The organism is Paenirhodobacter sp. CAU 1674 (genome assembly GCF_029222945.1).
In the GTDB taxonomy this organism is placed as follows: domain Bacteria; phylum Pseudomonadota; class Alphaproteobacteria; order Rhodobacterales; family Rhodobacteraceae; genus Rhodobacter.
The window spans coordinates 55,262-112,772 of sequence record NZ_JARHUH010000009.1 but is presented as its reverse complement, the minus strand read 5'-3'; the positions used below and the strand labels follow the sequence as shown (position 1 = coordinate 112,772).

The 57,511-nt window shown below is 64.7% G+C and carries 49 protein-coding genes (2 of these 49 cut by a window edge); 30 read left to right on the top strand and 19 right to left on the bottom strand.

Annotated elements, in window-relative coordinates; all coding sequences use genetic code 11:
• The 3 genes from P2G62_RS13810 to hflX all read left to right on the top strand — a co-directional run.
• Positions 1-35: the final stretch of a potassium transporter TrkG gene (locus P2G62_RS13810; RefSeq protein ID WP_275735484.1), read on the top strand. It extends 1,492 nt beyond the left edge of the window; the window shows 35 of its 1,527 coding nt (coding positions 1,493-1,527); its start codon lies beyond the left edge, outside the window; it ends in the stop codon at positions 33-35.
• A 153-nt stretch (positions 36-188) separates the two neighbouring features.
• Positions 189-422 (top strand): RNA chaperone Hfq, encoded by a 234-nt coding sequence (gene hfq, locus P2G62_RS13805; RefSeq protein WP_107323454.1) that lies wholly within the window; start codon positions 189-191, stop codon positions 420-422.
• Positions 419-1,705: a GTPase HflX gene (gene hflX / locus P2G62_RS13800; RefSeq protein WP_275735559.1), complete on the top strand. Its 1,287-nt coding sequence runs from the start codon at positions 419-421 to the stop codon at positions 1,703-1,705. The genes hfq and hflX overlap by 4 nt, the downstream gene beginning before the upstream one ends.
• A gap of 152 nt (positions 1,706-1,857) precedes the next feature.
• On the opposite strand, the gene P2G62_RS13795 is transcribed toward hflX, so the two are convergent.
• Positions 1,858-4,326 (bottom strand): penicillin acylase family protein, encoded by a 2,469-nt coding sequence (locus P2G62_RS13795; protein WP_275735483.1) that lies wholly within the window; start codon positions 4,324-4,326, stop codon positions 1,858-1,860.
• Here P2G62_RS13795 and P2G62_RS13790 point away from each other — a divergent pair.
• The gene (locus tag P2G62_RS13790) at positions 4,250-5,326 is read left to right on the top strand and encodes an NAD(P)-dependent oxidoreductase (RefSeq protein WP_345799273.1); all 1,077 of its coding nucleotides are present in this window, start codon (positions 4,250-4,252) and stop codon (positions 5,324-5,326) included. The genes P2G62_RS13795 and P2G62_RS13790 overlap by 77 nt on opposite strands.
• A gap of 60 nt (positions 5,327-5,386) precedes the next feature.
• Here P2G62_RS13790 and P2G62_RS13785 read toward each other — a convergent pair whose 3' ends face one another.
• A complete protein-coding gene (locus P2G62_RS13785; protein ID WP_275735481.1) occupies positions 5,387-5,947 on the bottom strand; it encodes a DUF882 domain-containing protein in 561 nt (186 codons plus the stop codon).
• A 315-nt stretch (positions 5,948-6,262) separates the two neighbouring features.
• On the opposite strand from P2G62_RS13785, the gene P2G62_RS13780 reads away from it, so the two are divergent.
• From P2G62_RS13780 to P2G62_RS13765, 4 genes are read left to right on the top strand one after another with little or no spacing between them, the layout of a single operon-like run.
• Positions 6,263-7,882: a L,D-transpeptidase family protein gene (locus P2G62_RS13780; protein ID WP_275735480.1), complete on the top strand. Its 1,620-nt coding sequence runs from the start codon at positions 6,263-6,265 to the stop codon at positions 7,880-7,882.
• Positions 7,883-7,932: 50 nt separating this feature from the next.
• On the top strand, positions 7,933-9,033 hold the full coding sequence (gene lpxD, locus P2G62_RS13775) for a UDP-3-O-(3-hydroxymyristoyl)glucosamine N-acyltransferase (RefSeq protein ID WP_275735479.1): 1,101 nt from the start codon (positions 7,933-7,935) through the stop codon (positions 9,031-9,033).
• Between the two features lie 9 nt (positions 9,034-9,042).
• Entirely contained in the window at positions 9,043-9,318 is a 276-nt protein-coding gene (locus tag P2G62_RS13770; protein ID WP_275735478.1) for an acyl carrier protein, read from the top strand.
• A gap of 4 nt (positions 9,319-9,322) precedes the next feature.
• The gene (locus tag P2G62_RS13765; protein ID WP_275735477.1) at positions 9,323-10,531 is read left to right on the top strand and encodes a beta-ketoacyl-[acyl-carrier-protein] synthase family protein; all 1,209 of its coding nucleotides are present in this window, start codon (positions 9,323-9,325) and stop codon (positions 10,529-10,531) included.
• A gap of 90 nt (positions 10,532-10,621) precedes the next feature.
• On the opposite strand, the gene P2G62_RS13760 is transcribed toward P2G62_RS13765, so the two are convergent.
• A complete protein-coding gene (locus P2G62_RS13760) occupies positions 10,622-11,290 on the bottom strand; it encodes an invasion associated locus B family protein (protein WP_275735476.1) in 669 nt (222 codons plus the stop codon).
• A gap of 464 nt (positions 11,291-11,754) precedes the next feature.
• Between P2G62_RS13760 and P2G62_RS13755 the strand changes: the two genes are divergently transcribed.
• A complete protein-coding gene (locus P2G62_RS13755; RefSeq protein WP_275735475.1) occupies positions 11,755-13,341 on the top strand; it encodes a helicase HerA-like domain-containing protein in 1,587 nt (528 codons plus the stop codon).
• Positions 13,342-13,404: 63 nt separating this feature from the next.
• Here the strand turns inward: P2G62_RS13755 and P2G62_RS13750 are convergent, their stop codons facing one another.
• Positions 13,405-13,698, bottom strand: a complete 294-nt coding sequence (locus tag P2G62_RS13750) for a DUF6477 family protein (protein WP_275735474.1) — start codon at positions 13,696-13,698, stop codon at positions 13,405-13,407.
• Positions 13,699-13,922: 224 nt separating this feature from the next.
• On the opposite strand from P2G62_RS13750, the gene P2G62_RS13745 reads away from it, so the two are divergent.
• A complete protein-coding gene (locus P2G62_RS13745) occupies positions 13,923-15,044 on the top strand; it encodes a DUF6456 domain-containing protein (protein ID WP_275735473.1) in 1,122 nt (373 codons plus the stop codon).
• A 3-nt stretch (positions 15,045-15,047) separates the two neighbouring features.
• Here the strand turns inward: P2G62_RS13745 and P2G62_RS13740 are convergent, their stop codons facing one another.
• The 8 genes from P2G62_RS13740 to P2G62_RS13705 form a co-directional block, all read right to left on the bottom strand.
• Positions 15,048-15,809 (bottom strand): GNAT family N-acetyltransferase, encoded by a 762-nt coding sequence (locus tag P2G62_RS13740; RefSeq protein ID WP_275735472.1) that lies wholly within the window; start codon positions 15,807-15,809, stop codon positions 15,048-15,050.
• A 107-nt stretch (positions 15,810-15,916) separates the two neighbouring features.
• A complete protein-coding gene (gene guaA, locus P2G62_RS13735) occupies positions 15,917-17,491 on the bottom strand; it encodes a glutamine-hydrolyzing GMP synthase (protein WP_275735471.1) in 1,575 nt (524 codons plus the stop codon).
• Between the two features lie 147 nt (positions 17,492-17,638).
• On the bottom strand, positions 17,639-18,970 hold the full coding sequence (locus P2G62_RS13730; protein WP_275735470.1) for a branched-chain amino acid ABC transporter permease: 1,332 nt from the start codon (positions 18,968-18,970) through the stop codon (positions 17,639-17,641).
• On the bottom strand, positions 18,967-19,974 hold the full coding sequence (locus P2G62_RS13725; protein ID WP_275735469.1) for a branched-chain amino acid ABC transporter permease: 1,008 nt from the start codon (positions 19,972-19,974) through the stop codon (positions 18,967-18,969). Before P2G62_RS13725 ends, P2G62_RS13730 begins: the two co-directional genes overlap by 4 nt.
• Position 19,975: 1 nt before the next feature.
• Positions 19,976-20,680, bottom strand: a complete 705-nt coding sequence (locus tag P2G62_RS13720) for an ABC transporter ATP-binding protein (RefSeq protein ID WP_275735468.1) — start codon at positions 20,678-20,680, stop codon at positions 19,976-19,978.
• A 52-nt stretch (positions 20,681-20,732) separates the two neighbouring features.
• Positions 20,733-21,521 (bottom strand): ABC transporter ATP-binding protein, encoded by a 789-nt coding sequence (locus P2G62_RS13715; protein WP_275735467.1) that lies wholly within the window; start codon positions 21,519-21,521, stop codon positions 20,733-20,735.
• Between the two features lie 106 nt (positions 21,522-21,627).
• On the bottom strand, positions 21,628-22,812 hold the full coding sequence (locus tag P2G62_RS13710; RefSeq protein WP_275735466.1) for an ABC transporter substrate-binding protein: 1,185 nt from the start codon (positions 22,810-22,812) through the stop codon (positions 21,628-21,630).
• 167 nt (positions 22,813-22,979) lie between these two features.
• Positions 22,980-24,101, bottom strand: a complete 1,122-nt coding sequence (locus tag P2G62_RS13705) for a GlxA family transcriptional regulator (RefSeq protein WP_275735465.1) — start codon at positions 24,099-24,101, stop codon at positions 22,980-22,982.
• 185 nt (positions 24,102-24,286) lie between these two features.
• On the opposite strand from P2G62_RS13705, the gene P2G62_RS13700 reads away from it, so the two are divergent.
• The gene (locus P2G62_RS13700; protein ID WP_275735464.1) at positions 24,287-25,657 is read left to right on the top strand and encodes a 3-deoxy-7-phosphoheptulonate synthase class II; all 1,371 of its coding nucleotides are present in this window, start codon (positions 24,287-24,289) and stop codon (positions 25,655-25,657) included.
• Positions 25,658-25,731: 74 nt separating this feature from the next.
• Here P2G62_RS13700 and P2G62_RS13695 read toward each other — a convergent pair whose 3' ends face one another.
• Entirely contained in the window at positions 25,732-26,436 is a 705-nt protein-coding gene (locus P2G62_RS13695) for a PAS domain-containing protein (protein ID WP_275735463.1), read from the bottom strand.
• 244 nt (positions 26,437-26,680) lie between these two features.
• Between P2G62_RS13695 and P2G62_RS13690 the strand changes: the two genes are divergently transcribed.
• The 4 genes from P2G62_RS13690 to P2G62_RS13675 are packed head-to-tail and all read left to right on the top strand — an operon-like array spanning position 26,681 to position 28,892.
• Positions 26,681-27,559, top strand: coding sequence for a YicC/YloC family endoribonuclease (locus tag P2G62_RS13690; RefSeq protein ID WP_275735462.1), 879 nt, complete (start codon positions 26,681-26,683; stop codon positions 27,557-27,559).
• A 12-nt stretch (positions 27,560-27,571) separates the two neighbouring features.
• Positions 27,572-28,207, top strand: coding sequence for a guanylate kinase (gmk, locus tag P2G62_RS13685; RefSeq protein ID WP_275735558.1), 636 nt, complete (start codon positions 27,572-27,574; stop codon positions 28,205-28,207).
• The gene (locus tag P2G62_RS13680) at positions 28,204-28,722 is read left to right on the top strand and encodes a gamma carbonic anhydrase family protein (protein WP_275735461.1); all 519 of its coding nucleotides are present in this window, start codon (positions 28,204-28,206) and stop codon (positions 28,720-28,722) included. Before gmk ends, P2G62_RS13680 begins: the two co-directional genes overlap by 4 nt.
• Positions 28,722-28,892: a hypothetical protein gene (locus P2G62_RS13675; protein ID WP_275735460.1), complete on the top strand. Its 171-nt coding sequence runs from the start codon at positions 28,722-28,724 to the stop codon at positions 28,890-28,892. The genes P2G62_RS13680 and P2G62_RS13675 overlap by 1 nt, the downstream gene beginning before the upstream one ends.
• A gap of 7 nt (positions 28,893-28,899) precedes the next feature.
• On the opposite strand, the gene P2G62_RS13670 is transcribed toward P2G62_RS13675, so the two are convergent.
• Positions 28,900-29,298 carry a hypothetical protein gene (locus P2G62_RS13670; protein WP_275735459.1) on the bottom strand — a complete coding sequence of 133 codons (399 nt, stop codon included), beginning with the start codon at positions 29,296-29,298 and terminating at the stop codon, positions 28,900-28,902.
• A gap of 169 nt (positions 29,299-29,467) precedes the next feature.
• Here P2G62_RS13670 and P2G62_RS13665 point away from each other — a divergent pair, with 169 nt between their 5' ends.
• Positions 29,468-30,523 carry an ATP-binding protein gene (locus P2G62_RS13665; protein WP_275735458.1) on the top strand — a complete coding sequence of 352 codons (1,056 nt, stop codon included), beginning with the start codon at positions 29,468-29,470 and terminating at the stop codon, positions 30,521-30,523.
• A 68-nt stretch (positions 30,524-30,591) separates the two neighbouring features.
• Here P2G62_RS13665 and P2G62_RS13660 read toward each other — a convergent pair whose 3' ends face one another.
• Positions 30,592-32,181: an alpha-amylase family glycosyl hydrolase gene (locus P2G62_RS13660; protein ID WP_275735457.1), complete on the bottom strand. Its 1,590-nt coding sequence runs from the start codon at positions 32,179-32,181 to the stop codon at positions 30,592-30,594.
• A gap of 134 nt (positions 32,182-32,315) precedes the next feature.
• Here P2G62_RS13660 and P2G62_RS13655 point away from each other — a divergent pair, with 134 nt between their 5' ends.
• The 7 genes from P2G62_RS13655 to pepT all read left to right on the top strand — a co-directional run bounded on the left by P2G62_RS13655 (position 32,316) and on the right by pepT (position 44,656).
• Complete coding sequence (locus tag P2G62_RS13655; protein ID WP_275735456.1) at positions 32,316-34,712, top strand: glycogen/starch/alpha-glucan phosphorylase; 2,397 nt, start codon at positions 32,316-32,318, stop codon at positions 34,710-34,712.
• Positions 34,713-34,720: 8 nt separating this feature from the next.
• The gene (gene glgB, locus P2G62_RS13650; RefSeq protein WP_275735455.1) at positions 34,721-36,889 is read left to right on the top strand and encodes a 1,4-alpha-glucan branching protein GlgB; all 2,169 of its coding nucleotides are present in this window, start codon (positions 34,721-34,723) and stop codon (positions 36,887-36,889) included.
• A complete protein-coding gene (glgC, locus tag P2G62_RS13645) occupies positions 36,886-38,157 on the top strand; it encodes a glucose-1-phosphate adenylyltransferase (RefSeq protein WP_275735454.1) in 1,272 nt (423 codons plus the stop codon). Before glgB ends, glgC begins: the two co-directional genes overlap by 4 nt.
• Before the next feature lie 73 nt (positions 38,158-38,230).
• A complete protein-coding gene (glgA, locus tag P2G62_RS13640) occupies positions 38,231-39,652 on the top strand; it encodes a glycogen synthase GlgA (RefSeq protein ID WP_275735453.1) in 1,422 nt (473 codons plus the stop codon).
• Positions 39,653-41,677, top strand: a complete 2,025-nt coding sequence (gene glgX, locus P2G62_RS13635; protein ID WP_275735452.1) for a glycogen debranching protein GlgX — start codon at positions 39,653-39,655, stop codon at positions 41,675-41,677.
• On the top strand, positions 41,674-43,299 hold the full coding sequence (locus P2G62_RS13630) for an alpha-D-glucose phosphate-specific phosphoglucomutase (protein ID WP_275735451.1): 1,626 nt from the start codon (positions 41,674-41,676) through the stop codon (positions 43,297-43,299). Before glgX ends, P2G62_RS13630 begins: the two co-directional genes overlap by 4 nt.
• A 76-nt stretch (positions 43,300-43,375) precedes the next feature.
• Positions 43,376-44,656 (top strand): peptidase T, encoded by a 1,281-nt coding sequence (pepT, locus tag P2G62_RS13625; protein WP_275735450.1) that lies wholly within the window; start codon positions 43,376-43,378, stop codon positions 44,654-44,656.
• 122 nt (positions 44,657-44,778) lie between these two features.
• Here the strand turns inward: pepT and P2G62_RS13620 are convergent, their stop codons facing one another.
• Positions 44,779-45,792, bottom strand: a complete 1,014-nt coding sequence (locus P2G62_RS13620; protein WP_275735449.1) for a hypothetical protein — start codon at positions 45,790-45,792, stop codon at positions 44,779-44,781.
• Positions 45,793-45,953: 161 nt separating this feature from the next.
• Between P2G62_RS13620 and P2G62_RS13615 the strand changes: the two genes are divergently transcribed.
• Positions 45,954-46,829, top strand: a complete 876-nt coding sequence (locus P2G62_RS13615; protein ID WP_275735448.1) for a glycosyltransferase family 25 protein — start codon at positions 45,954-45,956, stop codon at positions 46,827-46,829.
• Complete coding sequence (locus tag P2G62_RS13610) at positions 46,807-47,646, top strand: class I SAM-dependent methyltransferase (protein ID WP_275735447.1); 840 nt, start codon at positions 46,807-46,809, stop codon at positions 47,644-47,646. The genes P2G62_RS13615 and P2G62_RS13610 overlap by 23 nt, the downstream gene beginning before the upstream one ends.
• Before the next feature lie 11 nt (positions 47,647-47,657).
• On the opposite strand, the gene P2G62_RS13605 is transcribed toward P2G62_RS13610, so the two are convergent.
• From P2G62_RS13605 to P2G62_RS13595, 3 genes are all read right to left on the bottom strand, one after another.
• A complete protein-coding gene (locus P2G62_RS13605) occupies positions 47,658-49,631 on the bottom strand; it encodes a tripartite tricarboxylate transporter permease (RefSeq protein WP_275735446.1) in 1,974 nt (657 codons plus the stop codon).
• Between the two features lie 20 nt (positions 49,632-49,651).
• Positions 49,652-50,704 (bottom strand): tripartite tricarboxylate transporter substrate-binding protein, encoded by a 1,053-nt coding sequence (locus tag P2G62_RS13600; RefSeq protein WP_275735445.1) that lies wholly within the window; start codon positions 50,702-50,704, stop codon positions 49,652-49,654.
• 152 nt (positions 50,705-50,856) lie between these two features.
• Positions 50,857-51,810: a LysR family transcriptional regulator gene (locus P2G62_RS13595; RefSeq protein ID WP_275735444.1), complete on the bottom strand. Its 954-nt coding sequence runs from the start codon at positions 51,808-51,810 to the stop codon at positions 50,857-50,859.
• A 106-nt stretch (positions 51,811-51,916) separates the two neighbouring features.
• On the opposite strand from P2G62_RS13595, the gene P2G62_RS13590 reads away from it, so the two are divergent.
• The 5 genes in view from P2G62_RS13590 to fba are tightly spaced (at most 19 nt apart) and all read left to right on the top strand, a layout consistent with a single transcriptional unit that may run on beyond the window.
• Positions 51,917-52,912, top strand: a complete 996-nt coding sequence (locus P2G62_RS13590) for a class 1 fructose-bisphosphatase (RefSeq protein WP_275735443.1) — start codon at positions 51,917-51,919, stop codon at positions 52,910-52,912.
• 2 nt (positions 52,913-52,914) lie between these two features.
• Positions 52,915-53,787, top strand: a complete 873-nt coding sequence (locus P2G62_RS13585) for a phosphoribulokinase (protein WP_275735442.1) — start codon at positions 52,915-52,917, stop codon at positions 53,785-53,787.
• Between the two features lie 8 nt (positions 53,788-53,795).
• On the top strand, positions 53,796-55,769 hold the full coding sequence (gene tkt / locus P2G62_RS13580) for a transketolase (protein ID WP_275735441.1): 1,974 nt from the start codon (positions 53,796-53,798) through the stop codon (positions 55,767-55,769).
• Positions 55,770-55,778: 9 nt separating this feature from the next.
• On the top strand, positions 55,779-56,780 hold the full coding sequence (gap, locus tag P2G62_RS13575) for a type I glyceraldehyde-3-phosphate dehydrogenase (RefSeq protein WP_275735440.1): 1,002 nt from the start codon (positions 55,779-55,781) through the stop codon (positions 56,778-56,780).
• Between the two features lie 19 nt (positions 56,781-56,799).
• Positions 56,800-57,511 carry the 5' portion of a class II fructose-bisphosphate aldolase gene (gene fba, locus P2G62_RS13570; RefSeq protein WP_275735439.1) on the top strand. It continues 353 nt past the right edge of the window, so 712 of the gene's 1,065 nt are visible here — the first part of the coding sequence; it begins with the start codon at positions 56,800-56,802; its stop codon lies off the right edge, out of view.

The window sequence follows — 57,511 nt, the reverse complement described above, 5'->3', positions numbered from 1 at the left end:
TCGCGCTTTTCAACCCCGAGTTTTGGCGCGCCTGAGCCGCGCGCGGAAGCGTTGCGATACAATATTTCGCCAAGGCAGCGCTAACGGGCTGTTTTTAGGGGTGGAATCTCCTGGTTTCTTACGCATACTGACTTGAGGGGCGGTGAAACGCCCGAACGCGCGACAAGAATATAAAGGCATAATAAAAAATGGCTGCCGACAAACAGAACCTTCAAGACGCATTTCTGAACCATGTGCGCAAGACCAAGGTTCCGGTCACGATTTTCCTCATCAACGGGGTGAAATTGCAGGGCGTGATCACTTGGTTCGACAATTTCTGCGTGCTTTTGCGCCGTGATGGCCAATCGCAACTGGTCTACAAGCACGCGATCTCGACGATCATGCCGGGTCAGCCGATCTCGCTGTACGAGGGCGAAGACTGAGCGATCCTGTCTCCTCTTTTGCCAAGGTCACGCGCGCCTATGTCCTGCATCCCGATCTGAAGTCGGCTGCGGGATCGCGGCGCTTGCCCGAACATGGGCTGGCCGAGGCGGTCTCTTTGGCCGCCGCCCTGCCGGACCTGGAGGTCGTGGGGGGCGAAGTCGTGCGCCTGCCCAAGATCCACCCGGGCCACCTGTTCGGCACCGGCAAGCTGGATGAGATCAAGCAGAAGCTGGCCGATCTGGAGGTCGATCTGGTTCTGGTCGACGGGCCCGTAAGCCCGGTGCAGCAGCGCAATCTGGAAAAGGAATGGGGGGTCAAGCTGCTTGACCGGACCGGGCTCATTCTGGAAATCTTCGCCGACCGTGCGCGCACCCGCGAGGGCGTGCTGCAGGTCGAACTGGCCGCACTGAGCTATCAGCGCACGCGGCTGGTGCGGGCCTGGACCCACCTGGAACGCCAGCGCGGCGGCTTCGGCTTTGTCGGCGGCCCGGGCGAGACGCAAATCGAGGCCGACCGCCGCGCCATCGACGAGCAGGTCATCCGCATCAAGCGCCAGCTGGCCAAGGTGGTGAAAACCCGCGAATTGCACCGCGCCGCGCGCCGCAAGGTGCCGTTCCCCATCGTCGCGCTGGTGGGCTATACCAACGCCGGAAAATCCACGCTGTTCAACCGGATGACCGGCGCCGACGTGCTGGCCAAGGACATGCTGTTCGCGACGCTCGACCCGACGATGCGCGGCATCACGCTGCCCTCGGGGCGCAAGGTCATCATGTCCGACACGGTGGGCTTCATCTCGGATCTGCCGCACGAACTGGTCGCGGCCTTCCGTGCGACACTGGAAGAGGTGCTGGAAGCCGATCTGATCTTGCATGTGCGCGACATTTCCCACCCCGAGACCGAGGAACAGGCCGCCGATGTCGGCGATATTCTGGAATCTCTGGGTGTGGATGAGGATGTGGCGCTGATCGAGGTCTGGAACAAGATCGACGCGCTGAGCGAACAGACCCGCGCGGCGTTGCTGGTGCAGGATGCGCGGCGGTCGGATGTGCAGGCGGTCTCGGCCCTGACCGGCGAGGGCTTCGCCGCCCTTCTGGCCGCAATCGAGGCCCGGCTGAGCGAAGAACGCCACGACACCACGCTGGAGCTGAGCTTTTCGCAAGGCCGCGCCCGCGCCTGGCTGCACGAACAGAACGTTGTGCGCTCCGAGACCCAGACCGACACCGGCTGGCGCCTGGATGTCAACTGGACGGCGACACAGCGCGCGCGGTTCGCGGCGCTCTGACCCCCGGTTTCCGGGCCCCGCGCCCGGTTTTGCCCGGGCACGCCTCCGGCGGGAGTATTTTTGCCAAGAAGAAGACCGTATCGGCAAAGCCCTGGCCTGCGGGCTTCTTCTTGGCTCAAATACTCATCCTCGCGCGGCCAGGGCGCGCGCGCTCACTGCTCTGTGGCGATCGGCACAAGCTGGGTGATCCCGGCCGCGGCCGCCCGCGCCAGCGCCGGGTCGAGCGACATCGGGATATATTCGCCCCGCCGCCACAGTTCGGACAGGTCGTCGTAATGGCGCGAGAGCGGGTGGCCCGACTGGCCGGTGGCGATGATGAAGACCGAGCTGTCCGGGTCGGCGAAGTCATAAACCCCGCGATAGCCCGCGCCCTGCACGTTCTCGAACGGGTTGGCGCCGGTGCCACGGGTCATGCCGCGCATCAGCGTGAAATCCCCGCCCGAGGTCGACTGCCGGATGTTCATTGCCCAAGACAGCATCGGTGCCTGTCCCAGCACCTGATGGTCATGCACCGCCTCATGCGCATCGCCCCAGCGCCAGCTTTCGACCTTGGGGCCATAGCGTTCGGTCAGATCGAGGATCGCATCGTCCAGCGCCATCCGGGCGATATCGGTGCAGGTTTCGACCGGGGCCGATTGCATCACGTCGCACCAGCGCGCGGCGCCGCCGGTATTGCGGAACACCCGCTCGATGAACAGCGGCTCCAGATGGGTGAACTCGGCGGCAAGCGGCCCCAGCTCATCGCGGATCAGCCGGGTTTGCAGCGCCCGCATCCAGGCGGCGTAGATCAGCGGTTCGGGCAGGTGCTCGCTCATTTCGCCATCCCAGGCGGCCAGCAGTTCTAGCGCACGCTGGCGGCGGCGTTCGGGGGTGCCGTCAGGGGCGGGCGATCCGGTGAACCACAGATCGGCCCCGACCAGTGGCAGCAAGCCCCGCGCTGCGGGGGAAACGGTGTCGAGCTGGGCCGCGATGAAGCTTTCGCGCGAATGCACCTCGCGCTCGCCCATCAGCCGGGTCAGCCGCTGCACGCGCTGGCTGTCGCCCCAGTCGAAGCTGACATGGGCCGGAAAGGCGCGATCCACGGTCTTGTTGTTGGTGTTGATGACGATGCCGCCCTCGGGGGCCAGAAAGCGCGGATTTTCGGCATAGGGCAGGCGGCCCTTCCAGCGGTTTGCGGGTTCCCACCCCGGGCTGGGCATCCGGCCCCGGGTGACATGGGCCGGATCGCGCAGCGGCAGCGCGCCCACGGTCAGCATCGCCACGCTGCTCTGATCGGCCAGCACCAGGTTTTGCGCAGGCGCCACCACCCGTTCGCCTGCCGCGACGGCCTGATCGACCGATCCCGCACGCATCAGCGCGAGGCCCGCGCTCATCGTCGTGTCCTGCCGGTCGAGCGCGGTCCAGGCGAGAGAGACGACATGCCCGGGCGGGGTGATCGCGGCCAGGTTGAAATGGCCGCCCGGAATGACCGGGCCGTTTTCGGTCCAGCGCAGGGTGACGGTGACGGGTTCGGCCTCTTTGACGGTGATGATCGCGCGCCGGGTTTCAAAGGCCTTCCAGCCCTCGGGCGTCAGATAGCGTTCGGGATCGGCGGGGTTCAGTTCCTCGATATACAGATCCTGATCGTCGGCCCAGGCGGCGGTGATGCCCCATCCCAGCCGCGCGTTGCGCCCCGACAGGATCAGCGGAATGCCCGGAATGGTGCCGCCGATCACACCGCCGCTGCTAAGCTCCAGACGTGCCAGATACCAGGCCGAGGGTGCGGTCAGCGGCCCGTGCGGGTCATTGGCCAGAAGCGAGCCGCCTGCGGCCGAACGCCCGGGGGCCGCGGCCCAGGCGTTCGAGGCGGCGGCAAGCGCGCGCGGGGCAAACGGGCTGAGCGGCGGCGTGGCATTGGTGGCGGTCTGGGTCGCGCGCGGCGCATCGGGGAAGATCTGCGCATAGCCGGGCAGGGCGCCCACGCCGTTTCCGGGCACATCCGGCATCAGATCGCGCACCCAGTCCTGCCCCAGCATCGAAACGCGGGCCCGCAGCACCTCGGTCTCGATCTGGCTTGATTGCTGCGCGGCCAGCAGTTTCAGGATCGCCAGCGAATCCGCCGGGGTCCAATAGGCGATGGTATTCTCGAACAGGAAGAATTCGGGCGCGCCGCGGCCAAGCGCGCCCGAATTCACCTGTTCGATCCATTGGTTGACGCCCCGGGCATAGGCTTCGAGCGCGGTGCGGGTGTCGTCGTCCTGCGCCGCGACCGAGGCGCCGGCCGCGCCGTAAAGATCGAGCCTGCGCATCAGCTCGTCGGTTTTCAGCGTCTCGGCGCCGAAGACTTCGGACAGGCGGCCCTGCACCGTGCGGCGCAGCATGGTCATCTGCCACAGCCGGTCCTGCGCATGGGCCAGCCCCAGTGCAAAGAACACATCCGCGTCGGTCGCGCCGAAGATATGCGGCACATCCTCGGTCGAGCGCACGATCTCGACCGGGGCCGAGATCCCGGCAACCTCGTAGGTCGCGTTGTAATCAGGCAGCGAGCGGGCCGCGAAATACCAGATGAAGAACCCCCCGAGTGCCAGCGCGATCAGCGCGGCCGAGACAATGCGAACCATCCAGCGGAACAGCGAGAACATGCGGCCTCTCGGGCTTGAAAAAACGCGCCAAACGCCCGCCACGGTTGACGGGGCAGGTCGGGGCGTTACTAAGTCAGGCAAGGCGAAGTTTCAACGCGCGTTTGCGCGACAGGCGGAGGGATGCGCAATGGCGAAAGTGGCTTTTCTGGGTCTTGGGGTGATGGGGTTTCCGATGGCGGGGCATCTGGCCGCCAAGGGGCATGAGGTGACTGTCTACAACCGGACCGCGGCCAAGGCCGAGGCCTGGGTGCGCCATCACAAGGGCGAATGGGCGGCGACGCCCGCGGATGCCGCGCGCGATTGCGATTTCGTGATGGCCTGCGTCGGCAATGACGATGATCTGCGGGCGATCTGCCTGGGCGAGAATGGTGCGTTTGCGGGCATGAAGCCGGGGGCGATCTTTGTCGATCATACCACGGTGTCCGCGGCGGTCACGCGCGAGCTGGAGGCCGAGGCCCGTGCCTGCGGTCTGGCCTTTGTCGACGCGCCGGTGTCGGGCGGTCAGGCCGGGGCGGAAAACGGGGTTCTGTCGGTGATGTGCGGCGGCGAGGTCGGGGCCTATCTGGCGGCCGAGCCGGTGATCGAATCCTATGCCAAGATCTGCCGCCGTCTGGGGGACAGCGGCGCGGGCCAGCTGACCAAGATGTGCAACCAGATCGCGATTGCAGGGCTGGTGCAGGGCTTGGCGGAAAGCCTGCATTTCGCCGAAAAGGCCGGGCTGTCGATTTCGGATGTCGTCGAGGTGATCAGCCAGGGCGCGGCGGGCAGCTGGCAGATGGCGAACCGCTACAAAACGATGGAAGAAAACCGCTTCGATTTCGGATTTGCCGTCGACTGGATGCGCAAGGATCTGGGGATCTGCCTGAGCACGGCCAACGACAACGGCGCCAGCCTGCCGGTCACTGCGCTGGTCGATCAGTTCTACAAGGATGTGCAAAAGCTGGGCGGCGCGCGGTGGGACACCTCGTCGCTGATCGCGCGGCTGCGGCATCTGGGCTGAGAAACGGAAAAGCGCCGCGAAAGCGGCGCTTGTTCTGCAGGTCGGAAGGATCGGATCGGCTCAGCCGTTCCAGGTGCGGACCTGCCCGCAATCCATATGCACGAAGTTCGAGCGGTTGTAGCGGCCCACACCCCCGGCATGGCAGGCGGTCGCGGCGCTGTAGATCTGCCCGACCGAACGCGATTTCAGACGCAGGTCGGCGGCCATGCCCTTCATGTGCAGCGAATTCTTGGCAACACCCTTGGACCGCGAGCGCAGCATCGCATTGGTCGCGGGCGAGCGATAGCCCGACAGCATCATGTAGGGCTCGGACACATCCATCAGCCGGTGCGAGGCGGCGGCGATGTCCACCGTGCGCGGGTCGATGCCGATGACCTGATTGTTGCGCCAGTCGCGCATGAAGTGGTTGATTTCTTTCAGGGCTTCTTTGACGTATTCACCTTCGATCCAATAGACCGTGTCGATGCTTTCGCCGGTGCGTCCCGAGTACATGCGGATGCGGCGGATGTCGCCTGCGCCGCGCAGAATTCCGAAGGCGTTGCTCATGGTGGGGGCTGCGGTCACCATGGTGGCTGCAAAGGCTCCCAAAAGCCCACGCCGGGTCAGTGTCGTCATGCTCATTCTGTTCGCCTGTCCTGCCTTTTGTGCCACATGTACCAGTGGCTTAACGCGTTCTTAACCCCAAACGATGGCACAGTTATGGCACAGGGTGATTCTGCTTCCAACTGTTGATTTCCCCGTTACCGGTAGCATGCGGCCGGATCGGCAGGTTTCTGCTCAAACGGCAGGCATTGCGGGGCTCTGCGGGGGCTGCGCGCCTGTGGCGGGGCTGCATCGGCCGGATGCGGGCGTGCAGGGGGCGGGGGGCAAACTGCTGGACAGGGGCGGGGTTTTCCCTGAATTTGCACCGATAGGGTCTTGAATGTCGGGGTAAAGATGTCGGTTGCGGTGAGGTTGCGGTGTGGTGTGGCTATTTTCGCGGCATTTCTGGCCTTGGCGCCGGGGGCCGGGGCTGCCCAGTCTGCGCTGCAAGGGGCGACGATCTCGGGCTTTACCCAGGCGATTGCCGAACAGGCCGCCGCCGATCAGGCGCTTGCCGCGTTTTATGCGCAGCGCGATTATGCCCCGATCTGGACCACTGGCGCGGATGCCGCACGCCGTGGTGCCTTGCTGCGCGCGCTTGATGGGGCCGCGGCGCATGGCTTGCCTGCCAGCCGCTACGATGCCGAAGGTCTGCGCGCGCGCTTTGCCGCGATCCGGTCCGAACGCGAACGGGGCCTGCTGGAAGTGGCGATGTCGCGTGCTTTCCTCGATTATGCCCATGACGTGTCGAACGGGATTCTGGAGCCCGCCAAGATCGACAGCGGCATCGTGCGCGAGATCCCGCGCCGCGACGGGCTGGAGCTGCTGACCGGAATTGCCGGGGCCGAGGCGCCCGGGCCCTTCCTGCGCGCGCTGGCGCCGCATGCGCCGCAATACGCGCTGCTGATGAAGGCCAAGCTCGACCTCGAAGCGCAACTGGCGCAGGGGGGCTGGGGCGCGCCGGTTCCCGCCAAGGCGCTGCGCCCGGGCGATCAGGGCCCGGCGGTGGTGGCGCTGCGCGACCGGTTGCAGGCGATGGGCTATCTGGGCCGCACGGCGACGGCCGAATACGACGGCGATCTGCAAAAGGCGGTTCAGCAATATCAGTTCGATCTGGGCATCACCCCGGATGGCGTTGCGGGTGCAGGCACGCTGACCGAGATCAACCGCAGCCCGCAGGAACGTCTGCAGTCGATCCTTGTCGCGATGGAGCGACTGCGCTGGATGAACGGTATCGACCTGGGCGCGCGCCACATCTGGGTCAACATCACCGATTTCAGCGTCCGTATCATCGACCATGGCAAGCAGAGCTTCGAGAGCGTGACGGTCGTCGGGCAAAATCAATCCGACCGCCGCACCCCCGAATTCTCGGACGAGATGGAAATGATGGTGATCAACCCGAGCTGGCATGTGCCGCGCTCGATCACCGTCAAGGAATACCTGCCGATGATGCAGCGCAACCCCAATGCGGCGGGCCATATCAAGCTGGTCGACAGCCGCGGCCGCACGGTGCCGCGCTCGGCGGTGAATTTCGCCTCTTACAACGCCCGGAACTTCCCCTTTGCGATGAAGCAGCCGCCCTCGGACGGCAACGCGCTCGGGCTGGTGAAATTCCTGTTCCCGAACAAATACAACATCTATCTGCATGACACGCCGTCGAAGTCGCTGTTCCAGAAAGAGGTGCGCGCCTACAGCCATGGCTGCATCCGCGTGGGCAAGCCCTTCGATCTGGCCTATGCGCTGCTGGCACCGCAGACCGATGACCCCGAAGGCTATTTCCAGCGCATCCTGCGCACCGGCGCGGAAACCACGGTGAAGCTGGACCAGCCGGTGCCGGTGCATCTGGTCTATTTCACCGCCTGGCCCACGGCGCGCGGCAAGATGGAATACCGCCGCGATGTCTATGGCCGCGACGGCACGCTTTGGGCGGCGCTGGCGAAAGCCGGGGTGGAATTGCCGGGCGCCGCGCATTAAATCGGGGGCAGGGCGCGGTGATCGCGTCGCCTGATCGAAAGGGCCTGCCGATGGCGCATACCGTTGAAACCATTGCCCGCGCGTTGAATGCCCGCGCCGAGGGCGATCTGAGCCTGCCGATCGACAGCGCCTCGGAACCCGCCAGCGCCGGTCCGCGGCAGATCGCGCTGGCGATGGATACGAAATATGCGCCGGGGTTGGCGCAGGGTCAGGCGCAGGCGGCGATCCTGTGGGAGGGGGCGGACTGGCAAGGCTATGGCCTGAAGGCCGCGATTTTCGTGGCGCGCCCGCGGCTGGCGATGGCCGGGCTGAGCCGCGCCTTCGATCCGGGCCCCGAGATCGCGCCGGGCGTGCACCCGAGCGCCGTGATCGACCCTTCCGCGCTGATCGGGCCCGGCGCGGCCATCGGCCCCTTCGTGGTGATCGGTCGCGGCGTGCAGATCGGCGCGAATGCCCGCATCGCCGCCCATGTCAGCATTGCCGAAGGCGCGCGGATCGGGGATGACGCCCTGATCCTGCAAGGCGTGCGGATCGGCGCGCGCGTGGTGATTGGTCACCGCTTCATCTGCCAGCCGGGCGCGGTGATCGGCGCCGACGGGTTTTCCTTCGTCACCCCGGAAAAATCCGGGATCGAGGAGATCCGCGAGACGCTGGGCCACCGCGAGGAAATCCATCCGCAATCCTGGACCCGGATTCACAGCCTGGGCACCGTGCAGATCGGCGACGATGTGGAGGTCGGCGCCAATGCCACCGTCGACCGCGGGACCGTGCGCGCAACCAGCATTGGGCGCGGTACCAAGCTCGATAACCTCGTGCATGTCGGCCATAACGTGCAGGTGGGCGAAGATTGCCTGCTGTGCGGTCAGGTCGGCATCGCCGGGTCCAGCCGGATCGGCAACCGCGTGGTTCTGGCCGGGCAATGCGGTGTCAGCGACAATATCTTTGTCGGTGACGATGTGATCGCGGGCGGGGCGACCAAGATTTTCAGTAATGCCCCGGCCGGGCGCGTGTTGCTCGGCTATCCGGCGATCAAGATGGAAACCCATGTCGAAGCGTGGAAAAACATCCGCCGCCTGACAAGATTGTTTGCACAAGTGGCCGAGCTTCGCGAAACTGTTGCAAAACTGACCCAAAAGGGGAGCGCGGAGTAACGGCAAACCATGAGGCCCGACGTGCAAGATCAAATCATCAGCATCATCGCCCGCGAGGCGGTTCTGGAACCGGCCGAGGTGCACCCCGACATGACGCTGGACGAGCTGGGGCTCGACAGTCTCGGGCTGGTCGAGATGATTTTCGCCATTGAAGAGGCGTTCAACATTTCGGTTCCGTTCAATGCCAACGAGCCCTCGCAATCCGACTTCGACATTTCCTCGGTCGGCGCCATCGTGCGCGCGGTCGAGCGGATGATCGCGGGGCCCGCCCCGGCCGCGGCCTGAACGAATGCGGCGCGTTGTCATCACCGGGGCCGGGACCGTCAACGCGCTGGCGCAAGATGTCCCCAGCACCTTCGCCGCGATGGCGGAGGGGTGCTGCGGCATCGGGACGCTGAATTTCCCGGATGTCGAGCGGTTGAGCGTGCAGATCGGCGCGCAGGTGCAGGGCTGGCAGCCCGAGGCGCATTTCGAACGCGGCAAGCTGGCGTTTTATGACCTGTTCACCCAATTCGCGCTGGTCGCGGCGGCGCAGGCGATGGCGCAGGCCGGGCTGCCGGGCGCGCCCGGCGATCCGACCCGCTGGGGTTGCGTGATGGGCACGGCGGGCGGCGGCAACGGCACCGTCAACGATGCCTTCCGCACCGTCTTTGCCGAGGGCAAGAACCGCGTGCATCCCTTCACCGTGCCCAAGCTGATGAACAACGCGGCCTGCTCGCATATCTCGATGGGCTACGGGTTGCAGGGGCCAAGTTTCTCGGTCGCGACCGCCTGTTCCAGCTCGAACCACGCGATCGGGCTGGCGTTCCAGATGATCCGCGCAGGCATGGCCGATGGCATGGTGGCGGGCGGTTCGGAATCGATGTTGAATTTCGGCGGGCTGAAGGCGTGGGAGGGGCTGCGCGTGATGTCGACCGACGGCTGTCGCCCGTTCAGCGCGGACCGCAACGGCATGGTGCAGGGCGAGGGCGCAGGTGTCTTCGTGCTAGAAGACTATGACCATGCCCGCGCGCGCGGCGCCGAAATTCTGGCGGAAATCAAGGGCTTTGCCATGACCTCGGATGCCGGCGACATCGTGATGCCCAGCCCCGAGGGCGCGGCACGGGCCATTCGGGGCGCGCTGAACGATGCCGGGCTTTCCCCCGATCAGGTGGGATACATCAATGCGCATGGCACCGGCACGGCCGCCAATGACCGCACCGAGGTTGCCGCGATCCGGCAGGTCTTCGGCCCGGCGGCGGATCGGGTGATGGTGTCCTCGACGAAGGCGATGCATGGCCATTGCATCGGCGGCACCGGCGCGGTCGAGCTGCTGGCCTGCCTGCTGGCGCTGCGTGACGGCGTGATTGCGCCGACGATCAACCATCGCACCGATGATCCCGATTGCGATCTGGATGTGGTGCCCAACGTGGCGCGGCAGGCCCGGGTCGACGCGGTTCTGTCAAACGCCTTTGCCTTCGGCGGGCTCAACGCGGTGCTGGCGCTGGCGCGCGTCTGACCTGTTTCCCGCCATGAAAAACGCCGCCCCGGATCGAGGCGGCGTTTTGTTTTCAATAGGTTGCGGGGCGATCTTGATGCGCCCCTCGCCTTATTGGTTGTCAGCGTTCATTTCCGCAACCTTGTCATAGGCCGCGGTGAAACCCTTGAGCGAGATGTCGAGCTGCACTTTCTTGTCGGGCGCGACCATCGGCACCACGGTCAGCTGCACCTTGTTGCCCTTCTTGTAGGCGGCCAGTTCGTCGGCGGTCAGGCCGATGCGGCTGAAGCAGCCGACCTGGGCGCAGAAGGTGAACGGATAGACGCGCGGTTCCGAGCTGTCGACCTTCAGAACGACGTTCTGGGTCAGCAGGGTCTCGAGCGGGGTCATGATCGTGGCCCCGGCAACGGCCTTGCCACCCTTGGGCAGGGCGAACATCGAGATATCTGCGACGCTGTTGCCGTCGGCATCTTTCAGCAGCTGATACATCTGGCACGGATCGTTGCCGCTTTCGGTGCGCACGCACTGGATGCCCCAGTCGCCGATCGTTTCGGCGATATAGGTGGTGCCGGGGCCGTCAGCGGCGGGCGCTTCCGCTGCGGCGGCAGCGGTGTCGGCGGCGGGCGCCTCGGGGGCAGCTGCGGGCGCGTCAGCTGCGGGCGTCTCTGCGGCCGGGGTGGCCGTGTCGGCGGCGGGGGCCGCGGTATCCTGCGCGGTCGCGGCCGAAGCGGTCAGGCCGATCGCCAGCGCGATCACGAGGGGATTGGTCAGCTTCATCATGTCTTTCATCCTTAAAAGGGATGGCGCGCTTCTAGCACGGGCGGCGCGCGGTGTCAGGGGCGAAATCGGGTCCCGGCGGGCGTAAGCGCCGCTTTGCCACCACAGTTTCGTGAGCCGGTCGCGCCCGTCGCATGCCGTGGGCGGGGGTTTGGGGCCGGGCCTAAAAAGAAAGGGTTCCGCGTTCGGAACCCTTTCCCGTTGTTTCCCTGTCAGACCAGCCGACTTTGTCATTGGTACAATTGCTAAAACGGATCGGGCGATCCGTCAACAGGCAAAAACAGATGTCTCAAACCTCTGTTTTGCAAGAAAAAAGCCGCGCCCGAAGGCGCGGCCAGTCTGACAGGGAGGAAGCGTCCCGAGCAACACGCAGGTCACCCGCGGGACAGATCAACACTGGCACAGAATGGTTAAATAAGTATTCTTGCCGCTAACCAATTAACGACACTTTGTATAAAGAGGGCGGCATGACCGGGGTTCTGACCGAAACAGGAATTTTCGTGGGCGGCGGCGGCGAAGGCTATGCCACGCCGCAGGAACTTCTGCTGAAATACGGGAACCGCCACGGTCTGATCGCGGGGGCCACCGGCACCGGCAAAACCGTCACGCTGCAGATCCTGGCCGAGGCGTTTTCCAGCGCGGGCGTGCCGGTGTTCATGGCCGATGTGAAAGGGGATCTTGCCGGCATCGCGATGGCGGGCAGTGCCGCCGGCAAGCTGCACGATGCGTTTCAAAAGCGCGCCGACACCATCGGTTACGAGCTGAGTTATCGCGATTTTCCGGTGACCTTCTGGGACATGTTCGGGGAACAGGGCCATCCGGTGCGCACCACCGTGACGGAAATGGGGCCGCTGCTGCTGTCGCGGCTGATGGGTCTGTCCGAGGCGCAGGAAGGCGTTCTGAACATCGCCTTCCATCTGGCCGATGCCGAGGGGCTGGCCCTGCTGGATCTGGCCGATCTGCGGGCGATGCTGCTGTATGTCGGGGAAAACGCCGACGAGATCGGCATGCGTTACGGCAATGTCGCGCCGCAGACCGTGGGCGCGATCCAGCGTCAGTTGCTGGTGCTGGAAACCCAGGGTGCGGCGAAGTTCTTTGGCGAACCGGCGTTGGCGCTGTCGGACATGATGACCCTGGCCGCCGATGGGCGGGGGCGGATCAACATTCTGGCCGCCGACAAGCTGATGTCGTCGCCCCGGCTGTACGCGACCTTTCTGCTGTGGCTCTTGTCCGAACTGTTCGAGGAACTGCCCGAGGTCGGCGACCCCGAGCGCCCGCGCTTCGTGTTTTTCTTCGACGAGGCGCATCTGCTGTTCGACGACGCGCCCAAGGCCCTGATCGACAAGGTCGAACAGGTCGCGCGGCTGATCCGGTCCAAGGGCGTGGGGATCTATTTCATCACGCAAAACCCCGCCGATGTGCCCGAGGATATTCTGGGCCAGCTGGGCAACCGGGTGCAGCACGCGCTGCGCGCCTTCACCGCCAAGGATCAGAAGGATCTGAAACGCGCCGCCGAAAACTACCGCCCGAACCCGCGCTTCGATACCGAGGACGCGATCAAGGAGGTCGGCACCGGCGAGGCGGTGACCTCGTTTTTGCAAAACAAGGGTGTGCCGGGGATTGTCGAACGCACGCTGGTGCGCCCGCCGCAATCGCGGCTCGGGCCGTTGTCACCCGAAGAACGCCGCGCGATCGTGCAATCCTCGCCCTTCGGGTTGAAATACGACAAGACCATCGACCGCGAGTCGGCCTTTGAAATTCTGGGCGCACGGGCCGCAGCGGCGGCGCAAGAGGCCGCCGAGGCCGAGGCCCGCGAGGCGGCAGAGGCCGCTTCTGCCAAAGAAGAGGCCGCGCGGGCGCGCGAATTCAAACAGGCGCGTCGGTTCGATCCGGTCAAGCCCGAGAAATCCGCCAGCAGCACGCGCCGGAAATCTGCCTCCCGGTCGGATTCGATTATCGAGACCTTCGGCAAAAGCCTGGCGCGGCAACTGGGCAGCAAGGCCGGGCAGCAACTGGTGCGCGGCGTGCTGGGATCACTGTTCAAGTCCCGCTGAACGGGCAGGGCGCGACGGTCCGCGACCGTGACGCGCCCTTTCGGCAGATGGTGCTGTTCGTGGTCACACCTGGGCTGACGGGCGCGGCAGCAGGCGCACTTCGGCCATCATCGCGATCAGGATTTCGATGTGCCGCATCAGGCTGTAGGTTGCATCTCCCTCTTGCCGCGAGGCCTCGAGCTGGGCTTCCTCGGCCAGCAGCCGCTGCAGTGCCTGCTCGGGGCTTGGCACGACCGCGGCACGCATCAGGCGTTTCAGATCGCGGCTCCGATTATACTCGCCTTGTCCGAATCTTGCGGCCCGGATCAGCAGCCGCGGGCGTTTCAGGGTGGAAATCAGCTCGAACAGATCGGTCATTGGGGTTCCCCTCGCTTGAATGGGGACCAGAATGATACAACTTATGCGGGTGTTGCGCGTTTCCCCGCTGATGCGTGCGCAACGTTCGACGATCTTTAGGAAATTTAAACAATTATCGGCATCGTTCCATTTATTAACGAACGGGTAACCAAAGCAACCCACGGTTGAATGGGATGACAGAGCGGCGCGGCTGCTGCGCCGCGCCTTTTGCGGGGGACACGACGATGAGGACCGAACCGGCCGGGGCAGCGCTGCCTGCCTGGCTGCCAGATTACGCGCGGCTGTATCTGCGCCATGTGGAAGAAGGCGTGTCGATCCGGCAACTGGCACGGGTGGAGGGGTGCCATGCCTCGACCGTCCTGCGCCGGGTGCGCCGTATCGAGGCCCGCCGCGACGATCCGCTGGTCGACGAGGCGCTGTCCTGTCTGGGGTCTGTCGCCTGCCTCCCTGCCCAAACCTCCGCCCATAAAGAGGAAAACGTTCAGATGACCGCACCGATCCGCACGAAAGAGATCCCGACCGATACCGACCAGCTGGCGCGTGAAGGCCGCCGCATCCTGCGCCGTCTGGCCGAGCCGGGCGCCCTGCTGATCGTGGCGGGCGACATGGACAAGGCCGTCGTGTTGCGCGGCACGGTGCGCACTGCCGTAACCGAACGCGCCATGGCGCAGGCCTTCGCGTTGCAGGACTGGATCACGGTCAGGCATACCGGGCGTGTCATCAGCTATGAAATCGCACCGGCCGGGCGGGCCGCGCTGAAACGGATGCTGGATGAAGAGGCCGCCGCCCGTGGGTTCGTCGATGCGGCCGAGGCCGAAGCCGAAGCGATGCCTTTCGCCGATCAACACCGCGACTGGGGCGAGCGCACGGTGAACGAGGGGCAGGGGCGGCTCCGGCGGGTTCGCGCCAACCTGGCCGAAAGCCCGCTGGGCGTTCTGGCGCGGCGCCGCGACAAGGACGGAGAGCCCTTCCTGACCCCGGACCTTGTCGCGGCGGGCGAACGGCTGCGCGAAGATTTCGAGTTGGCGCAGATCGGCCCGCGTGTGGCGCAGAACTGGGAACGGTTTCTGACCGGCGGGGACCGCGGACAGTATCGCCCCGACGCGGGCCATGGTGGCGGATCTGATCGGGTGCGTGACCGGGTGGCGCTGGCCCTGCGCGATCTGGGGCCGGGGCTGGGGGATATGGTGTTGCGCTGCTGCTGTTTTCTGGAAGGTCTGGAAACGGCGGAACGGCGTCTGGGCTGGTCGGCGCGGTCGGGAAAGATCGTGCTGCGCATCGCGCTGATGCGGCTGAAACGGCATTACGAAGAAGCCTATGGCGGGGCCTCGCCGCTGATCGGCTGAGCCTTACAGCGCCGCGAAGGCGGGCGGATAGGTGATGTCGCCCGCCGGCAGGCGCGCCGTGCCCGACAAGGACAGCGCCTGCAGATAGGGCCCGTCGTAGGGGGTGCGCAGCGCTTGGGCCGCCTTTGCGCTGAAACCGAAACGCCCGTAATAGGCCGGATCGCCCAGCACCAGAACGGCCTCGACGCCCTGTGCACGGGCGGTTTCCAGACCGGCGCGGATCAGCGCGGCGCCGATCCCCTGCCGACGGCAGGCCGTGCGCACGCTGACCGGCGCCAGCGCCCACGCCTTCATCGGGGCGGCAAGCGGGGAAAACGCGACATGCCCCAGAACGCTGCGTCCAAGCCGCGCGACCAGAGACAAGGCCAGATCCCCCTGCGTGCGCAGCTGCGCAATCAGCTCCGCCTCGTCGGGGCCCCCGAACGCGGCACGGGTCAGCCGGTCGATTGGCGCGATGTCGGCGTCGGTTTCGGGGGCGATTTCGGGCTCGGTCGCCCCCATCTCGTAGACCCGCTTGATGGCCCGGGTCGCCGCAGCCCAGGGGCTGACGGCAGCGCGGGCCTGATGCGCGTCGAAATCCGCCTGCGTGGCGAAGCCTTCGGATACCGACCAGACCATCGGGTCCGCAGTTTGCGCGATGTCGAAAAACAGGCAGCCCGGTTCACGCACGGTCGCGGCGATATGGGCAGGAAGGTGGGACAGCACCGCCTGACGCTCTGCCGCCGAGGCGCAGATCAGATGGCCGGTCAGTCGGATCAGTGCCATGCATCCCCCCCGTGACACAGCCGAAGACCGGCTGCCCCGTAATTGTGACAGGCGCGCCACCGCCCGCGTGTGATTTCACCCGCGTCCCGAAAGGCGCGGGCGAAAGCTCATTCCCACTCGATCGTGCCCGGCGGTTTCGAGGTGATGTCGTAGGTCACCCGGTTGATGCCCTTCACCTCGTTGATGATCCGCGTCGCGGTCTCGCCCAGGAATTCGTGGCTGAACGGGTAGTAATCGGCGGTCATCCCATCGACCGACGTCACCGCGCGCAGCGCGCAGGCGTAGTCATAGGTGCGCCCGTCGCCCATCACACCTACGGTTTTCACCGGCAGGATCGCGACGAAGGCTTGCCAGATCTCGTCATAAAGCCCGTGCTTGCGGATCTGGTCGATATAGACGGCATCGGCCTTGCGCAGGATTTCGAGCTTTTCGCGGGTGATCTCTCCGGGGCAGCGGATGGCGAGGCCGGGGCCCGGGAAGGGGTGACGGCCGATGAAGCTCTCGGGCAGGCCGAGTTCGCGGCCTAGGGCGCGGACCTCGTCCTTGAACAGCTCGCGCAGCGGCTCGACCAGTTTCAGACCCATCTTTTCGGGCAGGCCGCCGACGTTGTGGTGCGACTTGATCGTGACCGAGGGGCCGCCCGAGAAGCTGACCGATTCAATTACATCGGGGTAGAGCGTGCCCTGCGCCAGAAACTCGGCATCCTCGATTTCATTGGCGTATTTCTGGAACACGTCGATGAAGAGTTTGCCGATCGTCTTGCGTTTGACCTCGGGGTCCGAGACGCCTTCGAGCGCGCCGAGGAACAGATCGCTCTCGTCGGCCGCGATCAGCTTGATGTTGTAATTGTCGCGGAACATCGCGACGACCTGCTCGGCCTCGCCCAGGCGCAGAAGGCCGTGGTCGACGAAGACGCAGGTCAGCTGATCGCCGATCGCCTCGTGCAGCAGGATCGCGGTGACCGAGCTGTCGACGCCGCCCGAAAGGCCGCAGATGACGTGGCTTTTGCCCACCTGCGCGCGGATCTGTTCGATCGCCTGTTGACGGTAGCCCGCCATCGTCCAGTCGCCGGTGAAGCCCGCGAGGCGGATGAAGTTTTCATAAAGCTTCGCGCCATTCGGGGTGTGGTGCACCTCGGGGTGGAACTGCACGGCGTAGAAATTGCGCGCAAGATCCGCGGTGATCGCGAAGGGGGCGCCCGGCGAGGTGCCGTAGACCTCAAAGCCCGGGGCGAGGCGCGAGACGTGATCGCCGTGCGACATCCAGACCTGCTCGCGGCCCGCATCCTTGCCTTCGCCTTCGAACCAGCCCTCGAGGATCGAGAGTTTTTGCGCGGCGGGCGTCACATAGGCGCGGCCGAATTCGGCCGTGTGGCTTTGCCCCGCTTCGACCAGACCGCCCAGATCCTGCATCATCACCTGCTGGCCATAGCAGATGCCCAGGATCGGAACGCCCATCGTATAGGCGCTTTGCGGCGGGCGGGGGGAGCCTTCACGGGTGACGCTGTCGGGGCCGCCCGAAAAGATGATGGCTTGGGGGGCGAAATCGGCCAGGAACGCGTCGGTCACGTTCTGATAGGGGTGGATTTCGCAATAGACGTTCAGCTCGCGCAGGCGCCGCGCAATCAGCTGCGTGACCTGAGAACCGAAGTCGATGATGAGGAGGCGTTGATGCTGGGTCATGACGCGGGAATATTCGGCGCGCGTTTGGAAAGCAAGAGGCGGGAGGCAAGGCCGGGGGCTCTGCCCCCGGACCCCCGGGATATTTGAACCAGAAAGAAGCAGCAGAGTCGAAAAGGGGGGCCGAAGCCCCCCAGGTTTCGGTCGGTTTCAGCGCTCGGGCAAAAGCCCGCGCGGGCTGAACCGCAGGACCAGCAGCAGCACCAGCCCCATCACGATCAGCCGCATATGTGCCGCCGAATCGACCAGATGCTGTTTCAGCGCGCCTTCCGACAGGTTGGCGGTGACCAGATCCATCATCTGCGGGCCCCAGGCCTCGGCCTTGATCCAAAGATACCAGATCAGCAGACCGCCCAGAACCGAGCCCCAGTTGTTGCCCGAACCGCCCACGATCACCATCACCCAGATCAGGAAGGTGTAACGCAGCGGGTTGTAGGACGAGGGCGTCATCTGCCCGTCGAGCGTGATCATCATCGCGCCGGCGAGCCCGATCACGGCCGAGCCCAGCACGAAGATCTGCAGGTGGCGGCGGGTGACGTTCTTGCCCATCGCCGCGGCCGAGATCTCGTTGTCGCGGATCGCGCGCATCATCCGGCCCCAGGGCGATTTCAGCGCCAGCTGGGCCGCCCAGAGCAGAAGGCCCAGAACCGCCACGAAAAGCCCGGTGTAAAGCAGTTTCACCAGCAGGGTCGAGGCCGTGACCGGATCAAGCCCCAGTGCGGCGGCGCGTTCGACGAAGGCGGCATTGCCCTGCAGGTCGATTTCATAGGGCACGGGCCAGGGGCGGGGAATGCCGTTGACGTTGAGCACGCCGCGCGCCAGCCATTCCTCGTTCTTCAGCACGGCCACGATGATCTCGCCGATCCCGAGCGTCGCAATCGCCAGATAGTCCGAGCGCAGGCCAAGCGCGGTCTTGCCGATGACCCAGGCGGCACCGGCCGCCAGCAGCGCGCCCACCGGCCAGGCCAGCAGCACCGGCAGGCCAAGCCCGCCCAGATAACCAAGGGCCGAAGGGTTGATCGCCTGCACTGCGGCCACCGCCGGATCGAAGACCGCGCGATAGATGAAGAACCCCGCGACCAGAACCGCGACGATGGCCAGCACGCGCGCCTTGCCCGCAAGCCGCCCGTTCAGCCAGACCGCTAGCACGATCGCGGCCACCGCGATCAGCAGGCCGATCAGGATCTGCCAGCCGCCTGCCGCGAAAGCCCCGGGCGTGGGGGGCATCGACACCAGGACCGGCGCCAGACCGCCAAGCGCGATGAAACCCACCACGCCCGAGTTGAAGAGCCCCGCATAGCCCCATTGCATGTTCACCCCCAGGGCAAGGATCGCCGAGATCAGCCCCATGTTGAGGATGCCGATGGCGCCGTTCCAGCCCGAGGTCATGCCCTCGAAGCCGATCAGCACGGCCATCACCGCAAACAGCAGCGGCGCGCGGATTTTGCCGCCCCGGGCGGCGCTCGGTTGATGCGTGCTCATACCGATTTCCCCTTGAACAGCCCGGTGGGCTTGAACAGCAACACGATGATCAGGATGGCAAAGCTGACCGCGAATTTATACTCGGTCGACAGAAGCTGCATCAGCCCCTCGGCCTCCCAGTTCGGGATCAGATAGGTGGCCACCTTCTTCCAGGCATAGGTCACGCCCACCTCGGAAAAGGCGATGACGAACCCGCCCGCAATCGCGCCCAGCGGATTGCCCAAGCCGCCCACGATGGCCGCCGCGAAGATCGGCAGCAGCAGCTGGAAGTAGTTGAACGCCTTGAAGGATTTATCCAGACCGTAAAGCGTGCCTGCCGTGGTGGCCAGCGCCGCCGCGATGATCCAGGTCACCGCCACGACGCGGTTGGGGTTGATCCCCGACAACAGCGCCAGATCCTCGTTGTCGGAGAAGGCGCGCATCGACTTGCCGGTGCGGGTGCGCGCCAGGAACCAGAACAGCGCCCAGACCACCAGCCCGGCGACGACCACGGTGATGACCTGCGTCGTGCGGATCGACAGCGGTTCGTCCAGGCCAGTGGCGGCCTTGAAGGCCCGCGCCGCGACGACGAACCGCTCGCCATCGGCGAACTGGATCTCATCGACGCCGATCAGCAAGCGCGTCACGCCGTTCATCACGAACATCACGCCCACCGAAACCATGGTCAGGATCACCGGCGCGGTTTTGACCTTGCGGTAATAGCGATAGACCACGCGGTCGGTCGCCAGCACCAGCGCCGCGGTGATCGCGATGCCGAAGGGCAGGGCCAGCAGGGCGGTGGGCAGCGGTCCCAGCCCGATCCCCAGTGCCTGCAGGCCCCAGGTCACGATGATCGTGATGCCGGTGCCGAAGGCCATCGTATCGCCATGGGCAAAGTTCGAGAACCGCAGGATGCCATAGATCAGCGTGACCCCGAGCGCCCCGAGCGCAAGCTGCGCACCATAGGCGGTGGCGGGCACCACGACGTAGTTCAGAATTGCGACAAGCGCATTGAGGAATTCCATCTCAGCCCCCCAGGAAGGTGCGGCGGACTTCGGGGTCGGCCATCAGCGCGGCGCCCGTGTCGGTGTATTTATTGGCGCCTTGCACCAGCACATAGCCCTGATCGGCGATCTCCAGCGCCTGACGCGCGTTCTGTTCGACCATCAGGATGGAAATGCCGGTGCGCGCGACCTCGATGATCCGGTCGAACAGCTCATCCATCACGATGGGGCTGACGCCCGCAGTGGGTTCGTCCAGCATCAGCAGTTTGGGCTGCGTCATCAGCGCGCGGCCCACGGCGACCTGCTGGCGCTGCCCGCCGGACAATTCGCCCGCGTTCTGGTGCCGCTTGTCGCGCAGGATCGGGAACAGATCATAGACCTGCTCCATCGTCGGGCGGAAATCGTCGGTGCGGATGAAGGCGCCCATTTCCAGGTTTTCCTCGACCGACATCGTCGGGAAGACATTGTTGACCTGGGGCACGAAGCCCATCCCCTTGCGCACCCGCTCTTGCGGGGAAAGCGCGGTGATGTCCTCGCCGTCGAGCTTCACATGGCCGCCGCGCAATTTCAGCATGCCGAAGACCGCCTTCATCGCGGTCGATTTGCCCGCGCCGTTCGGGCCCACGATCACCGCGATCTGGCCCTTTTCGACCTTGAGCGTGCAGCCGTGCAGAATATCGGCGGCGCCATAGCCGCCCGTCATGTCAGAGGCGTCAAGAAAGCTCATGCGATGCCTCCGAAACAGCCCATAACGCCTTGCTTGATCATGAAAAATCCGATCACGATGCAGCCTCCGCCTTGACCTTGTTCTTCAACCCGGTGCCCAGGTAGGCCTCGATCACCGCCTCGTTTTGCATGATGCTTTCGGACGATCCTTCGGCCAGCACGCGGCCCTCGGCCATCACGATCACCGGATCGCAAAGCCGTCCGATGAAATCCATGTCATGCTCGATCACGCAGAAGGTGTAGCCGCGTTCCTTGTTCAGCCGCACGATCGCATCGCCGATGGTGTTCAGAAGCGTGCGGTTCACACCTGCGCCAACCTCGTCCAGGAACACGATCTTGGCCTCGACCATCATCGTGCGTCCCAGTTCCAAAAGCTTCTTCTGCCCGCCCGAAAGGTTGCCGGCACGTTCATTTTTCAGGTGCGAAATCGTCAGGAAATCAAGAACTTCGTCTGCCTTCTTCAGAAGGGCCGCCTCTTCCTGTGCGATCCGTCCGCGGCCGAACCAGGCGTTCCACAGCGTTTCCCCCGACTGATTGCCGGGCACCATCATCAGGTTCTCGCGCACCGTCATCGAGGGGAATTCATGCGCGATCTGGAAGGTGCGCAGCAGCCCCTTGTGAAACAGCTCGTGCGGGGCAAGCCCGGTAATATCCTCGCCATCCATCGTGACCCGCCCCGAGGTTGGTTTATGAACCCCGGCTATCACGTTGAAAAGCGTCGATTTCCCGGCGCCATTCGGGCCAATGAGCCCGGTGATGGAGCCGGTGGCGATCTCTAGCGAGGCATTGTCGACAGCGCGGAAGCCGCCGAAATGCTTGTGCAGGTTCTCTACCCGGATCATGCAGTCCCCTAACTTCATGCACGACATGAAGGTTGCCGTTTATGGCCTTGTTATTAATGGAAAACAGCCCGGATCTCTCCGGGCTGTCCTATGCCTGTGCCGCCGGTCAGCGGTATTTGACGGTTTCGATCTTGCCGTCTTTGATCTCGATCTCGCGGAAGGTGCCCGACGACTCGCCCGCGCCGATCAGTTCGACCGAGGACGCGCCCTGATAGTCGATGTCCTGGCCCGCGGCAATAAGTTCGAACGCCTTGCCCAGTTCACCCGGCAGGATCGGCTCGCCCGGAGCGTTGGCCACATCCATGATCTTCTCTTTGTAGACATTCGGGTCGGTCGAACCGGCCGCCGCCATGCCCAGCATGATCAGCGCAGCCGCGTCATAGGCCTCGGACGAATAGACCGAGGTGCCGTCGAAGCCGGCCGCGGTCGCCATCTCGATGAACTTGTCCTTGCCCGCGCCTTCCGACGAGGGGATCTGCCCGAACGAGCCGTTCACCTCGGCGCCGAAGTTGTCTTGCAGCGTCGCGCCGACCATGCCGTCGGGGAAGACGAAGGTTTCGAACGCGCCCGAATCCAGCGCGCCGCGCAGGATGCCCGAACCGCCCTGATCGACATAGCCCGCGATCACCAGCGCGTCGCCACCGGCCGAGGCCAGCGCGCCGACTTCGGCGGCGTAATCGGCCTTGCCGTCTTCATGGGCGGCGTTGATCGTCACGGTGCCGCCGGCGGCGGTGAAGGCTTCGGCGAAGCTGTCGGCCAGGCCCTTGCCGTAGTCGTTGTTGGTATAGGTCAGGGCAACCGACTTGATGCCGTGTTCCATGATGATTTCGGTCATCACCTGGCCCTGACGCGCGTCCGACGGCGAGGTGCGGAAAAACAGGCCGTTGTCGTCCAGCGTCGAGAGCGCGGGCGAGGTGGCCGAGGGCGAGATCATGACCATGCCGTTCGGCATGGCGACGTTTTGCAGCGAGGCGGTGGTTTCGCCCGAGCACATGCCGCCGACGATGCCCTTCACGCCTTCGGCGGTGATCAGACGTTCCACGGTGGCGGTGGCCGCTGCGGCGTCAACGCAGGTGCTGTCGCCGCGCACCGGGGTGACGGTCGCGCCGCCCATGAACTTGCCCGAGTCCGTGGCTTCTTTCATCGCCAGTTCGGCACCCTGCGCCATGGTCGGCGACATCGATTCCAGCGGGCCGGTGAAGCCCAGCGAAATCCCCAGTTTGACATCCTCGGCGAAAGCGCCGCCAGCGGTCAGCGCGGCAGCGGCGGTGGCCAGAAGAAGCTTTTTCATATGTTCACTCCCATGTTGGAACATTGTCCTGGCGCGAAGGTTAGAGCGCGCCTGCGTAAAAGAAAATAGGACAGGGTTGCTTTGCAGGGCCGAAATCCGACCATGCGGGCAAATTTTTGGCGCCTTGACGCAGCGTCCGCGCGTTTGCGGGGCGATCGGCGCGGCAGTCATTCGAATTTCTCTTCCGGGAAGTCGATGCCGGTCAGGTCGCAATCGTCGTCTTCGGGGATCAGGCCCGGGTCGTAATCGCCGCCTGCCTCGCCCGCCGCCCCCGAGGTGCCGCGCTCGCGGTAGGGGGTGGTCTGATAATGCGCCCGATAGCATTTCGAGAAATGCGAGGGCGAGGCGAAGCCGCAGGCCAGCGCCACGTTGATCACGCTCATCTCGGTCTGCATCAGAAGGTTGCGCGCCTTTTGCAGCCGGATCTCCATGTAATAGCGCTTGGGCGAGCGGTTGAGATAGCGCCGGAACAGCCGTTCCAGTTGCCGGGTCGACATGCCCACTTCTTCGGCCAGTTTTGCCGGGCTCACCGGGTCTTCGATATTGGCCTCCATCCGGCCAATCACCTGCGCCAGTTTCGGATGGCGCACGCCGATCCTTGTCGGGATCGACAGGCGCTGGCTGTCCTGATCGGTGCGGATCGAGTTATAGATCAGCTGATCGGCCACGGTATTGGCCATCGCCTCGCCATGATCGCGCGCGATCAGCTTGAGCATCAGATCGAGCGAGGCGGTGCCCCCCGCGGTGGTCAGCCGGTTGCCGTCGATCACGAAGACCGATTTGGCCAGCCGCACCTCTTCGAAATCTTCGGCGAAGCTGTCCTGATTTTCCCAATGGATCGTCGCGCGCTTGCCGTCCAGCAACCCGGCCCGGGCCACGGCCCAGGCGCCGGTGCACAGCCCGCCGATCGCGGCGCCCCTGCGTGCCTCGCGCCGCAGCCAGTTCAGGATCGGTTTCGTCGTCGCCTCGGTCACGTCGATTCCGCCGCACACCAGCACGGTGTCGTCGCGCGTGACCTCGTCCAGCCCCATGTCGACCCGCAGCGTCACCCCGTTCGAGCAAGACACATCCTGCCCGTCTTCGGAGGCCAGCTTCCAGTCGTAAAGTTTCTGGCCCGACACCTGATTGGCCAGTCGCAGCGGCTCGATCGCCGAGGCGAAGGCCATCATCGTCATCCGGTCGAGCAGCAGGAAGATATAACGCCGCGGGCGTTCGATCGGTGGCAGCCGCACGGTGCCATGCGAAGAGGCCGGGCGGGTATGGGTTCGGGGCGTGGAAGGGCTGCGCATTTGCGACCTGTGTTTGTCGTTTCGAGCCACACAATCAGGGAATTGTGTCCCCCGCAAGAGGGCGCGAACAGTGCGGCTTGGCGCGCAGATTATGACCGCCCTGCAAAAAACGAATATTGGGTTTGTTCTGGCCCCCCGACCGCTTTATAAGCACCGGACACGCTCTGGATGCTTTGGAGGCGAAGATGGCTAAGGGATGGACGAAATCGGACTGGCGCGCGAAACCGCGGGTGCAGATGCCGGACTATCCCGACATGGCTGCGCTGCACGCGGTTGAGGCGACACTGGCAAAGATGCCGCCGCTGGTCTTTGCCGGTGAGGCGCGGCGCCTGCGCGCCGATCTGGCCAAGGTCGCCAAGGGAGAGGCCTTCCTGCTGCAAGGTGGCGACTGCGCCGAAAGCTTTGCCGAATTCTCGGCTGACAACATCCGCGACACGTTCAAGGTGATGTTGCAGATGGCGATCGTGCTGACCTGGGGCGCCAAGGTGCCGGTGGTCAAGGTCGGCCGGATGGCCGGGCAATTCGCCAAGCCGCGCTCGGCCCCGACCGAAATGATCGGCGGCGTGGAATATCCCAGCTACCGCGGTGACATCATCAACGGGTTCGAGGCCACGATGGACGCCCGGCTGCCCGACCCGAACCGGATGCTGCAGGCCTATACCCAGGCCGCGGCCAGCCTGAACCTGCTGCGCGCCTTCTCGACCGGCGGTTATGCCGATATTCACCGCGTGCAATCGTGGATTTCGGGCTTCACCGACGAAGACGAGGCCGCGAAATACCGCAAGGTGGCCGAGCAGATCGCCGAGGCGATGGATTTCATGCGCGCGGCCGGGGTCACCTCGGAAACCGCGCATGAGCTGGGCACGGTCGATTTCTACACCAGCCACGAAGCGCTGCTTCTGGAATATGAAGAGGCGCTGTGCCGGATCGACTCGACCTCCGGGCTGCCGGTCGCGGGCTCGGGCCATATGATCTGGATCGGCGACCGCACCCGTCAGCCCGACGGCGCGCATGTCGAATTCTGCCGCGGTGTGCAAAACCCGATCGGGCTGAAATGCGGGCCCTCGACCACGGCCGAGGATCTGAAGGTGCTGATGGCGAAGCTGAACCCCGCCAACGAGGCCGGGCGGCTGACGCTGATTGCACGTTTCGGCGCGGGCAAGGTGGGCGATCACCTGCCGCGTCTGATCCAGACCGTGCAGGCCGAAGGCGCCAATGTGGTGTGGACCTGCGATCCGATGCACGGCAACACGATCAAATCGGCCTCGGGCTTCAAGACCCGTCCGTTCGATTCGGTGCTGCGCGAAGTGCGCGAATTCTTTGCCATCCACAAGGCCGAGGGCACGATCCCCGGCGGCGTGCATTTCGAGATGACCGGCAAGGACGTGACCGAATGCACCGGCGGCGTGCGCGCGGTCTCGGACGAAGACCTGTCGAGCCGGTATCACACCGCGTGCGATCCGCGCCTGAACGCCAGCCAGTCGCTGGAACTGGCCTTCCTGGTGGCCGAAGAACTGCGGGACCGGCGCGCGCTGCAAAAAGCTGCGAACCAGTAAAACTACCATATTACAAAAACTTGCGACCCGAAGTTAACACTTTCGGGTCGCTTTACTGGTTACGAACCCAGATTTCAGTCGTCGGCGCGCACAAGCCGGAACATCGCCCGGCGCTCCTCGGGGGTGCGGGGCGCGATGGCGGGGCGCTGCGGCTGTGCCGCAGGGGCGGGTTTGCCAAACGCCGGGGCCGGATCGTGGAGCCCCAGTGCGGCGGGGTTGACCGGGACGGGGGCCGGTGCGGGCGTGTCGACGTCCTGCACGATGGGTGTAACCTGGGCCGCCATCACTTCGAAACGGCGCGGCGTGCGCCCGATCGCCTCGCCCTCGGCCACCAGACAGCCCAAGGCGCGGGTGATGTCGCCCAGATCGGATTTGAGCGGCAGCAGCAACAGCCGGGCGTTCAGCGGTGGCTTGCCGATGCCGGTTTCCGCGCGCAGCGTCAACTCCACAATGGCGGGGTCCTGAAACATCGCCTCGGTCACTTCGGCGATCCGGCGGCGGCCTTCGGGGGTAAACATCGCGGTCAACGGCATGCCGCGCACCTCCATCCCCATCAGGTCGTTCAGATGCATGCCCGCCAGCCGGAACCGGCCCATGCCGGGGGCGACGCGTTCGATGATGAAGGCATATTCCAGCGCCCGTTCGATGCCGCGCGGGTCCACATCCGAGCGTGCAGGAATCAGACGACCGCGTCGCAGCGCCTCCCAATAGGCGCGCATCTCGGCCACGATCCGCTGCCCGGCCCCCGCCTGCTGCACCATCTGAAGAACCTTCCCCAAGGTTTTTTCGTCGCGTTCCATCATAGCACCTGTTTCTTCGCCCGGGCGTAAAAACCGCGTGCCCGGCGCTGAAAAGCTCCGTTGCCTTCGGCGAAATCGGGTCTTTCGGTTGACCCACGGAGCGAAATCCTTACTGAACTCTTAATACGCCTTTTTTCTGCCACATGGGGAACTAAAGTCTTAAATGGTTAAGCCCGACACCGCCGAGAACCGCATGACCGCCCCCCAGAGCAGGGTGATTTCGATGACCGGATTCGCCGCCCGTCAGGGGGCGGCGCTTGGGTATGAATGGACCTGGGACATCCGTTCGGTGAATGGCAAGGGCTTCGATCTGCGGGTGCGCCTGCCCGAGGTCGAGGGGCTGGAAACCGCTGTGCGCAGCGCCGTTGCACAGGTGGCAGCGCGCGGAAATATCACGCTGAATCTGCGACTTGCCCGGTCCGAACAGGCCGAAGGGCTGCGCCTGAGCGCCTCTGGCCTGACCGCGGTGCTGCGGGCTGTGGCGCAGATCGAGGCCGCCGCGCAAGAGCAGGGCCTGACCCTGGCCCCCAGCCGTGCAAGCGACCTGCTGACCCTGCGCGGCGTGATCGAACAGGGACCGCCCGCACTGGAAGATCCGGCTGCGCTGCGCGCTGCGCTGTTAAGGGATCTTGAGGCGCTGTTAACCGATTTCAGCGCGATGCGGGCGGCAGAAGGTGGCGAAATTGGGGCAGTGATCGGCGCGCAGATCGACCGGATCGCAACCCTGACCGAAGAGGCACAGGCCGCCGCCGAGGCGCGCCGCCCCGAGGTCGCAACCGCCCTGCGCGCCAATCTGGCCCGCGTGATGGAGGGGGCGCCCGGCGCCGATCCGCAGCGCATCGCGCAGGAACTGGCGATGCTGGCGGTCAAGGCCGACGTGGCCGAAGAACTCGACCGGCTGCGCGCCCATGTCACCGCCGCGCGCACGCTGCTGGCAGATCCGGCGCCGGTGGGGCGCAAATACGAATTCCTGACGCAGGAATTCGTGCGCGAGGCGAATACGCTGTGTTCCAAATCGGGGTCAGAGCGGCTGACCGCGATCGGGCTTGACCTCAAGCATGTCATCGACCAGATGCGCGAGCAGATCCAGAATGTGGAGTAAGTCATGACCGATCTGGCCCGCCGCGGCTTGCTGATCATCCTGTCCTCGCCCTCGGGGGCAGGCAAATCGACGCTGGCGAAACGGCTGATGGCCTGGGACCCGTCGCTGAAATTCTCGGTCTCGGCCACCACCCGCGCGCCGCGCCCGGGCGAAACCGACGGGGTCGATTACTTCTTCCGCAGCAAGCACGATTTCAACGAGATGGTGATGGCGGGCGAGATGCTGGAACATGCCGAGGTGTTCGGCAATTTCTATGGCACCCCGAAAGCCCCGGTCGAGGCCGCAATGCGCGCGGGCAATGACACGCTGTTCGACGTGGACTGGCAGGGCGGCCAGCAGATCCGCCGCTCCTCGCTGGGCAAGGATGTGGTCAGCATCTTCATCCTGCCGCCCTCGATCGCCGAGCTGGAAAGCCGGCTACGGGGCCGCGCGCAAGACAGCGACGAGGTGATTGCGGCGCGGATGGCGAAATCCATGCATGAAATCAGCCACTGGGCCGAATATGATTATGTGGTGGTCAACCATGATGCCGATCAGGCGACGGAAGAGTTGAAAACCATCCTGTCGGCTGAACGGGCGCGCGCCGACCGTCAGCCGGGTCTGACCGAATTCGTGCGCGGCCTGAACAAGGAGTTTGATGCGCGATGATCTATGAACTCGACGGAATTGCGCCGGTGATCGGGCAGGGCGCCTGGGTCGCCCCCGATGCCAATCTGATCGGCCGTGTGGTGCTGGAAGACGAGGCCTCGGTCTGGTTCGGCTGCACCTTGCGCGGCGATAACGAGGAAATCCGCGTGGGCCGCGGCTCGAACGTGCAGGAAAACGTCGTCTGTCACACCGACATGGGCTTCCCGCTGGTGATCGGGCCGGATTGCACCATCGGGCACAAGGCGATGCTGCACGGCTGCACCATCGGGGCCGGCAGCCTGATCGGCATGGGCGCCACGGTGCTGAACGGCGCCAGGATCGGCCGCGGTTGCCTGATCGGTGCGGGCGCGCTGATTACCGAGGGCAAGGAAATCCCCGATGGCAGCCTGGTGATGGGCAGCCCCGGCAAGGTGGTGCGCGAACTGGATGCAGAGGCACAGGCGCGGCTGTTGAAATCGGCGGCGCATTACCGCGCCAATGCGGCACGCTATGCCCGCGGGCTGAGGGCGCTGTGATGCTGCTGGACCCGCAAACCCCGTGGCTGCGCCCGCTTTGGGCGCGGATCGCGGTGACCGCGGTGCCGTTGCTGTGCTCGGCCCTGGCCTTCGATCAGGGCTGGGTGCTGCCCGGCGCGGTTCTGGCGGGGGTGACGGGCTGGGTGTTCCGACGGTTGTTCCTGCCCTGAGCGCGCCTCAGTCGGCCTTCAGGGGCACTTCGAGAATGTCGAAATCGACGCCCGGCCAGATCTGGGCCACCTCGGCGCGCACCAGCTTGGTATTGGGCAGCGGCGGGCAATAGGCCCGCAGCGCGCCCTGATAGCCGCAATCGCGCAGGACGCGCGCCAGATCCAGAATGTCATACTCTGACGTCATCAGGGGCGACAGCACCACATCGGGTGCCGTGCGTGCCAGCAGTTCGGCGTCAATCGCGCCCAGCTGGACAATCGCAGCCGAGGCGCCAGAGACCGCCTGCAACGCGAGGGGAAGTGTCGCGGACGGCTCCACCATCAGAATGCGGCGACCGGTCAGATCGTCGCGCACCCGCCCCGCCGGACCGGACTGCCGCAAGTTCGAAGAGGGCGGAATCGTCATGCGGCGGTCCTGAAGGCTGCGGCTGAGAGAACATCCCTCGGGTGAAAAATCTTTATATCACATGCAAAGGGTTAGCCCTGCACGCCCCGGGCCTCAAGCGAATTTGCATGCGTGGTTTACTCTGCATCGGGATTGGTCGACGCTCCGCACAGCGAATCGGAGAACCATCATGCTGAAATCGTCCATCATCCCGGTTCTTCAGGCCGTGCCCCTGCCGGTTCTGCTGGTGAACGCCGAGGAAAAGATCGTCGCCTCGAACCAGGGCGCGCAGGCACTGTTTGGCGCGGCGCTGGAAGGGCGGGCCTTCGTGACGGTGCTGCGCCAGCCGCAGCTGGGCCGGGCGCTGGAGGCCGCGCTGACCGAGGGTCGGGCTGATCAGGTGCGGCTGCGGATCACGCCACCCGGGCGCGAGATGCTGACGCTGGTTTCTGTCGCGCCACTGCCCCCCGACGAAGGCGGGATGTTGCCGCGCGGCGGCGCCATGCTGAGTTTTGAGGACATCACGGCGGTCGAGGAAGCCGAGGCGATGCGCCGCGATTTCGTGGCCAACGTCAGCCACGAGCTGCGCACCCCGCTGACCGCGCTGATGGGATTCGTCGAAACCCTGCGCGGCGCGGCCAAGGATGATCCGGTGGCGCGCGACCGCTTCCTGGCGATCATGGAACGCGAGGCGGGGCGGATGAACCGTCTGGTGGGCGATCTGCTCTCGCTCAGCCGCGTCGAATCCGAAGAGCGTCTGCGGCCGACGACACAGGTCGATCTGTCGGCGGTGCTGAAAGGCGCGATGCAGACGCTGACGCCCGTGGCCGAGATGCAGAAGGTCGCATTGATCCGGGCGGGCGAGACCGGGGTGCTCAAGGTCTCGGGCGATGCAGATCAATTGACGCAGGTGTTTTCCAACCTGATCGAGAACGGCATCAAATACGGCGGGGCGGGCGGTTCGGTGACGGTCACCGTGACCCATATCGCGCATGAGCCCGTGCTGCGCGGCCCGGCCTTCCGTGTCGCGGTGTCCGACAAGGGCGAGGGGATCGAACCGATGCATCTGCCGCGCCTGACCGAGCGGTTCTATCGTGTCGACACCCACCGATCGCGCGAGCAGGGCGGCACCGGGCTGGGGCTGGCCATCGTCAAGCACATCGTCGCGCGCCATCGCGGACGGCTGAAGATCGAAAGCGAAAAGGGCAAGGGCAGCTGTTTCAGCGTGATCCTGCCGGCGCTCTGAAATCCGGGGGCAGGGGCGCCGCCTGCACGGCATGGCTGGCTTCCTGTCCGCATATTCCCGGCGTCGGTTCAGTCCTCGAACCAGATCGCCGCGTTCGGCCCCAGTTCCAAGTGCCCGTCGTGGACCCTGGCCGCCAGGATCGGCCCGACCGGCGTGCCCGCCGGGGCGGGCAGGGTGACCGGATCGGGCCCAAGGTTGAAATAGCAGCGCAGGCTGGTCGCGCCCGTGCTGCGGCGGAAGGCCAGAACAGGGTCGGGGGCGGGCAGAAACTCGGTCGTGCCGAGGCGCAGCACGGGGCTTTCGCGCCGGAACGCCAGCATCTTGCGGTAGTGGTGCAGCACCGAATTCGGGTCGGCCTCTTGCCCGGCCACATGACGCGCGGCCTGTGGCGGCTTGACCGGCAGCCACGGCTTCACGGTGGAGAAACCGGCATGCGGCCCCGCATCCCAGACCATCGGCGTGCGGCACCCGTCGCGGCCCTTGTTCTCGGGCCAGAAGCGCAGCCCGGGCGGGTCGGTCAGTTCGGCATATTCCAGCTCGGTCTCGGTCTGGCCCAGTTCCTCGCCCTGATAGATCCCGATCGTGCCCTGAAACGAGGCCAGCATCGCGATCGCCTGTTTCGCCAGCGCCTCGGGCGTGCCGAATTCCGTCCAGCGGGTGACATGGCGGTTCACATCGTGATTGGAGAATGACCACGAGGGCCAGCCCCCCGGCGCGGCCCTGAAGAAGCCCTCGATGGCGGTGCGGTAATGCGCGGGCGTGAATTCGGGGCCGAGCATGTCGAAGCTGTAGGCCATGTGCAGATGCGCGGGCCCTTGGGTATAGGCGGCCATGATCTGCAGCGCATAGGGCGCGACCTCGCCCACCTCGCCGACAAGGCAGCGTTCGTTGTAGCGATCCAGAAGCGCGCGCAGCCGGGCCAGGAAGGCCAGGTTCTCGGGCTGGCTCTTGTCATGGGCGTGACGCTGCATGTCATAGGTGTTGACCGGCGGCCAGACCGGCCCGAAGGGCGTGGCGGGCGGGTTGTCACGCAACTGTCCGTCGTGAATGTAATAGTTCACGGTATCCAGACGGAACCCGTCCACGCCACGGTCGAGCCAGAATTCCAGCACCTGCAGCATGGCGTCCTGCACCGCCGGGTTGCGCAGGTTCAGATCGGGTTGCGCGGGCAGAAAATTGTGCAGATAGTATTGCTTGCGCCCCGCGTCCCATTCCCAGGAGGGGCCTCCGAACACCGACAGCCAGTTGTTGGGCGGGCTGCCATCGGGGCGGGCATCGGCCCAGACATACCAGTCGGATTTGTCGCCGCGCGTGCGCGAATTGGCAAACCAAGGGTGTTTGTCCGAGGAATGGCTCAGCACCTGATCGATGATGACCTTCAACCCCAGATCATGCGCCCGCGCCACCAGCGCGTCGAAATCGGCCAGCGTGCCGAACAGCGGTTCGACCCCGCAATAGTCGGACACGTCATAGCCCATGTCGGCCATCGGCGAGGGAAAGATCGGGCTCAGCCAGATCGCATCGACGCCAAGGCTGGCGACATGCGGCAGGCGGCGGGTGATGCCGCGCAGATCGCCCACGCCGCTGCCGCCGTCGTCTTGAAAGCTGCGCGGATAGATCTGATAGATCACCGCGCCCCGCCACCAGTCCTGCGCCATGATGCCCCCTCGTTGCCTGAGATTCGGGCAAAGCATAGACCTGTTTGCCCGCGCAGCAAATCAATGCCCGCTGACGCTTGACGGGGCGGGCGTGGAGGCCCATCAAGGGTGAAACAGCGCCGAAGGGTTCGAGCTTGAAAGATATCACTGCCCCCACCGTCGAAGCTCTGCGGGATGATATTCTGCGCCATCTGACCTATACGATGGGGAAAGACGCCGATCATGCCTCGGTCTACGACTGGCGTATGGCGCTGAGCTTCGCGCTGCGGGACCGGATCGTGGAGCCGTGGTTTGCGGCGACGCGGCAGACCTGGGATCAGGGGCGCAAGCGGGTCTATTACCTGTCGATGGAATTCCTGATCGGGCGCGTGCTGGAAGATGCGGCGATCAATCTGGGGCTGCGCGCCACCTGCCGTGATGCGATGACAAGCCTTGGTGTCGATTTCCGTGCCGTGGTCGAGGATGAACCCGATGCGGCGCTTGGCAATGGCGGGCTGGGGCGTCTGGCGGCGTGCTACATGGAAAGCATGGCGTCGCTGGGCTGTGCCGGTTACGGCTATGGCATCCGCTACGAGCACGGGCTGTTCCGGCAGCGGTTCGAGGGCGGACGGCAGGTCGAAACCCCCGAAGACTGGCTGAAGCAACGCCATCCCTGGGAGTTCGAGCGCCCCGAAGCCGCCTATGAGATCGGCTTCAAGGGCACGGTCGAGAAACGCGACGGCAAATCGGTTTGGGTGCCGGGCGAAACCGTCATGGCCGAGGCCTTCGACATGCCGGTGATCGGCTGGAAGGGGAAATGGGCCAATACGCTGCGGCTGTGGTCGGCCACGCCCACAACGCTGTTCGATCTGGCGCGCTTCAACCACGGCGATTACGCCGCCGCGGCCGAACCCGAGGCGCTGGCGCGCACGCTTTCGCGCGTGCTGTACCCCGATGACACCACCTATCAGGGCAAGGAGCTGCGGCTGAAACAGGAATATTTCCTGACCGCGGCCGCCTTGCACGACATCATTCGCCGGCATGTTTCGGGCGGCTATGCGCTCAAGGATCTGCCCGATCATGTCGCGATCCAGATGAACGACACCCATCCCGCGATCGCCGGGCCCGAGCTGGTGCGTATTCTGGTCGATCTGAACGGCATGAGCTTCGAGGATGCCATCGAGATCACCGTGAAATGTCTGGGCTACACCAACCACACCCTGCTGCCCGAGGCGCTGGAACGCTGGGCGACCTATCTGATGGGCTCGGTCCTGCCGCGGCACATGCAGATCATCGAGCAGATCGACGCCTGGCACCTGAAGAACAATCCCGCGCGGCCGCATTACGTCGGCGTCGTCAAGCACCACGAGGTGCGGATGGGCGAGCTGGCCTTCGTCACCGCGCACAAGGTCAATGGCGTGTCCGCGTTGCACAGCGAGTTGATAAAGCAAAACCTGTTCCCCGAACTCGACAAGCTGCATCCCGGGCGGATCATCAACCAGACCAACGGTGTGACCCCGCGGCGCTGGCTGCGGATGGCGAACCCGGCGCTTTCCAGGCTGATCACGGAAACCATCGGCACCGGATGGGAGGCCGATCTGGACCGGCTGCGCGATCTGGAACCGCATGTCGACGACCCGGGCTTTCGCACGGATTTCGCCGCTGCCAAGCGGCAGAACAAGGATGCGCTGGCCAACTGGTTTCTGGAAACGCAGGGGGTCAAGGTCGATCCGGCGGCGATCTTCGATGTGCAGGTCAAGCGCATCCACGAATACAAACGCCAGCTTCTGAACATCCTGCAGACCATCGCGGAATGGCACGAGATGCGGAACAACCCGCAGGCCGACTATCAGCCGCGGGTCAAGATCTTTGGCGGCAAGGCTGCGCCGGGCTATCATACGGCCAAGGAAATCATCCGTCTTATCAATGATGTGGCGAGCGTTGTTAATGCCGACCCGCTGACCGGGGATCGCCTGAAAATCGTCTATCCCGCGAATTACAACGTCTCGATGGCCGAGCGGCTGATCCCGGCGGCCGATCTGTCCGAACAGATCTCGACCGCGGGCAAGGAAGCCTCGGGCACGGGCAACATGAAATTTGCGTTGAACGGCGCACTGACGATCGGCACGCTCGACGGCGCCAATGTCGAGATCCGGCAAGAGGTCGGCGCCGAGAATTTCTTCCTGTTCGGCCTGACGGCGCCAGAGGTGATGGAACGCCGCAAAGACCCCGAACACGCGCGCCATGCAATTCTTGCAAGCCAGCCATTGCAGGATGTGCTGCAAATGATCGCCGAAGGCCGCTTCAGCCCCGAAGAACCCGAACGTTATCATGGGCTTGTCCATAATATGTGGCATTCGGATTACTTCCTTGTAGCCTCTGATTTCGAGGCGTACCGTAGCGCGCAGGCGCAGGTGGACCGGGCCTTTGCCGACCCGGATCGCTGGTGGCGCATGGCCGCATTGAATACCGCACGAATGGGCTTTTTCTCGTCTGACCGGGCCATTCGTGGTTACATGGCCGAGATCTGGGAGACGGAATCGGCCCTTTGAGGGACGTGATGGGACGGATTGACCATACCGAGGCAGAGCAGCTGGCCGCAGGCCGGCACCATGACCCGTTCTCGGTTCTGGGCTATCACCAGGGGTGGGTCACAGCACTGGTGCCCGATGCCGAGCGACTTTGGGCCATGGGGGAAGAGGAAGTTGAGCTTTCCCCTGTAACCCATGGTGTTTTCTGCGGAAAATGGCCGGGTGGTCCGTATCGCCTGCGGGCGCAAAACGCGCATGCCACCTGGGATTTCGAAGATCCCTACGGGTTCGGTCCGGTGCTGGGCGAGATCGACGAATATCTGATCGGCGAGGGCACGCACCGTCGCTTGTGGCAGGTTCTGGGCGCGCATGTGATTACCCACGAAGGCCATCGCGGGGTTCATTTCGCGGTCTGGGCCCCCTCGGCGCGGCGCGTGTCGGTGGTTGGCGGGTTCAACAACTGGGATGGCCGGCGCCATCAGATGCGTCGTCGCGGGGCAACGGGCGTATGGGAGATCTTCGTGCCCGCGCTGCAGGCGGGCGAGGCCTACAAGTTCGAAATTCTGGGGGCGGCCGATGTCTTGCTGCCGACCAAGGCCGATCCGCTGGGTTTTGGTGCCGAACACCCGCCGCAGACCTCTTCGGTGGTGCGCGAGCTGGGGCTACACCCCTGGGGCGATGACGCCTGGATGGGGCGGCGCGAGGCGGTGCAGAACATTCACGCGCCGGTCTCTGTCTACGAGGTGCATCTGGGCAGCTGGCGGCGCGTCTGGAACGAAGGCGGGCGGCCGCTGAGCTACTTTGAACTCGCCTCGCAACTGATTGATTATGTTGTGGATATGGGGTTCACCCATATCGAGCTTCTGCCGATCACCGAACATCCGTTCGAGGGCAGCTGGGGCTATCAGCCGATCGGGCTTTATGCGCCCACGATCCGCCATGGCCGCCCCGAGGAATTTGCGGCGCTGGTCGATGCGGCGCATCGGCGCGGGGTCGGCGTGATCCTGGACTGGGTGCCGGGGCATTTTCCGACCGATGAACATGGGCTACGCCGCTTCGACGGCACCGCGCTTTACGAACATGCCGACCCGAAAGAGGGGTTCCATCGCGACTGGAATACGCTGATCTACAATTACGGGCGGCGTGAGGTTTCCAACTATCTTCTGGCCAATGCCTTGTTTTGGCTGGAAGAATATCACCTCGACGGGCTGCGGGTCGATGCCGTGGCGTCGATGCTCTACCGTGATTATTCGCGTCCCGAGGGCGAGTGGGTGCCCAACCGATACGGCGGGCGCGAGAACCTCGAAGCGATCGAATTCCTGAAGGCGATGAACGCGCAGGCCTATGGCGGCGCGCCGGGGATCATCACGGTCGCCGAGGAAAGCACCGCCTTCCCGGGTGTCAGCAAGCCGGTGCACGAAGGGGGGCTGGGGTTCGGGTACAAGTGGAACATGGGCTGGATGAACGACTCCCTGCGCTATTTCGCCCGTGATCCGATCTACAGAAAGCACCACCACAATGAACTTACCTTCGCAAGTTCATATGCTTACAGTGAAAACTTCATCTTGCCAATCAGCCATGACGAGGTGGTGCATGGCAAGGGGTCGATGCTGAACAAGATGCCCGGGCATGAGGCCGAGAAATTCGCCAACCTGCGGGCTTTCTATGCCTTCCAATGGGCGCATCCGGGCAAGAAGCTGCTGTTCATGGGGCAGGAATTCGCCCAGGCGCGCGAATGGGCGCATCAGGACGCGCTGGATTGGCATTTGCTTGATGATCCGCGCCATCTGGGGGTGCAGCGTCTGGTGCGCGATCTGAACCGGGTTTATCGCACTCAGCCCGCGCTGCACTGGGGCGATTGCGAGCCCGAAGGCTTCGCCTGGATCGAGGCCGATGATGCGGAACATTCCGTTTATGTGTTCGAGCGCCGCGCCCCCGGGGCGGCGCCGGTGGTGATTGCCGCCAACCTGACGCCGGTCGAGCGCATGATGCGCATCGGTCTGCCCGAGGGGGGCGAGTGGGTGGAATTGCTCAATACCGACAGCGCGTTCTACGGGGGGGCGAACCGCGGGAATCTCGGCTTGATCGAAGCCGAGGATCTGCCGTGGTCGCGACGCGCGCAAAGTGCCGAAATCTATCTGCCGCCGCTGGCGGTTGTGATGTTCGCGCCGAAAAGCGGTGCGAGGAGGGGAAAATGAACACACAGCCCAATCAACGCCTCTCGTCCCAGGCGATGGCCTTTGTTCTGGCCGGAGGGCGCGGTTCGCGCCTGAAGGAGTTGACTGACCGGCGTGCAAAACCTGCCGTCTATTTCGGCGGCAAGACCCGGATCATCGACTTTGCGCTGTCCAATGCGCTGAACTCCGGTATCCGCAAGATGGCGATCGCCACGCAATACAAGGCCCACAGCCTGATCCGTCACATGCAGCGCGGCTGGGGGTTTTTCCGGGCCGAGCGCAACGAATACCTCGACATCCTGCCCGCCAGTCAGCGCGTCTCGGAAAGCCAGTGGTATCTGGGCACCGCCGATGCGGTGACGCAAAACATCGACATCATCGAGGATTACAAGGTCAAATACGTCGTGATCCTGGCTGGCGACCATGTCTACAAGATGGATTACGAGATCATGCTGCGCCAGCATGTGGAAAGCGGCGCGGATGTCACCATCGGCTGCCTGACCGTCCCGCGGATGGAGGCCACCGCCTTTGGCGTGATGGCGGTGGACAAGACCGGGCGGGTCACCGAGTTTCTGGAAAAACCTGCCGATCCGCCGGGCATGCCGGGCGACCCCACGCACAGCCTGGCGTCGATGGGGATCTATGTCTTCGATTGGCAATTCCTGCGCGATCTGCTGATCCGCGACGCCGAAGACCCGAATTCGAGCCATGATTTCGGCACCGATCTGATCCCGCAGATCGTGAAGAACGGCAAGGCGATGGCGCATAAATTCAGCGAAAGCTGTGTCAAGACGGGGCTGGAGACCGAGCCCTACTGGCGCGATGTCGGCACGATCGACGCGTTCTGGCAGGCCAATATCGACCTGACCGAATTCACGCCGAAGCTGGATCTGTATGACAACGAATGGCCGATCTGGACCTATGCCGAACTGGTGCCGCCCGCGAAATTCATCCATGACGAGGACGGGCGCCGCGGCTCGGCGGTCAGTTCGCTGGTCTCGGGGGATTGCATCGTGTCCGGGTCCGAGGTGCGCAACTCGCTGCTGTTCACGGGCTGCCGGGCGCATAGTTTTTCCAGCCTCGAACATGTGGTGGCGCTGCCCTATGTCGATATCGGCCGCAAGGCGGAGCTGAGCAATTGCGTGATCGATCGCGGCGTGCAGATCCCGGCCGGGCTGATCGTGGGCGAAGACCCCGAAGAAGACGCGAAATGGTTCCGCCGGACCGAAGGCGGGGTGGTCTTGATCACCCAGCCGATGCTGGACCGGCGCGCGGCGATTTTGGGCTGAGGGCGGGGGCTGTCTGCCCCCGCACCCCCGAGGATATTTGCGCCAAGGTGAAAGGCCAAAAGAAAGGGATACCATGAAAAAGGTGTTGTCCGTCGCGTCCGAGGCTGTGCCGCTGATCAAGACCGGGGGGTTGGCCGATGTGGTGGGCGCGCTGCCTGCGGCGCTGGCCGGGCAGGGCTGGCAGATGCGGGTGCTGATCCCGGCTTGCCGGGGCGTGCTGGCGCAGCTGGGCAAGGTCAAGCAGGTCTGGACCGACCCGGATCTGTTTGGCGGTCCGGCGCGGGTGGTTCTGGGGAAATGTGGCGGGGTCGAGGTGATGGCGCTGGATGCGCCGCATCTGTATGACCGCGCGGGCGGGCCCTATTCGGGGCCGGATGGCGATTTCTGGGACAATGCCGAACGTTTTGCCGCGCTCAGCTGGGCGGCGGCGGCGATTGCGCGCGACGGCGCGGGAGGCTGGCAGCCCGATGTCCTGCATGCCCATGACTGGCAGGCAGCGCTGGCGCCGGCCTATCTGCGCTATTGGGGCGTGCAGATCCCGACTGTGCTGACGATTCACAACATGGCCTTTCAGGGCCGGGTCGGCGCCACGAAAATGGCCGCGCTGCGGCTGCCGCCCGACTGGTTCCACCGCGACGGCTATGAATACTGGAGCGATATTTCCACGCTGAAGGCCGGTCTGACCGTGGCCTATGCGATCACAACCGTCAGCCCGCGCTATGCCGACGAGCTGATGCGCGCCGAATTCGGGCTGGGGCTGGAGGGAGTCATTCAGGCCCGCGCGGGCGCGGTGCATGGTATTCTGAACGGCATCGACATGGCGGTCTGGAACCCCGCGCAGGACCCCGAGATCATTCCGTTCTCTGCCGGCAAGATGGCGGGAAAAGCGAAGAACCGCAAAGCCTTGATGGACGAGTTCCATCTTGATGTTCCGGGGCCCTTGGCGGTGCTGGTCAGCCGGTTGACGCCGCAGAAAGGCATCGACCTGCTGCCCTCCAGCCTTGAGGATTTCATCGCGGCAGGCGGTGGGCTGGCGATCCTTGGGTCGGGCGATCCCTGGGCCGAGGGCATGGTGCAGGGGCTGGCCGCGCGCTACCCCGGGCGGGTCGGTGTGAAGATCGGCTATGACGAGGGGCTGAGCCACCGGATGTTCGCGGGCGGCGACGCGGTGCTGGTGCCGTCCCGGTTCGAACCCTGCGGCCTGACCCAGCTTTACGGTCTGCGCTATGGCTGTGTGCCCGTGGTGTCGGCGGTGGGCGGTCTGGCGGATACGGTCATCGGTGCGACCCCGGCAACCGAGGCGGCCGGTGCCGCGACCGGCGTCGTGTTCCATCCGGTCGACGATCTGGCATTGCGTCAGGCGTTGCGCAAACTGACCTCGCTCTATGCCGATCGCAAGGGCTGGGCGGCGCTGGTGCGGCGCGGCATGAAGACGGACTGGGGTTGGGATGCCTCGGCGGCGCGCTATGCGGCGCTTTATGAAAGCCTGTTGTAAATGCAGATCCTGCCCGGTGATCCGGCCGAACTCGGGGCCACGCCCCGCGACGGCGGGGTGAATTTCGCCCTGTTCTCGGCCCATGCCGAGGCGGTGGATCTGTGCCTGTTCCTGGACGGTCGCGAAGAGCGGGTGGCGCTGCCGGAACGGGCGGGCGATGTCTGGCATGGGTTCGTGCCCGGGCTGGGGCCGGGGGCGGAATACGGGTTTCGGGTGCATGGCCCCTGGGCGCCTGATCTGGGGCACCGTTTCAACCCGGCCAAACTGTTGCTTGACCCTTATGCGCGGGCGCTCAGCAAGCCGCTGATCTGGGACGCGGCTTTGCAGGGCGGTGCGGGGCCCGCACGCCCCGACCGTCGCGACAGCGCCGCCGCCATGCCGCGCGCCGTGGTCTGCGCGCCGCAAAATCCGCATTGGGAACGCCCCGCAACGCCATGGTCGGAAACGATTATCTATGAGGCGCACCCGAAGGGCCTGAGCATGTTGCACGCCGAGGTGTCGCCAGAATTGCGTGGCACTTTCGCGGGGCTCGCCAGCCCGCCGATCCTGCGCCATCTGCAGGATCTGGGGGTCACCGCAATCGAATTGCTGCCAGTCTGCGCCTTTATGAACGACCGCTTCCTGGTCGAGCACGGGTTGAGCAATTACTGGGGCTATCAGCCGGTCGGCTTTTTCGCGCCCGAGCCGCGCTATGGCACGCCCGAGGCGTTTCGCGCGATGGTGCGCAGTTTTCACAGCGCCGGGATCGAGGTGATCCTGGATGTCGTCTTCAACCATTCGGGCGAGGGCGACGGGCAGGGCCCGACGCTGAGCCTGCGCGGCATCGACAATGCCAGCTATTACCGGCTGGCCGAGGGCGGGCGCGGCTATATCAACGACACCGGCACCGGGAACACGCTGGATCTGTCGCATCCGATGGTGCTGCGGATGGTGATGGATTGTCTGCGTCATTGGGTGGTGGAGATGGGCGTGGACGGGTTCCGGTTCGATCTGGCGGCGACTCTGGCGCGCGACGCCACCGGCGCGGTCAATCTGGGCACGGCCTGTTTTCTGGCGGCGCTGCGGCAAGACCCGGTGCTGCGCCATGTCAAACTGATCGCCGAGCCCTGGGACATCGGCCCCGGGGGCTATCGGCTGGGCAGTTTCCCGCATCCCTTCGCCGAATGGAACGACCGCTTCCGCGATGGTTTGCGGCAGTTCTGGCGCGGCGATGCGGGGCAGATGCCGGAACTGGCGCGACGGATTGCTGGTTCGGCCGAGATCTTCGATCATTCCGGCAGGCCGGCGACCGCCTCGGTCAACTTTCTGACGGCGCATGACGGTTTTACCCTGCAAGACCTTGTTTCGTATAATGAAAAGCGAAACGAGGCGAATGGCGAACAAAACCGCGATGGGCATAATGCGAATTTCTCGCAGGCGCTGGACGACCCGGCCGCACAAATCGCGCGCAAGCGGGCGCTGTTGGCATCGCTGCTGATCGCGCAGGGCGTGCCGATGCTGCTGGCGGGCGACGAGATCGGCAATTCGCAGGGCGGCAACAACAACGCCTACGCCCAGGATAACCCGGTGGGCTGGATCGACTGGCCAGCGGCGGACGCCGGTCTGACCGCCTTCGTCGCGCGTCTGGTGCGGTTGCGCCGGGCCCATCCGGTGCTGCGCCAGACGCGGTTCCTGCATGCCAAGATCCGCGCCCAGGATGGCAAGCGCGACCTGATCTGGCGGCTTCCCTCGGGGGCCGAGCCGGGACCGCAGGACTGGCACAACGCGCAGGCGCAATGTCTGTGCGTCGAGATCCGCGGCGCGGCCGAGGGACCCGAAGGTGCCGCCGCGCGCGAGGCCGTGTTCGCGGTGTTCAATGCCGGTCCGACGACCGAGGTTACATTGCCCGAGGGCCGCTGGACGCTTGCGCTGGATAGCGCCGATCCCGACGCGCCCGAGCGGATCTGTCACGCGAGCATCACTTGCGTTGCCGCGCAATCTGTTCAACTGTTCACCCGGCCCACCGCCCAGCAGGAGCAAGCATGACCACCTACCCGACCACCCCGTTTGACGGCCAGAAACCCGGCACTTCGGGGCTGCGCAAGAAGACGAAGGTCTTTATGCAGCCGAATTTCCTGGAAAATTTCGTGCAGGCCACGTTCGACGCGATCGGTGGCGTCGCGGGCAAGACACTGGTTCTGGGGGGCGACGGGCGCTATTTCGGGGACAGCGCCGCGCAGGTGATCCTGAAGATGGCCGCGGCCAACGGCGCGGCGCGGGTGATCGTGGGGCAGGGCGCGTGGCTGTCGACCCCGGCCGCCTCGAACCTGATCCGCCAGCGCAAGGCGGATGGCGGGCTGATCCTGTCGGCCAGCCATAACCCCGGTGGCCCGGACGAGGATTTCGGCCTGAAATACAACATGGCCAATGGCGGCCCCGCGCCCGAAGCGGTGACCGAGGCGATCTTTGCCCGCAGCAAGGTCATCACCGAATTCCGCAAGCTCGAGGCGCCTGATGTCAATCTGGAGATGGTCGGGGAAAGCCATCTGGGCGGCATGACGGTCGAGGTCGTCGATCCCGTTTGCGATTATGCGGACCTGATGGAAACCATTTTTGATTTCAAGGCCTTGCGCGGTCTTTTCCATGAAGGTTTTGCAATGCGCATGGACAGCATGTGCGCGATCACCGGCCCCTATGCGGTCGAGATTTTCGAAAACCGTTTGGGCGCGCCGAAAGGCTCGGTCGTGCATGAGACCCCGCTGCCCGATTTCGGCGGCATGCATCCCGATCCGAACCCGACCTGGGCGCATGAGTTGATGGCCGAGATGATGGGCGATGCGGCACCTGATTTCGGCGCGGCCTCGGATGGCGACGGGGATCGCAACATGATCCTCGGGCGCGGGGTCTATGTCAGCCCGTCGGACAGTATCGCGGTGCTGGCGGCCAATGCGCATCTGGTGCCGGGCTACGCCGGGGGGCTGAAGGGTGTGGCGCGTTCCATGCCGACCTCGGCGGCGGTGGACCGGGTTGCGGCGGCGCTGGCGATTGAGTGTTATGAAACGCCCACAGGATGGAAATTCTTTGGAAATCTGATGGATGCGGGCCGTGTTTCACTTTGCGGCGAAGAAAGTTTCGGCACGGGCAGCGATCATGTCCGCGAGAAAGACGGGCTTTGGGCCGTGTTGATGTGGCTTAACATCATCGCCGCGCGGGGGCAGGGCGTGGCCGAGATCATGGCCGATCACTTCACCCGCTTCGGGCGCAACTACTATTCGCGCCACGATTATGAAGCGCTGCCCAGCGATGTTGCCAATGCCATGCTGGGGGATCTGCGCGACCGTCTGGATGGCTTGAAAGGCGTTGTTGTTCAGGGCCTTGTGGTCGAAAGTTCAGACGAATTCAGTTATACCGATCCGGTCGATGGCTCGGTTTCGGCGCAGCAGGGGTTTCGCATCCTGTTCGAGGGCGGCTCGCGCGCCGTTCTGCGGCTGTCGGGAACCGGCACCGAGGGTGCGACTCTGCGCGTCTATCTTGAACGCTATGTGCCGGGTCCCGAGGGGCTGGACGCCGACCCGCAGGATGCCCTGGCGCCGATCATCGCTGCGACCGAGGAAATTGTCGGCATTCGCGCCCGCACCGGGCGTCAGGGGCCCGATGTGATCACCTGAGATCAACGGACGGGGCAGGGCGGCTTGACTTTGCCGCGGCGCACCGCCCTTTTTGGGCCAACAATCAGGAGATTCCATGCAACGCCCCTTCGATACCGAGCTTGAAACCCGGCTTTGCCGCTATGCCGCGGTCGACAGCCAGAGCGCTGCCGGATCGTCCACGTCACCCAGCACCGCGATCCAGCTCGATCTGCTGCGGATGCTGCAGGTCGAACTGGTCGAAATCGGTGCGCAGGACGTGAAGTTGACCGACTACGGCGTTGTTCTGGCAACGATTCCCGGAACGGCGCCGGGCCCGACGATCGGCTTTCTGGCGCATGTCGATACCGCGCCCCAGTTCAACGCGACAGGTGTGAAACCGCGGGTGATCCGCGGCTATAATGGCGGCGACATCAGCTTCCCGGACGATCCGGCACTGGTGTTGTCGCCCGCCGAATTTCCCTATCTGGCGCAGAAACAGGGCGATGACATCATTACCGCCTCGGGCACGACGTTGCTGGGGGCCGATGACAAGGCGGGCGTTGCGATCATCATGACGGCGGCGCGCCATCTGCTGGCGCATCGCGAAATTCCGCATGGGCCGATCCGTATTGCCTTCACGCCCGACGAGGAAATCGGTCATGGCGTGGGCGCCGAGCTGCCGCGCGATCTGGGCGCCGATTTCGCCTATACGTTCGACGGCGGCGCCGTGGGCGAAATCGAATACGAAAGCTTTTCGGCCGATGGCGCCGAAGTCACGATCACCGGCGTTTCGATCCATCCGGGACAGGCCAAGGGCAAGATGGTGAACGCGATCCATCTGGCGGCCAAGCTGATCGCAACCTTGCCGCAGGCCACGATGACGCCCGAGGTAACCGAAGGCCGCGAGGGATTCATCCACGCAATGGACATGACCGGCGGTTCGTCGGAAATGAAGATCTCCTTCATCCTGCGCGATTTCGAACGTGACGGTCTGGCCGACAAGGGCGCGCTGCTGCGGCAGGTCTGCGCCGCCATTCAGGCGACCGAACCGCGCGCGCAGATCAGCTGCGAGATCACTCCGCAATATCGCAACATGCGCTATTGGCTGGAGAATGACATGACGCCGGTCGATCTGGCGCGGGCGGCATGCCGCAAACTCGGGATCGAGCCCAGCTCGGTGCCGATCCGTGGCGGCACCGATGGCTCGCGCCTGACCGAGTTCGGCGTGCCGACGCCCAATCTGTTCACCGGCATGCAGAACATCCACGGCCCGCAGGAATGGGTCTCGGTGCAGGATATGGCACAGGCGACCGATCTGTGCCTGACACTGGTGGGGTTGGCGGCGGAAACGGCCGGTTATGACCTTCATAAGGTTCGTGCAGGATACAAGGCCTGAAATGGCGCTCTGTGGTGTAATTGAATTTACATAATACCGATTATGAGACTTGTGTTTACCTCCGCCTGAACATGTAATAAGCGTCTCGACTGCCTTCGAGCGCGGCCTCGCGCGTTGTCGGCTCAGCGCTGACCTTCTTTCCGCCGGAGCATCGCGCGTAAATCCCAGAGCCTCCGGCTCATGCCGTTCCAACGGTCGATCTGAACGTATCTGCTGATTTCGGCGGGTGGGACGAAGTGCAGTCTGGAAGACCGAGCCTTCCCGTCATCTATGGCACGCATCGCCGCGACGACGCGCGACAGGATCAGGTCGCGACGCTCGCTGCGTGTATCCGAAGTCTTGCCGAAGTTTGGAAAGGTCGGGTTCGGGTTCACTTCGAAGATCACCACCCTGCCCTCGTGCAGCCCGTAGTCGATCCGGCCGAACTGCAGCCCGGCCAGATCGGTCGCTTCCAGAAGCGCGTCGCGATGCGGGTTGTCGCGCACGAACGCCAGCTCTTCTGCCGAGAACTCCGGGGAACTGCGGCTGATCGAGGATTTCACCACCCATTCCGAACTGCGCAGGATGTGTTGCGGGATGATGGCATCGCCAATCCTGAAGGCGCCGTATTTACGAAAGAGCCCGTCGCTGTCGGCGGCGGTCTCGAAACTGACCGCGATGCGCCGTTTCAGCGGCCGCCCGGCGGCGCGCATCGCCTGAAGCGCGGCATCGAAGTCGTCTTCTGACCGGATCAGCCCCGTTTCCGCGCCGAGGCAGCCATCTTCCATCCGCAGAAACACCGGGTAACGCGACGGCCGGTCGTCCCCTTCCAGGCGGGTCACTTCAACAGGGTTCAGCCCTGCCCTGTTGAGCCTGCGCAGCAATGCGTAGCGTTCGCAGGCAGTGCAGGGATCGTTCAGGATGCGTGTGTGCGGATCTGCGCGACGGGCCGCCTGGGCAATCGCGGCGGCGGCTGTCATGCCAAAGCCGTCAAGGAATTCGAAATCAGAAAAGATCAGCGTTCCGGCCGGAAAAGACAGCCTGCGGAACGCCTCTTGATAGGTGATGACCCTGAGGAGCGGCAGATGCCGTCCCGCACTTGCCATCAGCTTGCGCGCCGGATTCCGGTTCAACGCGTGAACGAAGTAGGTAATCATGGCTTCTGAACCCGCTTGGAAGACGGTCTTGATACCTCCACGCTGAGGGCTTTACGTCAGGAGTGCAAGGGCTTAGGCAAAAATCGAGGCGTGACAAATAAGAATTGGACTTCGCCGCCAGCTGCGATTTGATGTGCTGAGGCGTCAAAAGGGAAACAAGGATGGACGGACCCGCCGCGGTCGAGTTTCAGGGCCCGCCTTGGCCGGACGAGCTTGGCGTCTGGCTGATAAACCTGCCGCGGGCGCGCGACCGCCGCGAAGCGGTTCTGGCGCGGTGCCAAAGCCTCGGCTTCATGCCGCAGGTTGTGGACGGCGTCGATGGACCGGCCGAAGCCAAGGCGCTTGAAAGGGTCGTCGACACCCCGGCGTTTGAACGCAATGTCGGCCGGCCCGTGCTTTGGGGCGGGATCGGATGCTATATGTCGCACCTGAAAGTGTGGCAGCTGTTTCTTGAAAGCGACAAGACCGTCGCGCTTGTGCTCGAGGACGACGTGATCCTGCATGGTGATTTCTGCACGGCGGTGGCGCAGGGACTTTGCGCGCGCGATCACTGGGATATGCTCAAGCTCAGCCGGATACGCGCGAAGCTGCCGATCCGGCAAGGTTTCATCGGGCCCTATTCGCTCAATGCCTATCTCGGGCCGTTTACCGGAACGGCGGCCTACCTGATCACGCGCCAGACGGCAGCACGCCTTTTGCCGCTGATGGTGCCGGTCACGCGCCCGACCGATCACGAGATAGGCCGGTTCTTCCGCCATGATTTCCGCCTGATGGGGCTTGAACCCTTTCCGAGCCACCCGGACACGAGCTGCGAGAGCCTGATCGCGGGCAAGCCCGGCTATTCGGCCTGGAAATTCCCGCGCCATCGCAGGCTGCCCAGCTATGCGCTACGGCTGGGCAACTATCTGCGCCGGCTGCGCTATCTTATGGCGCATGGGATGCTCTGGCCGCGTCAGACGCAGCTGCTCTCTCCTGACGCGGCTTGTGTGCATGCAACGAATATGGAGGCTGGCAATGTGCCCGACCGAACCGCTTGAGGATCTTGCGCGTTTCTCTTTCGAGCGCGCCGCCGATCTGTGTGCCGATGAGCATGGCTGTCTGGCCTATCATCGCGCCTGGAGCACAATCCGCCTCTTGCTGAAGAACGGGGCGGTTCCCGCGGGGATGGAGTTCTTCGCAGAGGGGCTTGCCCAAGTTGCCGTGGACGGGCGCTGCCGTGTGCTTTTGTCCGGGGCGGCCGATACCGGGCTTGCCGCGATGGTGCTTGGGGCGCTTGCCAGGCACGGGTTGCAGGGCGATCTGGTTCTGGCGGAGCGCTGCGCAACCCCGATCGAACAGAACCGGCGTTTTGCGGCACAACTCGGGCGCACGATCGAGGTGCATCAGGGCAATATCCTTGATCTGGAATGTGCCCCGGTCGATGCCGTGGTGGCCCACAGCTTCCTCAATTTCCTTCCCGCGACCTTGCGCCCTGCCCTCGTTGCCACCTGGGCAAGGGTGCTGCGTCCGGGTGGCCTTCTGCTGCTGCATCAGAAGCTGGGCGATCTGGTCTGGCATGCCGATGCGACGGCGATTTCGGCAAGCCGCCAGCGGTTCGAGGCCGCGGCACGGGCGCGCGGGGACATGCCCGAGACCGTGCGGGAAATCGGCGCGGCAGGAGAGGCATTCTGGATGCGGCCGCGCGAAACCCCTTCGACCAGCGAAGCGGACCTGCGCGACATGCTTGCCCGTGCGGGCCTGGAATGCGTGTCCGTCGAAGGGCTTGAGCAACTTTCGATCCGCTCGCCGTCGCATGTTCCGGGCATCTCGCCCAAGATTGCGCAAAGCCTGGTGGTCGCCCGCCGCCCCTTGTGACGGCGCCTGTGTCAGATCGTCCAGCCCGGCAGCAAGGGCATGATCGGTGCAGGCAGGTCAAGGACGGCGACGCGGTCCAGATAGAGGGTCACCAGAACGACGGTGGCAAGCGCAGATGCCGCAATCAGCGGCGCCTGACGCGAGGTGTTCCCCCTCCGGAGCGATGGCAGCATCCAGAAAAGCACAAGCAACCCGCAGGCCGCCGGCAGGCCGACAAGCAGCGTCAGGGCGGGCGCCGCCGCCAGCAAAAGCAACGGCAGACGATGCGAGGCAGGCAGGAACGGCGTGCGGGGTTCCAGATCGCCTGCGCGCGGGGATGGGAAACCCTGTGCCAGAACCAGCGCGACGAATACGCCAAGTGTGGCCACGCAGACCGCGCGCGCATAGCCCGAATAGGCGCTGCCGCCGGTCAGCGCGATTGCCGCAAACAGCGCGACACCGAGCCCAAGCACAAGTGTAACGCCCACCTCGGCCTTGCTGGTCTGGCGGGTTGCCTTGGTGCTGTGGCGTGACCGGGTGGCCATCCAGACCACCGAGGCAAGCGTCAGTGCGATGATGACCCAGGCGAGAGGGCGCGAACTGAAATCAAGCCGGCCCACCGCATGCAACTGCCCCACCAAGGCGAGATTGCTTTCGAGACTGGGCCCCAGCACAAAGGCAATGACGAAAGGCACGCGCGGCCAGTCAAGACGCCGGAACATGTAGCCAAGGGCCGCGAAACCCACCGCGACGAACAGATCGGAAACCAGCCCGTCGATCTGCACCACCGTCACCAGGCCGACGACGATGACAGGCAGCGCGATGCGGTCGATCGGCAGCCGCGTGAGGCGGGCCAGACCGGGCACGAGCGCCAGCCCCAATGCAGAGGTAAGCAGGTTCGATACCAGCAGGGCGAAGATCAGCGTGAAGGTGAACGGCAGATCCGCGCCGAGCATGGCGCTGCCGGGCACGAACCCGTGGATCGCAAGCACGGTCAGCAGGAACACCCCGCCCTCGCTTCCGGGCACGCCCAGTGCCAGAACCGGCAGCAGTGATCCGCCATCCTTCGCGTCGACGGCAGCCTCGGGGCCGATCACGCCGCGAATATCCCCCTTTCCGAACCCGGACCGATCGCCGCGCGCTGTCTGCACCGTCTGCCCATAGGCCACAAAGCCCGCCACCGTGCCGCCCACGCCGGGAATGATCCCGACCAGAAGGCCGATCAGGGATGCGCGCATCACCAATGCACGCTCTTTTATCACCCCGATCACGCCCGCGCGTGTCGTGTCGCCCGGCGCGGCGGATCTGGGAACGGCTTGCAGCTCGTGGCTTTTACGCCAGGACAGCACCTCGGAGAGCGTGAAAAACCCAAGCAGCATCGCGCCCTGTGCAAGTCCGTCGGCAAGCTCGAACTGTCCGAACGTCCAGCGGGGCTGGCTTGTTGTCGGATCGCTGCCCACCATCGCCAGAAGCAGGCCAAGGCCGGTAACTGCCAGTGCCTGCAGCGGCCTGCCATCCAGCACCGCGATGATCGTGGCAAGCCCCCAGACGGCCAGCGCCGCGCGTTCGAGCGGACCGATCTGCAGCAACAATGGCCGGATCGCCGGCAGCAGCAGGATCAACACCAGCACACCAAAGACAGACCCCAACGCCGAGGCCGTGGCCGCCGCCGCCAGCGCGGTGCGTGGCCGCCCCGCATGGGCCATCGGATGGCCGTCGAGCAAGGTCACCGAACTTGCGGCATTCCCCGGAATGCCGAACAGGATCGCGGTGACAGAGCCCATGAATGTTGCGCCACCCGTCAGCGCGCCAAACAGCAACAGCACCTGTACCGGGTCCCAGTGCAGCGTCAGCACCACCATCACGGCCGCAAGGCTCGCCGCGCCGATCCCGGGCAGGAACGAGACGATCATCGCCAGCGCCGTGCCCAGAACCGGTATCAGGAAATTCGGCCAGCTGAAGACGTTCTGCAGGCCAATCCCCAGAGCTGCGAGCGTGTCGGACATGCGGCGCTATTCAGATCGGATCAGGGGCGCAACTGCGCCGCGGCCGTCGCAAGAAGAGGCGCCGCCTGCACATAGGCGTCAACTTTCTGGCCAAGAATTGTTGCAGCGTCCTGCGCCCCCAACGGCGTGACCTCTCGTCCCTGCGCCTGCGCGGCATCGCGGAAGGCGGGCGAAACGAGCGCCGCGTCGAAAATCGCGTTCAGGCAGACCTGCGCGTCCTCTGGCACGGCTGCCGAGTTCACCAGAATCCGCGCACCCGATGATAACGAGACCGCAAGTTGCGCGATCCTTTGCCGCTCGGCGCGTTCCGCTTCGGGCAGGCCCTCGGTCAGCTTGGCAACCAGCCCCCCCTCACCCGCGAGCCAGGGCACGTCCGGCAACATCGGGTCGGGCCCGTCCGACAACACAAGCAGCACCTTCATGTCGCCCGATTTCATCGCCCGGCGCGCGGTTCCAAGCGCTTTCGAGGTGAAATCCGTCTCGCCCCGCAGGACCGATGCGAACTGGTCCCCGCTTCCGGCGTAACCGGCAACGAACCGGACCGTCTGCCCGGTCGCCATCGCCGGCAGCCCCACCGTGGCAAGGTTTGCCTCCACCGAGGAGACCGCCGCAACAAGCGGCCCGGTGCCGACGCTCGCCAGATCAAGATCGGGACGCCCGACCCAGGTCTCCGGTTCACGCTGGACGATCCCGAGCGCACGGAAATCCTCGGGCGTGTGGCCGAGCGATGGATCTTCGAGCAACTCGGCCACAAGATCGCCCGCATTCTCGATGAGAACCGCGAAATCATCGGGCGGCGCATCCGCCACCCTCAGCAGCGCCGCCTTGCCGCCGCCACCGGGCATGTTGGACACCCGAACCGTCACACCCCCGATCCGCTCGAGTTCGGGCGCAAGGCTGCGCGCGTAGATGTCGAAACCGCCACCGGCGGCATTCGGCACGGCAAGGGTCAGCCGTTGTCCCTGCATCCGTTCGGCACAGCCCGCTGGCAGCGCCGGATTTGCATGACCTTGCGAGAGGACGACGGGAGCAAACGCAAGCGCGGTGCCAGCAGCGAAGACCTTCAAGAACATGATGCTTAACTTACCTTTTCCATTCCCCTTGGTGACATTGCCCCGCGATCCCGCGTGAAACAAGTCTGTTCAAGCCGCGCAGCCCTGCGTTTTGCCGCAGGCCGCAGCCAGGCTGTCGGGCCTGCATTCCGGGGGGCAGATGTCCTTGCCGCTTAGCGAACCGGCGCCGATCGCATTTCGATGCCCCGCGCGGCGGGAAGATAGCTGCCGTGCAATGCGACGATGGCGTCCCAGATCCGTGCGGCCACCGGGCGGGGCACTTCGGCCTCGGGCCGCACCACGAACCAGTGCCGCATGATGGGCAGGCCCGGCGCGTCAAGTTCGACCAGGCGGCCGGTGGCCAGTTCCTCAGTCACCGTATGCAGGCTGAGGAAGGCAATGCCCAACCCCGCCATCACCGCCTGCTTGATCGTCTCGTTGCTGTCCATCTCCAGCGTTTCATAGCTGCGCCCATCGCCAATCCGGTCAAGCCAGCGCGCCATCAGGATGCGCGTGCCGGACCCGCTTTCACGCGCCAGGAATACCTGTTCGAACAGCGCATCGGCCGTCACCGCGCGGCCCGCCAGCGGATGATCGGGGGCCGCCACCAACCCGTGCGGATGCGGCCCCAGGGGTTCGGCGCGCACCGCAGGCACCCGTGGCGGCCGCCCCATGATCGCCAGATCGAAGGCCCCGCGCGCCAGCCCCTCGATGGTGGCCTCGCGGTTGCCGACGCGCAGCGCGATCTCGATGTCGGGGTGGCTGTCTTGCAGCAGCTTGACCATGCGGGGCGCGAAATACTTCGCCGTCGACACCACCCCTAGGGTCACCCGACCCGCCTGCCCCCGCGCCAGCGCGCGCAGATTCGCCTCGGCCTGCGACAGGTTGTCCGCAATGCGCAGCGCCGCCAGGCGCAGCACCTCGCCCGCCTCGGTCAGCTCTGATCCCGCCCCATCGGCGGCGCGCTGGATCAGCCTGCTTTGCACGGCCTCTTCCAAGCCCTTGATTTGCGTGTGAATTGCAGGGGGGGTCAGGCCCAGCGACGCCGCCGCAGCGGTCAGCGACCCGCCCCGCGCCACGGCATCCAGCGCGCGCAATTGTTTCAGCGTGATGGCATCGAAGCGCATGTTTTAAAAAATCCTGAATATGTGTTCCAAATTATTAAATTTCACAAAAGATATTTCCCCGCAATGCTCCGTTACAGATGCCCCACAGCATCAAATGGAGGACACCATGACCCTTGAACTGAATGGGCTGAGCATCCCGGCGGATCTGGCCGATGTGATGGAGCGGCTGGCGCGTGTGGGCGCAGATCTGGCGCGGATGATCGCGCGCAACGGGATCGAGGGCGATCTGGCGGCCAGCGCGGGCGTCAATTCCGATGGTGACGGGCAAAAGGCGCTCGACGTGATCGCGGACGAGGCCTTCATGGCCGCGTTGAAGGACAGCGCCGTGACCCATTATGCCTCGGAAGAACAGGAAGAGGTCGTCAGCTTCGGCCCCGGTCGCCTGGCGCTGGCGATCGACCCGCTGGACGGCTCGTCCAATATCGACGTGAACGTGTCGATCGGCACGATCTTTTCGATCTTCCCGGCGGCCGACACGCCCGAAGCCAGCTTTCTGCGCCCGGGCACCGAGCAGATCGCCGCGGGGTATATCATCTACGGGCCGAAATGCGCGCTGGTCGCCAGCTTCGGTGCGGGTGTGCATGAATGGGTGCTTGATCCGGTGACGCAAACGTTCCGCCGGATCGCCGACCCGAAACCCCTGCCCGCCGAAACCTCGGAATATGCGATCAACGCCTCGAACTACCGCCATTGGCCGGCGCCGGTGCGGGCGTTCATCGACGATATGGTGGCGGGCGCCGAAGGGCCGCGCGGGCGCAATTTCAACATGCGTTGGGTTGCGTCCCTGGTGGCCGAGACGCATCGCATCCTGACCCGCGGTGGGGTGTTCCTTTATCCCTCCGACGACCGCAAAGGCTATGAGCGGGGGCGGCTGCGCCATGTCTATGAATGTGCGCCGATCGCCTTTCTGATTACCCAGGCCGGGGGCGGCGCCACCGATGGCAGCGATCCGATCCTGACCGCCCTGCCCGACCGGCTGCACGCTCGTACCCCCTTCATCTTTGGCACCGCGGCCAAGGTCGCCCGGGTCGCGGCCTATCACGACCTGCCCGAGGACGAAGCCTCGGCGCTGTTCTCTTCCCGCGGACTATTCAGGAGCTAGGAATGTCGAAAAAGCATCCCATCATCTCGGTCGTCGGCTCCTCGGGGGCTGGTACCTCGACCGTCAAGACGACGTTCGAACAGATCTTCCGCCGCGAGGGCATCACTGCCGCCTCGATCGAGGGGGATGCCTTCCACCGCTACAACCGTGCCGAGATGAAGGCCGAGCTGGAGCGCCGCGTGGCCATGGGGGATGCGACGTTCTCGCATTTCTCTTACGATGCCAATGAACTCAAGGCCTTGGAAGGTGTTTTCAAGGCCTACTCCAAAACCGGGATCGGCCAGAGCCGGCATTATGTCCACGATGACCGCGAGGCGGCGCGCTATGGCGTGGCGCCGGGCGAGTTTACCGACTGGGCGCCGATCGAGCCGGGGTCGGACCTGCTGTTCTACGAAGGGCTGCACGGGTGCGTGGTCAATGACGAGGTCAATCTGGCGGCCCTGGCCGATCTGAAGATCGGTGTGGTGCCGGTGATAAACCTGGAATGGATTCAGAAGATCCACCGCGACCGCGCGCACCGTGGCTATTCGACCGAGGCGGTCACCGATGTGATCCTGCGCCGGATGCACGCCTATGTGCATTGCATCACCCCGCAATTCACGGAAACGGATATCAATTTCCAGCGCGTGCCGGTGGTCGACACCTCGAACCCGTTCATCGCGCGCTGGATTCCGACGCCGGACGAAAGCCTTGTGGTGATCCGCTTCAAGAACCCGCGCGGCATCGACTTCCCCTACCTGACGCAGATGATCGCGGGCTCCTGGATGAGCCGCGCCAATTCCATCGTGATCCCGGGCAACAAGCAGGATCTGGCGATGCAACTGGTGCTGACACCCCTGATCGAGCGGCTGGTCCGCGAGTCCAAGCGCGCGTGAGGTATGCCATGAAAGACATTGTTTTTGCCGACGAAAAGAAGATGGCAAATGCGATCCGCGCGCTGACGATGGACGCGGTGCAGCGGGCGAACTCGGGCCATCCGGGAATGCCCTTGGGGATGGCGGATGTGGCGACGGTGCTGTTCAACCGCTTCATCAAGCTTGATCCCTCGGCCCCGAAATGGGCCGATCGCGACAGGTTCGTGCTGTCGGCGGGGCATGGGTCGATGTTGCTTTATGCGATCAACCATCTGCTGGGTTACGCCGATATGGGGATCGAGCAGATCAAGGCGTTCCGGCAATGGGGCAGCCGCACCCCCGGCCACCCGGAATACGGCCATACCGAGGGTGTCGAGGTGACCACCGGCCCGCTGGGGCAAGGGATCGCCACAGCGGTGGGCATGGCGCTGGCCGAACGTATGAAGAACGCCCGTTATGGTGCTGATCTGGTAGATCATTTCACCTATGTCATCGCCGGCGACGGTTGTCTGATGGAAGGCATCAGCCAAGAAGCGATCGACCTTGCGGGGCATCTGGGGTTGGGCCGGATGGTCGTGCTGTGGGATGACAACAAGATCACCATCGACGGCGATACGGCGCTGTCCACCTCGACCGATCAGCGCGCGCGCTTTGCGGCCTCGGGCTGGCATGTGCTGGAGTGTGACGGTCACAGCCCGACCGAGATTGCGGATGCGATTGCCGAGGCCCGCTTTGATCCGCGCCCGTCGCTGATCGCCTGTCGCACGGTGATCGGTTTCGGGGCGCCAAACAAGCAGGGTGGCCATGATGTGCATGGCGCCCCGCTGGGAGACGCCGAGATCGCCGCCGCCCGCGACCAGTTGAACTGGACCTTCGAACCTTTTGAAATTCCTCAGGATGTCTATCACGCATGGCGGCGCGTGGCGGCGCGGGGCCATCTGGCGCGGGCCGAGTGGGAGACGCGCCTGGCCGCCTCGCCGCTGCGGGCCGGCTTTCTGTCTGCCGAAGCGGGTGACGCCAAGGCCCTGCCCGCCGCCATCGCCCGGCACAAGGCAGCGCTGATCGCCGAGACGCCGACCATCGCAACCCGCAAGGCGAGCGAACTGGCCTTGGCCGTGCTGCAAGAGGCCCTGCCCGACCTGGTCGGCGGTTCGGCCGATCTGACCGGATCGAACCTGACCCGGCCCCGTGGTATGAATGCCGTGCAACGCAATGATTATGCAGGAAACTATCTGTATTTCGGTATTCGCGAACATGGCATGGCCGCGGCGCTGAACGGGCTGGCACTGCACGGCGGGTTCCGGCCCTATGGCGGCACTTTTCTGGCCTTTGCCGATTACTGCCGTCCGGCGATACGGCTATCGGCGCTGATGGGCGCGCCGGTCACCTATGTGATGACGCATGACAGTATCGGCCTGGGCGAGGATGGCCCGACGCATCAGCCCGTCGAACATCTGGCCAGCCTGCGCGCCATTCCCAACCTTTGGGTGATCCGCCCGGCGGATGCGGTCGAGACTGCGGAAGCCTGGGAAATTGCCATGAAATCAAAAGACAAGCCGGTGATGTTGGTGCTGTCCCGGCAAAACCTTCCGACCGTGCGGCGGGAACAGCAGCTGGAAAACCTGACCGCACGCGGCGCTTATGTCCTGCGCGAGGTCGAGGACCGGCAGGTCACGCTGATCGCGACCGGCTCCGAAGTGACGCTGGCGCTGCAGGCCGCGGATCGGCTGGCTGCCGAAGGTATCCGCGCGGCGGTGGTTTCGGCCCCCTGTTTCGAGGCCTTTGCCGCGCAACCGCGCCCCTATGTGGATGCTGTGCTGGGCGATGTGCCGCGCGTCGGTATCGAGGCCGCGCTGCGCCAGGGCTGGGATCTGTTCCTTGGCCCGCGGGATGGTTTCGTCGGGATGACCGGTTTCGGTGCCTCGGCCCCTGCCCCGCAGCTTTATCAGAACTTCAATATCACGGTAGAAGCGATTGCTTCCGAAGCGAAATCCTTGATCTGAGGAAAGACGATGACAGTGAAAGTTGCGATAAACGGCTTCGGCCGTATCGGGAGAAATGTGCTTCGCGCCATCATTGAATCGGGCCGCACCGATATCGAGGTCGTCGCGATCAACGATCTGGGCCCGGTCGGGACCAATGCGCATCTGCTGCAATTCGATTCCGTTCATGGCCGGTTTCCGGGAACGGTGACCGCCGGCGCAGACTGGATCGACGCGGGGCGCGGGCCGATCCGGGTCACCGCGCTGCGCGATCCGGCCGAACTGCCCTGGGGCGATGTCGATGTCGCGCTGGAATGCACCGGAATTTTCACCGCCCGCGACAAGGCCGCGCTGCATCTGGCCAACGGATCGCGCCGGGTTCTGGTCTCTGCCCCGGCCGATAATGCAGACAAGACAATTGTTTACGGGGTGAACCACGATCAGTTGACCGCCGATGATGTGATCGTGTCGAACGCCAGTTGCACCACCAATTGCCTGAGCCCGGTGGCCAAGGTTCTGAATGATGCGATCGGCATCGCCAAGGGCTTCATGACCACGATCCACAGCTATACCGGCGATCAGCCGACGCTGGATACGATGCACAAGGATCTGTATCGCGCCCGCGCCGCCGCGCTGAGTATGATCCCCACCTCGACCGGGGCTGCAAAGGCCGTGGGGCTGGTGCTGCCACAGCTGCAGGGGCGGCTCGACGGGGTGTCGATCCGGGTGCCCACGCCGAATGTCTCGGTCGTCGATCTGGTGTTCGAGGCGGCGCGCGATACCACCGTGGCCGAGGTCAACGATGCGATCCGCACAGCCGCCGAAGGCCCGCTGCACGGCATCCTTGGCTTCACCGACAAACCTAATGTTTCCAGTGACTTCAATCACGATCCTCATTCCTCTGTCTTCCATATGGACCAGACCAAGGTGATGGAGGGCCGGATGGTGCGGATTCTCAGCTGGTATGACAACGAATGGGGCTTTTCCAACCGCATGGCGGATACCGCCGTGGCGATGGGGAAGTTGATCTGAAATCTCGGGAGGAACCGATATGGCCTTGATAACGCTCAGACAACTGTTGGATCACGCGGCCGAAAACGATTATGCCGTGCCCGCGTTCAACATCAACAACATGGAACAGGGCCTGGCGATCCTGGAGGCCGCGAAGGCCGTGGACGCGCCGGTCATCATTCAGGCCAGCCGCGGGGCGCGCAGCTATGCCAATGACATCATGCTGTCGAAGATGATCGAGGCGCTGGCGACGATCTACCCCGACATTCCGATCTGCATGCATCAGGATCACGGCAATGACGAGGCGACCTGCCTGTCGGCAATCCGTCATGGATTCACCAGCGTGATGATGGATGGCAGCCTGGAAGCGGATGCAAAAACCCCTGCAAGCTATGAATATAACGTGGAAATTACTGAACGCGTCGCGCGGATGGCGCATTGGGTCGGGGCCTCGGTCGAGGGCGAACTGGGGGTTCTGGGCAGTCTTGAAACCGGCGAGTCCGAGGCCGAAGATGGCCATGGCGCAGTCGGCAAGCTTGACCACAGCCAGCTGCTGACCGACCCCGACCAGGCAGTCGACTTCGTGCGCGCGACCAAGGTCGATGCGCTGGCCATCGCCTGTGGCACCTCGCACGGGGCCTACAAGTTCAGCCGCAAACCCGATGGCGAAATCCTGGCCATGGGCGTGATCGAGGCGATCCACGCGCGCCTGCCCGGCACCCATCTGGTGATGCACGGATCGTCCAGCGTCC

Excerpts from the sequence above, each read along its gene's own strand:
- glgB (WP_275735455.1), top strand. The coding sequence starts at position 34,721 with ATGGGACGGATTGACCATACCGAGGCAGAGCAGCTGGCCGCAGGCCGG.
- P2G62_RS13790 (WP_345799273.1), top strand. The coding sequence starts at position 4,250 with ATGAAGAACCCCCCGAGTGCCAGCGCGATCAGCGCGGCCGAGACAATG.
- P2G62_RS13750 (WP_275735474.1), bottom strand. The coding sequence starts at position 13,698 with ATGACCGATCTGTTCGAGCTGATTTCCACCCTGAAACGCCCGCGGCTG.
- P2G62_RS13745 (WP_275735473.1), top strand. The coding sequence starts at position 13,923 with ATGAGGACCGAACCGGCCGGGGCAGCGCTGCCTGCCTGGCTGCCAGAT.
- P2G62_RS13780 (WP_275735480.1), top strand. The coding sequence starts at position 6,263 with ATGTCGGTTGCGGTGAGGTTGCGGTGTGGTGTGGCTATTTTCGCGGCA.
- pepT (WP_275735450.1), top strand. The coding sequence starts at position 43,376 with ATGCAACGCCCCTTCGATACCGAGCTTGAAACCCGGCTTTGCCGCTAT.
- P2G62_RS13710 (WP_275735466.1), bottom strand. The coding sequence starts at position 22,812 with ATGAAAAAGCTTCTTCTGGCCACCGCCGCTGCCGCGCTGACCGCTGGC.
- P2G62_RS13700 (WP_275735464.1), top strand. The coding sequence starts at position 24,287 with ATGGCTAAGGGATGGACGAAATCGGACTGGCGCGCGAAACCGCGGGTG.
- glgX (WP_275735452.1), top strand. The coding sequence starts at position 39,653 with ATGCAGATCCTGCCCGGTGATCCGGCCGAACTCGGGGCCACGCCCCGC.
- P2G62_RS13605 (WP_275735446.1), bottom strand. The coding sequence starts at position 49,631 with ATGTCCGACACGCTCGCAGCTCTGGGGATTGGCCTGCAGAACGTCTTC.
- P2G62_RS13665 (WP_275735458.1), top strand. The coding sequence starts at position 29,468 with ATGCTGAAATCGTCCATCATCCCGGTTCTTCAGGCCGTGCCCCTGCCG.
- P2G62_RS13690 (WP_275735462.1), top strand. The coding sequence starts at position 26,681 with ATGACCGGATTCGCCGCCCGTCAGGGGGCGGCGCTTGGGTATGAATGG.
- glgC (WP_275735454.1), top strand. The coding sequence starts at position 36,886 with ATGAACACACAGCCCAATCAACGCCTCTCGTCCCAGGCGATGGCCTTT.
- P2G62_RS13610 (WP_275735447.1), top strand. The coding sequence starts at position 46,807 with ATGTGCCCGACCGAACCGCTTGAGGATCTTGCGCGTTTCTCTTTCGAG.
- P2G62_RS13770 (WP_275735478.1), top strand. The coding sequence starts at position 9,043 with ATGAGGCCCGACGTGCAAGATCAAATCATCAGCATCATCGCCCGCGAG.
- P2G62_RS13730 (WP_275735470.1), bottom strand. The coding sequence starts at position 18,970 with ATGAGCACGCATCAACCGAGCGCCGCCCGGGGCGGCAAAATCCGCGCG.
- P2G62_RS13670 (WP_275735459.1), bottom strand. The coding sequence starts at position 29,298 with ATGACGATTCCGCCCTCTTCGAACTTGCGGCAGTCCGGTCCGGCGGGG.
- P2G62_RS13595 (WP_275735444.1), bottom strand. The coding sequence starts at position 51,810 with ATGCGCTTCGATGCCATCACGCTGAAACAATTGCGCGCGCTGGATGCC.
- P2G62_RS13720 (WP_275735468.1), bottom strand. The coding sequence starts at position 20,680 with ATGAGCTTTCTTGACGCCTCTGACATGACGGGCGGCTATGGCGCCGCC.
- lpxD (WP_275735479.1), top strand. The coding sequence starts at position 7,933 with ATGGCGCATACCGTTGAAACCATTGCCCGCGCGTTGAATGCCCGCGCC.
- P2G62_RS13680 (WP_275735461.1), top strand. The coding sequence starts at position 28,204 with ATGATCTATGAACTCGACGGAATTGCGCCGGTGATCGGGCAGGGCGCC.
- P2G62_RS13760 (WP_275735476.1), bottom strand. The coding sequence starts at position 11,290 with ATGATGAAGCTGACCAATCCCCTCGTGATCGCGCTGGCGATCGGCCTG.
- glgA (WP_275735453.1), top strand. The coding sequence starts at position 38,231 with ATGAAAAAGGTGTTGTCCGTCGCGTCCGAGGCTGTGCCGCTGATCAAG.
- tkt (WP_275735441.1), top strand. The coding sequence starts at position 53,796 with ATGAAAGACATTGTTTTTGCCGACGAAAAGAAGATGGCAAATGCGATC.
- gap (WP_275735440.1), top strand. The coding sequence starts at position 55,779 with ATGACAGTGAAAGTTGCGATAAACGGCTTCGGCCGTATCGGGAGAAAT.
- hfq (WP_107323454.1), top strand. The coding sequence starts at position 189 with ATGGCTGCCGACAAACAGAACCTTCAAGACGCATTTCTGAACCATGTG.
- P2G62_RS13675 (WP_275735460.1), top strand. The coding sequence starts at position 28,722 with ATGCTGCTGGACCCGCAAACCCCGTGGCTGCGCCCGCTTTGGGCGCGG.
- P2G62_RS13600 (WP_275735445.1), bottom strand. The coding sequence starts at position 50,704 with ATGTTCTTGAAGGTCTTCGCTGCTGGCACCGCGCTTGCGTTTGCTCCC.
- P2G62_RS13715 (WP_275735467.1), bottom strand. The coding sequence starts at position 21,521 with ATGATCCGGGTAGAGAACCTGCACAAGCATTTCGGCGGCTTCCGCGCT.
- P2G62_RS13725 (WP_275735469.1), bottom strand. The coding sequence starts at position 19,974 with ATGGAATTCCTCAATGCGCTTGTCGCAATTCTGAACTACGTCGTGGTG.
- P2G62_RS13785 (WP_275735481.1), bottom strand. The coding sequence starts at position 5,947 with ATGAGCATGACGACACTGACCCGGCGTGGGCTTTTGGGAGCCTTTGCA.
- P2G62_RS13585 (WP_275735442.1), top strand. The coding sequence starts at position 52,915 with ATGTCGAAAAAGCATCCCATCATCTCGGTCGTCGGCTCCTCGGGGGCT.
- P2G62_RS13705 (WP_275735465.1), bottom strand. The coding sequence starts at position 24,101 with ATGCGCAGCCCTTCCACGCCCCGAACCCATACCCGCCCGGCCTCTTCG.
- P2G62_RS13615 (WP_275735448.1), top strand. The coding sequence starts at position 45,954 with ATGGACGGACCCGCCGCGGTCGAGTTTCAGGGCCCGCCTTGGCCGGAC.
- P2G62_RS13765 (WP_275735477.1), top strand. The coding sequence starts at position 9,323 with ATGCGGCGCGTTGTCATCACCGGGGCCGGGACCGTCAACGCGCTGGCG.
- P2G62_RS13620 (WP_275735449.1), bottom strand. The coding sequence starts at position 45,792 with ATGATTACCTACTTCGTTCACGCGTTGAACCGGAATCCGGCGCGCAAG.
- P2G62_RS13755 (WP_275735475.1), top strand. The coding sequence starts at position 11,755 with ATGACCGGGGTTCTGACCGAAACAGGAATTTTCGTGGGCGGCGGCGGC.
- P2G62_RS13660 (WP_275735457.1), bottom strand. The coding sequence starts at position 32,181 with ATGGCGCAGGACTGGTGGCGGGGCGCGGTGATCTATCAGATCTATCCG.
- P2G62_RS13630 (WP_275735451.1), top strand. The coding sequence starts at position 41,674 with ATGACCACCTACCCGACCACCCCGTTTGACGGCCAGAAACCCGGCACT.
- P2G62_RS13795 (WP_275735483.1), bottom strand. The coding sequence starts at position 4,326 with ATGTTCTCGCTGTTCCGCTGGATGGTTCGCATTGTCTCGGCCGCGCTG.
- P2G62_RS13590 (WP_275735443.1), top strand. The coding sequence starts at position 51,917 with ATGACCCTTGAACTGAATGGGCTGAGCATCCCGGCGGATCTGGCCGAT.
- guaA (WP_275735471.1), bottom strand. The coding sequence starts at position 17,491 with ATGACCCAGCATCAACGCCTCCTCATCATCGACTTCGGTTCTCAGGTC.
- P2G62_RS13740 (WP_275735472.1), bottom strand. The coding sequence starts at position 15,809 with ATGGCACTGATCCGACTGACCGGCCATCTGATCTGCGCCTCGGCGGCA.